Source organism: Rhizobium sullae, from assembly GCF_025200715.1.
GTDB classification, from domain to species: Bacteria; Pseudomonadota; Alphaproteobacteria; order Rhizobiales; family Rhizobiaceae; genus Rhizobium; species Rhizobium sullae.
Genome location: NZ_CP104146.1, coordinates 57,672 through 115,342, shown reverse-complemented (window position 1 = coordinate 115,342; position 57,671 = coordinate 57,672). Strand labels below are relative to the sequence as shown.

44 protein-coding genes and 15 pseudogenes (2 of these 59 cut by a window edge) are annotated in these 57,671 nt (G+C 58.7%); 35 read left to right on the top strand and 24 right to left on the bottom strand.

Features of this window, described 5'->3' with window-relative positions; translation table 11 throughout:
- Window positions 1-468: the 5' portion of a serine hydroxymethyltransferase gene (glyA, locus tag N2599_RS36955; RefSeq protein ID WP_260308663.1), read on the bottom strand. Its footprint begins 831 nt before the window's first position; only the first 468 of its 1,299 coding nucleotides appear in the window; the start codon lies at window positions 466-468; its stop codon lies off the left edge, out of view.
- A gap of 549 nt (window positions 469-1,017) precedes the next feature.
- Window positions 1,018-2,315 (bottom strand): annotated as a pseudogene (glyA, locus tag N2599_RS36950) (serine hydroxymethyltransferase).
- A gap of 543 nt (window positions 2,316-2,858) precedes the next feature.
- Between glyA (N2599_RS36950) and N2599_RS36945 the strand changes: the two are divergent.
- Window positions 2,859-2,954: pseudogene (locus N2599_RS36945) on the top strand (IS6 family transposase); the annotation flags it as partial.
- Window positions 2,924-3,199: pseudogene (locus tag N2599_RS36940) on the top strand (hypothetical protein); the annotation flags it as partial. The pseudogenes N2599_RS36945 and N2599_RS36940, both read left to right, overlap by 31 nt.
- On the opposite strand, the pseudogene N2599_RS36935 reads toward N2599_RS36940, so the two are convergent.
- Window positions 3,187-3,330 (bottom strand): annotated as a pseudogene (locus tag N2599_RS36935) (Y-family DNA polymerase); the annotation flags it as partial. The pseudogenes N2599_RS36940 and N2599_RS36935 overlap by 13 nt on opposite strands.
- 165 nt (window positions 3,331-3,495) lie before the next feature.
- Between N2599_RS36935 and N2599_RS36930 the strand changes: the two are divergent.
- Entirely contained in the window at window positions 3,496-3,966 is a 471-nt protein-coding gene (locus tag N2599_RS36930) for a hypothetical protein (RefSeq protein WP_027513962.1), read from the top strand.
- Window positions 3,967-3,989: 23 nt separating this feature from the next.
- Here N2599_RS36930 and N2599_RS36925 read toward each other — a convergent pair whose 3' ends face one another.
- The 4 genes from N2599_RS36925 to N2599_RS36905 all read right to left on the bottom strand — a co-directional run bounded on the left by N2599_RS36925 (window position 3,990) and on the right by N2599_RS36905 (window position 6,955).
- Window positions 3,990-4,388, bottom strand: coding sequence for a hypothetical protein (locus N2599_RS36925; protein WP_260308684.1), 399 nt, complete (start codon window positions 4,386-4,388; stop codon window positions 3,990-3,992).
- The gene (locus N2599_RS36920) at window positions 4,385-5,374 is read right to left on the bottom strand and encodes an IS701 family transposase (protein ID WP_260308682.1); all 990 of its coding nucleotides are present in this window, start codon (window positions 5,372-5,374) and stop codon (window positions 4,385-4,387) included. Before N2599_RS36920 ends, N2599_RS36925 begins: the two co-directional genes overlap by 4 nt.
- A 341-nt stretch (window positions 5,375-5,715) precedes the next feature.
- Window positions 5,716-6,561: a competence protein CoiA gene (locus N2599_RS36910; RefSeq protein WP_027513954.1), complete on the bottom strand. Its 846-nt coding sequence runs from the start codon at window positions 6,559-6,561 to the stop codon at window positions 5,716-5,718.
- 4 nt (window positions 6,562-6,565) lie between these two features.
- A complete protein-coding gene (locus N2599_RS36905; protein WP_027513953.1) occupies window positions 6,566-6,955 on the bottom strand; it encodes a hypothetical protein in 390 nt (129 codons plus the stop codon).
- A gap of 61 nt (window positions 6,956-7,016) precedes the next feature.
- Here N2599_RS36905 and N2599_RS36900 point away from each other — a divergent pair.
- From N2599_RS36900 to N2599_RS36890, 3 genes and pseudogenes are all read left to right on the top strand, one after another.
- A pseudogene (locus tag N2599_RS36900) lies at window positions 7,017-7,767 on the top strand (IS6 family transposase).
- Window positions 7,768-8,171: 404 nt separating this feature from the next.
- Window positions 8,172-8,333: a hypothetical protein gene (locus N2599_RS36895; protein WP_167333956.1), complete on the top strand. Its 162-nt coding sequence runs from the start codon at window positions 8,172-8,174 to the stop codon at window positions 8,331-8,333.
- A 241-nt stretch (window positions 8,334-8,574) separates the two neighbouring features.
- Entirely contained in the window at window positions 8,575-8,748 is a 174-nt protein-coding gene (locus tag N2599_RS36890; protein WP_167333955.1) for a hypothetical protein, read from the top strand.
- Between the two features lie 33 nt (window positions 8,749-8,781).
- Here the strand turns inward: N2599_RS36890 and N2599_RS36885 are convergent, their stop codons facing one another.
- From N2599_RS36885 to N2599_RS36865, 5 genes and pseudogenes are all read right to left on the bottom strand, one after another.
- Entirely contained in the window at window positions 8,782-9,222 is a 441-nt protein-coding gene (locus tag N2599_RS36885; RefSeq protein WP_027513812.1) for a thermonuclease family protein, read from the bottom strand.
- On the bottom strand, window positions 9,219-9,527 hold the full coding sequence (locus N2599_RS36880) for a WGR domain-containing protein (RefSeq protein WP_027513811.1): 309 nt from the start codon (window positions 9,525-9,527) through the stop codon (window positions 9,219-9,221). The genes N2599_RS36885 and N2599_RS36880 overlap by 4 nt, the downstream gene beginning before the upstream one ends.
- Before the next feature lie 207 nt (window positions 9,528-9,734).
- Entirely contained in the window at window positions 9,735-9,932 is a 198-nt protein-coding gene (locus N2599_RS36875; RefSeq protein WP_084606762.1) for a hypothetical protein, read from the bottom strand.
- Window positions 9,933-9,950: 18 nt separating this feature from the next.
- Window positions 9,951-11,151, bottom strand: a pseudogene (locus N2599_RS36870) (type IV secretory system conjugative DNA transfer family protein); the annotation flags it as partial.
- Between the two features lie 33 nt (window positions 11,152-11,184).
- Window positions 11,185-14,060 (bottom strand): annotated as a pseudogene (locus N2599_RS36865) (Tn3 family transposase).
- A gap of 124 nt (window positions 14,061-14,184) precedes the next feature.
- On the opposite strand from N2599_RS36865, the gene N2599_RS36860 reads away from it, so the two are divergent.
- The 5 genes from N2599_RS36860 (at window position 14,185) to N2599_RS36840 (ending at window position 16,769) form a co-directional block, all read left to right on the top strand.
- Window positions 14,185-14,829 (top strand): recombinase family protein, encoded by a 645-nt coding sequence (locus N2599_RS36860; protein ID WP_027513809.1) that lies wholly within the window; start codon window positions 14,185-14,187, stop codon window positions 14,827-14,829.
- Complete coding sequence (locus N2599_RS36855) at window positions 14,813-15,037, top strand: hypothetical protein (RefSeq protein WP_027513808.1); 225 nt, start codon at window positions 14,813-14,815, stop codon at window positions 15,035-15,037. Before N2599_RS36860 ends, N2599_RS36855 begins: the two co-directional genes overlap by 17 nt.
- 153 nt (window positions 15,038-15,190) lie before the next feature.
- The gene (locus N2599_RS36850; protein WP_245209339.1) at window positions 15,191-15,772 is read left to right on the top strand and encodes a DUF930 domain-containing protein; all 582 of its coding nucleotides are present in this window, start codon (window positions 15,191-15,193) and stop codon (window positions 15,770-15,772) included.
- Between the two features lie 146 nt (window positions 15,773-15,918).
- Window positions 15,919-16,584, top strand: coding sequence for a dienelactone hydrolase family protein (locus tag N2599_RS36845; protein WP_245209338.1), 666 nt, complete (start codon window positions 15,919-15,921; stop codon window positions 16,582-16,584).
- 20 nt (window positions 16,585-16,604) lie between these two features.
- A complete protein-coding gene (locus tag N2599_RS36840; RefSeq protein ID WP_375714174.1) occupies window positions 16,605-16,769 on the top strand; it encodes a hypothetical protein in 165 nt (54 codons plus the stop codon).
- A gap of 15 nt (window positions 16,770-16,784) precedes the next feature.
- On the opposite strand, the pseudogene N2599_RS36835 reads toward N2599_RS36840, so the two are convergent.
- Window positions 16,785-17,975: pseudogene (locus N2599_RS36835) on the bottom strand (IS3 family transposase).
- Between the two features lie 65 nt (window positions 17,976-18,040).
- Between N2599_RS36835 and N2599_RS36830 the strand changes: the two are divergent.
- Together N2599_RS36830 and folD are read left to right on the top strand one after the other, a co-directional pair.
- A pseudogene (locus N2599_RS36830) lies at window positions 18,041-18,406 on the top strand (formyltransferase family protein); the annotation flags it as partial.
- 3 nt (window positions 18,407-18,409) lie between these two features.
- Window positions 18,410-19,300 (top strand): annotated as a pseudogene (gene folD, locus N2599_RS36825) (bifunctional methylenetetrahydrofolate dehydrogenase/methenyltetrahydrofolate cyclohydrolase FolD).
- 66 nt (window positions 19,301-19,366) lie between these two features.
- On the opposite strand, the gene N2599_RS36820 reads toward folD, so the two are convergent.
- The 4 genes and pseudogenes from N2599_RS36820 to N2599_RS36805 all read right to left on the bottom strand — a co-directional run bounded on the left by N2599_RS36820 (window position 19,367) and on the right by N2599_RS36805 (window position 21,687).
- The gene (locus N2599_RS36820) at window positions 19,367-20,287 is read right to left on the bottom strand and encodes a LysR family transcriptional regulator (protein WP_260308681.1); all 921 of its coding nucleotides are present in this window, start codon (window positions 20,285-20,287) and stop codon (window positions 19,367-19,369) included.
- A 147-nt stretch (window positions 20,288-20,434) separates the two neighbouring features.
- A pseudogene (locus tag N2599_RS36815) lies at window positions 20,435-20,509 on the bottom strand (IS6 family transposase); the annotation flags it as partial.
- 73 nt (window positions 20,510-20,582) lie between these two features.
- A pseudogene (locus N2599_RS36810) lies at window positions 20,583-20,666 on the bottom strand (IS5/IS1182 family transposase); the annotation flags it as partial.
- Window positions 20,667-20,772: 106 nt separating this feature from the next.
- The gene (locus tag N2599_RS36805) at window positions 20,773-21,687 is read right to left on the bottom strand and encodes a LysR family transcriptional regulator (RefSeq protein WP_027512975.1); all 915 of its coding nucleotides are present in this window, start codon (window positions 21,685-21,687) and stop codon (window positions 20,773-20,775) included.
- Window positions 21,688-21,794: 107 nt separating this feature from the next.
- Between N2599_RS36805 and hglS the strand changes: the two genes are divergently transcribed.
- The 4 genes from hglS to ydiJ are packed head-to-tail and all read left to right on the top strand — an operon-like array spanning window position 21,795 to window position 29,062.
- A complete protein-coding gene (gene hglS, locus N2599_RS36800) occupies window positions 21,795-23,189 on the top strand; it encodes a 2-oxoadipate dioxygenase/decarboxylase HglS (protein ID WP_027512974.1) in 1,395 nt (464 codons plus the stop codon).
- Between the two features lie 39 nt (window positions 23,190-23,228).
- Entirely contained in the window at window positions 23,229-24,761 is a 1,533-nt protein-coding gene (gene amaB, locus N2599_RS36795; RefSeq protein ID WP_027512973.1) for an L-piperidine-6-carboxylate dehydrogenase, read from the top strand.
- Window positions 24,762-24,772: 11 nt separating this feature from the next.
- Window positions 24,773-26,008 carry a pyridoxal phosphate-dependent aminotransferase gene (locus N2599_RS36790; RefSeq protein ID WP_027512972.1) on the top strand — a complete coding sequence of 412 codons (1,236 nt, stop codon included), beginning with the start codon at window positions 24,773-24,775 and terminating at the stop codon, window positions 26,006-26,008.
- 12 nt (window positions 26,009-26,020) lie between these two features.
- Window positions 26,021-29,062: a D-2-hydroxyglutarate dehydrogenase YdiJ gene (gene ydiJ, locus N2599_RS36785; RefSeq protein ID WP_027512971.1), complete on the top strand. Its 3,042-nt coding sequence runs from the start codon at window positions 26,021-26,023 to the stop codon at window positions 29,060-29,062.
- Window positions 29,063-29,099: 37 nt separating this feature from the next.
- Here the strand turns inward: ydiJ and N2599_RS36780 are convergent, their stop codons facing one another.
- Complete coding sequence (locus N2599_RS36780; protein WP_027512970.1) at window positions 29,100-29,531, bottom strand: Lrp/AsnC family transcriptional regulator; 432 nt, start codon at window positions 29,529-29,531, stop codon at window positions 29,100-29,102.
- Between the two features lie 139 nt (window positions 29,532-29,670).
- Here N2599_RS36780 and N2599_RS36775 point away from each other — a divergent pair, with 139 nt between their 5' ends.
- The 11 genes and pseudogenes from N2599_RS36775 to N2599_RS36725 all read left to right on the top strand — a co-directional run bounded on the left by N2599_RS36775 (window position 29,671) and on the right by N2599_RS36725 (window position 42,663).
- Window positions 29,671-30,774, top strand: a complete 1,104-nt coding sequence (locus N2599_RS36775) for a saccharopine dehydrogenase family protein (protein WP_260308686.1) — start codon at window positions 29,671-29,673, stop codon at window positions 30,772-30,774.
- A gap of 196 nt (window positions 30,775-30,970) precedes the next feature.
- Window positions 30,971-32,326, top strand: coding sequence for a Glu/Leu/Phe/Val family dehydrogenase (locus tag N2599_RS36770; RefSeq protein ID WP_027512968.1), 1,356 nt, complete (start codon window positions 30,971-30,973; stop codon window positions 32,324-32,326).
- Between the two features lie 16 nt (window positions 32,327-32,342).
- A complete protein-coding gene (locus N2599_RS36765) occupies window positions 32,343-33,575 on the top strand; it encodes a DUF3422 domain-containing protein (protein WP_037143491.1) in 1,233 nt (410 codons plus the stop codon).
- A gap of 355 nt (window positions 33,576-33,930) precedes the next feature.
- Window positions 33,931-35,327: pseudogene (gene sthA / locus N2599_RS36760) on the top strand (Si-specific NAD(P)(+) transhydrogenase).
- 194 nt (window positions 35,328-35,521) lie between these two features.
- A pseudogene (locus N2599_RS36755) lies at window positions 35,522-35,661 on the top strand (IS630 family transposase); the annotation flags it as partial.
- Between the two features lie 316 nt (window positions 35,662-35,977).
- Window positions 35,978-36,451 carry a methylaspartate mutase subunit S gene (gene glmS, locus N2599_RS36750; protein ID WP_037143489.1) on the top strand — a complete coding sequence of 158 codons (474 nt, stop codon included), beginning with the start codon at window positions 35,978-35,980 and terminating at the stop codon, window positions 36,449-36,451.
- The gene (locus N2599_RS36745; RefSeq protein ID WP_051336787.1) at window positions 36,448-37,851 is read left to right on the top strand and encodes a glutamate mutase L; all 1,404 of its coding nucleotides are present in this window, start codon (window positions 36,448-36,450) and stop codon (window positions 37,849-37,851) included. The genes glmS and N2599_RS36745 overlap by 4 nt, the downstream gene beginning before the upstream one ends.
- The gene (locus N2599_RS36740) at window positions 37,848-39,329 is read left to right on the top strand and encodes a methylaspartate mutase subunit E (RefSeq protein WP_037143486.1); all 1,482 of its coding nucleotides are present in this window, start codon (window positions 37,848-37,850) and stop codon (window positions 39,327-39,329) included. Before N2599_RS36745 ends, N2599_RS36740 begins: the two co-directional genes overlap by 4 nt.
- 22 nt (window positions 39,330-39,351) lie before the next feature.
- Complete coding sequence (locus N2599_RS36735) at window positions 39,352-40,614, top strand: methylaspartate ammonia-lyase (protein WP_027512965.1); 1,263 nt, start codon at window positions 39,352-39,354, stop codon at window positions 40,612-40,614.
- Window positions 40,611-41,786, top strand: a complete 1,176-nt coding sequence (locus N2599_RS36730; protein WP_027512964.1) for a CaiB/BaiF CoA transferase family protein — start codon at window positions 40,611-40,613, stop codon at window positions 41,784-41,786. The genes N2599_RS36735 and N2599_RS36730 overlap by 4 nt, the downstream gene beginning before the upstream one ends.
- Window positions 41,779-42,663, top strand: a complete 885-nt coding sequence (locus N2599_RS36725; protein ID WP_027512963.1) for an HpcH/HpaI aldolase/citrate lyase family protein — start codon at window positions 41,779-41,781, stop codon at window positions 42,661-42,663. Before N2599_RS36730 ends, N2599_RS36725 begins: the two co-directional genes overlap by 8 nt.
- Here the strand turns inward: N2599_RS36725 and N2599_RS36720 are convergent.
- The gene (locus N2599_RS36720) at window positions 42,614-43,570 is read right to left on the bottom strand and encodes a LysR family transcriptional regulator (protein ID WP_037143484.1); all 957 of its coding nucleotides are present in this window, start codon (window positions 43,568-43,570) and stop codon (window positions 42,614-42,616) included. The genes N2599_RS36725 and N2599_RS36720 overlap by 50 nt on opposite strands.
- A 283-nt stretch (window positions 43,571-43,853) precedes the next feature.
- Between N2599_RS36720 and N2599_RS36715 the strand changes: the two genes are divergently transcribed.
- The 4 genes from N2599_RS36715 (at window position 43,854) to traR (ending at window position 49,358) form a co-directional block, all read left to right on the top strand.
- Window positions 43,854-45,338 carry a fumarate hydratase gene (locus tag N2599_RS36715; protein WP_027512962.1) on the top strand — a complete coding sequence of 495 codons (1,485 nt, stop codon included), beginning with the start codon at window positions 43,854-43,856 and terminating at the stop codon, window positions 45,336-45,338.
- A 577-nt stretch (window positions 45,339-45,915) separates the two neighbouring features.
- The gene (locus tag N2599_RS36710) at window positions 45,916-47,559 is read left to right on the top strand and encodes an MFS transporter (RefSeq protein WP_027512961.1); all 1,644 of its coding nucleotides are present in this window, start codon (window positions 45,916-45,918) and stop codon (window positions 47,557-47,559) included.
- 404 nt (window positions 47,560-47,963) lie between these two features.
- Window positions 47,964-48,473: a UPF0262 family protein gene (locus N2599_RS36705; RefSeq protein WP_027512960.1), complete on the top strand. Its 510-nt coding sequence runs from the start codon at window positions 47,964-47,966 to the stop codon at window positions 48,471-48,473.
- Window positions 48,474-48,653: 180 nt separating this feature from the next.
- Window positions 48,654-49,358: an autoinducer-binding transcriptional regulator TraR gene (gene traR, locus N2599_RS36700; protein WP_027512959.1), complete on the top strand. Its 705-nt coding sequence runs from the start codon at window positions 48,654-48,656 to the stop codon at window positions 49,356-49,358.
- A 3-nt stretch (window positions 49,359-49,361) separates the two neighbouring features.
- On the opposite strand, the pseudogene N2599_RS36695 reads toward traR, so the two are convergent.
- The 5 genes and pseudogenes from N2599_RS36695 to traA all read right to left on the bottom strand — a co-directional run.
- A pseudogene (locus N2599_RS36695) lies at window positions 49,362-49,559 on the bottom strand (transcriptional repressor TraM); the annotation flags it as partial.
- 146 nt (window positions 49,560-49,705) lie between these two features.
- The gene (locus tag N2599_RS36690; RefSeq protein ID WP_027512958.1) at window positions 49,706-50,335 is read right to left on the bottom strand and encodes a TraH family protein; all 630 of its coding nucleotides are present in this window, start codon (window positions 50,333-50,335) and stop codon (window positions 49,706-49,708) included.
- Window positions 50,336-50,350: 15 nt separating this feature from the next.
- A complete protein-coding gene (locus tag N2599_RS36685) occupies window positions 50,351-51,613 on the bottom strand; it encodes a conjugal transfer protein TraB (protein WP_051336785.1) in 1,263 nt (420 codons plus the stop codon).
- Complete coding sequence (gene traF / locus N2599_RS36680; protein ID WP_027512956.1) at window positions 51,534-52,064, bottom strand: conjugative transfer signal peptidase TraF; 531 nt, start codon at window positions 52,062-52,064, stop codon at window positions 51,534-51,536. Before traF ends, N2599_RS36685 begins: the two co-directional genes overlap by 80 nt.
- The gene (traA, locus tag N2599_RS36675) at window positions 52,061-55,363 is read right to left on the bottom strand and encodes a Ti-type conjugative transfer relaxase TraA (protein WP_027512955.1); all 3,303 of its coding nucleotides are present in this window, start codon (window positions 55,361-55,363) and stop codon (window positions 52,061-52,063) included. Before traA ends, traF begins: the two co-directional genes overlap by 4 nt.
- Window positions 55,364-55,621: 258 nt before the next feature.
- Between traA and traC the strand changes: the two genes are divergently transcribed.
- The 3 genes in view from traC to traG are tightly spaced (at most 4 nt apart) and all read left to right on the top strand, a layout consistent with a single transcriptional unit that may run on beyond the window.
- The gene (gene traC / locus N2599_RS36670; RefSeq protein ID WP_027512954.1) at window positions 55,622-55,918 is read left to right on the top strand and encodes a conjugal transfer protein TraC; all 297 of its coding nucleotides are present in this window, start codon (window positions 55,622-55,624) and stop codon (window positions 55,916-55,918) included.
- A gap of 4 nt (window positions 55,919-55,922) precedes the next feature.
- The gene (traD, locus tag N2599_RS36665) at window positions 55,923-56,138 is read left to right on the top strand and encodes a type IV conjugative transfer system coupling protein TraD (protein WP_027512953.1); all 216 of its coding nucleotides are present in this window, start codon (window positions 55,923-55,925) and stop codon (window positions 56,136-56,138) included.
- Window positions 56,125-57,671, top strand: the 5' portion of a protein-coding gene (gene traG, locus N2599_RS36660) for a Ti-type conjugative transfer system protein TraG (protein ID WP_027512952.1). The gene runs 382 nt beyond the window's last position; 1,547 of the gene's 1,929 nt are visible here — the first part of the coding sequence; it begins with the start codon at window positions 56,125-56,127; its stop codon lies off the right edge, out of view. The genes traD and traG overlap by 14 nt, the downstream gene beginning before the upstream one ends.

Below are 57,671 nucleotides of genomic sequence, written 5' to 3'. Positions count from 1 at the left end.
GATGAAGCCTTCATCTGTTGTTCCGTAAGAAACGGTGTTGAACCATCGACCTGACAAGTTGGATTTGAGCCCGTGACTCAAGTGCCCCCCAGAGGCGAGGTCCATGCTCAGCACGGTGTCGCCAGGGCTTAAGGTCGCGAAATAAACCGCCTGGTTCGCTTGGGTACCGGAATGAGGCTGCACATTTGCATGCCCTCCCCCGAACATCGCCTTCGCCCGCTCAATCGCCAACCGCTCGATTGCATCAAAGTTCTCGACGCCAGCGTGGTATCTCTTGCCGGGGTAACCTTCAATCGTCGCAAACACGACCATCGAATTCATGGCTTCACGAGCAGCCCGGCTGAGGTAGTTCTTTGGCGCAACAAGCTCGATTTGACCACGTAGGCGCGCTTCCTCGGCAGCGATGTGGAGGGCGACTTCGGGGTCCGCGTCGGCGAGCGTCTCATCGAAGAACCAAGTATTATCCACCGGCTTATTCTCCTTCCTGCGTTTTTAACTGTACTAGCCGTGCAATTTCAATGCCAGTCCCTTAAAGTCTGTTCAAGAAAAGGCGTATCTGCCGAGCCTTCTTGAATAGCCTCAAAAAATAAGAATGGTTGTGTCAACAACCTGACGCGGGGCTTGTCGAATTCGTGACAATGGTGTTCGGCTCGGTATTCTATTGCACTCAGTTAAGGTCAAATGCTGTAGGTCAGCACCATTCCGGTGCCATCCCATACCAGGATTTTTAGACGGCCCCACGCTTCGACCGGAAGATCACGGTAACCCCGAAATGCGGCTCAAGCTTCAACTCGGTGAGCAACAAACATGCCAACTAGCCAAAAAAGCTCAAAGCAGACGATTCGCTTAAAATTCAATGTATGCGCCGCCTCCATCCCGTTCATTGCGCGTGTTTGTGAACATTGAGGTTTCTACAAAGGCTGGTTCGAGTGAGCGGCTATTGTCGCAAGCCACGGCCCATCAGCGCCATTGGCCCATTGGGCGCGTAAGTGGAGCGGACTGCGCTGCATGTGCGCATCAAATCCGCCGCAACTTTGTATTGTTGGGGTACAGTGGAAACGTTGATGCCATGGCTGAAACTTTTCCGGCGATTGCGGGATCAATCTTGACGGAGCTTCCGGGGGTGACGCCTCCAACCCGATCGAGAACATCCGCTATGAGTTCTGCTAGCTCGGAAGCCTCGGCCTCTCCCATGCCTCGAGCGGCAATCGCAGACGTTCCCATCCGAAGACCCGAGGTCACGTTGGGAGATTCTGTATCATGTGGAACGAGATTGCGGTTGGTCGTTACACCGTGATCTTCCAACGCGTTTTGAGCAACATCGCCGGTCAAACCCTTATTCCTCAAATCGACCATCGCGAAGGGAGTGTCTGTTCCTCCGGTGACAATCTGGTAGCCACGCGAACTGAGACCGGAAGCCAACGTCCTCGCGCAGTTCAGCACACGACTTGTATATTCAGCGAATTCGGGTTTAAGCGCTTCGCCAAAACAAACAGCCTTGGCCGCCATCACGTTCGGGTGCGGCCCGCCTTGGATACCGGGGAACACTGCTGAATCGATCTTCCGACCCATGGCCGCATCGCGGCAAACGACCAGACCTCCGCGAGGGCCGCGTAGATTTTTGTTGGTCGTGGATGTCAGGAAGTCGATGTGCGGAAATGGGCTCGGGTACTGCTTGCCTGCGATTAGCCCAGAGAAATGTGCGACATCCGCCAAGGTCGCTGCGCCTACCTCGGCTGCGATCGCCGATACCCTTTGGAAGTCGATTGCTCGTGGATAAGACGAACCCCCGACGATTATGAGCTTCGGTCGATGTTCACGCGCCAGCTGCTCCATCGCATCGTAATCGATGAAGCCTTCATCTGTTGTTCCGTAAGAAACGGTGTTGAACCATCGACCTGACAAGTTGGATTTGAGCCCGTGACTCAAGTGCCCCCAGAGGCGAGGTCCATGCTCAGCACGGTGTCGCCAGGGCTTAAGGTCGCGAAATAAACCGCCTGGTTCGCTTGGGTACCGGAATGAGGCTGCACATTTGCATGCCCTCCCCCGAACATCGCCTTCGCCCGCTCAATCGCCAACCGCTCGATTGCATCAAAGTTCTCGACGCCAGCGTGGTATCTCTTGCCGGGGTAACCTTCAATCGTCGCAAACACGACCATCGAATTCATGGCTTCACGAGCAGCCCGGCTGAGGTAGTTCTTTGGCGCAACAAGCTCGATTTGACCACGTAGGCGCGCTTCCTCGGCAGCGATGTGGAGGGCGACTTCGGGGTCCGCGTCGGCGAGCGTCTCATCGAAGAACCAAGTATTATCCACCGGCTTATTCTCCTTCCTGCGTTTTTAACTGTACTAGCCGTGCAATTTCAATGCCAGTCCCTTAAAGTCTGTTCAAGAAAAGGCGTATCTGCCGAGCCTTCTTGAATAGCCTCAAAAAATAAGAATGGTTGTGTCAACAACCTGACGCGGGGCTTGTCGAATTCGTGACAATGGTGTTCGGCTCGGTATTCTATTGCACTCAGTTAAGGTCAAATGCTGTAGGTCAGCACCATTCCGGTGCCATCCCATACCAGGATTTTTAGACGGCCCCACGCTTCGACCGGAAGATCACGGTAACCCCGAAATGCGGCTCAAGCTTCAACTCGGTGAGCAACAAACATGCCAACTAGCCAAAAAAGCTCAAAGCAGACGATTCGCTTAAAATTCAATGTATGCGCCGCCTCCATCCCGTTCATTGCGCGTGTTTGTGAACATTGAGGTTTCTACAAAGGCTGGTTCGAGTGAGCGGCTATTGTCGCAAGCCACGGCCCATCAGCGCCATCCGCCATGCCAAATCTCCAGCTCTTGCCGGAAACCTTCTGGCAGAAGAACATGCCAAAGATCGGCAGCTTCCGATCCTTCATCACCGCGCGTCGAACGATTGCTGGGTTCGAAGCCATGCTGTGGCCGAGGAAGGGCAAATTCTGCTCGGCTTCCGCGACGTGCCGGTCGACAATTCCTCGCTCTCCAAAGCGCCCGACATCGCCGCGACCGAGCCGCACCATGTCCAGGTGTTCATCGGCGCTGGCCGGGAGGCCGCGAGCAGCGACGAATTCGAACGGCGGCTGTTCACGCTTCGCAAGGTGATCTCCAACCGCATCTATGCGGAAGCCGATGGTGGCGATCTCGGCTTCTATATCGTGTCGCTGTCGACCACGGCCGTTCGGTCTGTTCCCTCGAAGGGAACGACGCCGACCGGCCGGCCGCGCAAGCGCCTGTCGCACTGTTGTTCAACGCTCGCGAAGAAGCCGTCAAAATCCAAATAGAGCCGTTCGATGGTTTCCGGCTTGCGCATGTCCACTCCTTTCACGAGAACAAAAGCAGAGCACCGGTCGACGGTTCCCCGTCAAGAGGAATTTTTTCTTATCCGCTGCAAAAGAGCTGCTGAACTTGATATCGATGTCGATTTGCGTTTGCGCTTGCATGCTTTAAAAGTGACGATCGGGCGAAGGAATAAGCGGTGGACGAAAAGTTTCGTAAGTTTGCGGACGCGCTGCATCCGAAATTCGATCAACTGATTTTCATGGAGCCCGTGGTGACGGGCAAGCTACCAAAGGTCGTCCCCAGCAGTGGCGTTTACCTCTTCTCGGAAAACGGCACCCATTTGTACGTGGGAAGGACAGGTAGGATGCGAGGGCGCTATGGCGATCACTCCCGACCGAGCGCGAACCACAATGATGCTCCCTTCGCCTTCAAGCTTGCACGGGAAGCAACAGGATTCCTAAAATCTGCTTATAAAACCGGCCCAGAAAGCCGCAAAGGACTATCATCAAACGAAGCATTCAACGAAGCCTTTAGGGCTGCAAAGGCACGCATTCGCACGATGGAATTTCGTTTTGTCGAGGAAATCGATCCCACGACACAATGCCTGCTTGAGGTCTATGCCAGCGTCGTGCTGGCGACCCCCTATAATGACTTTGACAATCACTGATTCTCTTAGCTCGACTTTGTACATTATGCGGCGAAGCAAAGGGCTTGTGTCATGCGCTTGAGTCGGTTTGGTTGAATTTGAGGAACGTCCGGGTCTGGCGGGTACTGTCGATAAATGTCCTGGCCCCACAGGACCATGCGAACCGCGCCGATGGCATCGGAGAAGGTGAACTCTGTTTTCTTGTACCATGCTGCAGCATAGGGAAGAGCGCCTCGGCCAAGCATTTCGCATGCCCAGAGTGTCACGAGACTGTAGAGCGCCAGCAGCGACGGTGTCGTGCGCATGATGGCTTTGTCGTTCCACTGCCGTTGGGTTTCCACGCCAAGATGCGCACGGGTTTCGGCGAAGGTGACCTCGATCTGCCAGCGCCGAACGAAGTAGGCAATGATCTGAGCGGGCTCAAGGTTGACGTTGGTGCTCATGAACGCCTGGGGTTCACGACGGCCTGACGGGTCTCGAACGAGAACCCAGCGAATTGGTCTCGGGGCGTTCCACGCCGATACCAGAGGCCGGTTCCTGAGGTGACATCAAGGGTTTTGTCGGTTTGCTTGCCGTACCAAGAGGATGCGACGATGCGTTGCCACTCGGTCTTCGTGTCTTTGAGGAGCGTTTTCAGTTTCGGCAATGGCCTGCCTTTTTGCGCCGGTCGCCCCAGAGAATGTTCGTGCCTCTGATCCGGTGGAGCAAAGAGACTGGCATCCAGACGCAACCGCGTGATGAGAGTGGCCGTGCCGGGCAGAGCCGCAGCCAGTGTATGAACGGCAAAGCTGCTATCGCCGACAAAGATGATTTCGCGGTCCGGCAGCCAGCGGCAAAGCTGCAAGACGCCTTGCCTTGCCCAATCCGTCAGCAGCTTGTGCTTTCGGCCCTTCTTCTGATCATGACGCTCAGAGGGGCACAGGATCGTCAACACGGGCAGGGCTTTGATGCATTTGGCCCATGGGACAGGGGAAAGGACCATGAAGCTCAACCAGCGCAGGCCGCTTGCCTTGACGAAGTGCCCGTGGCTTGAGCGCACCGGGTCACGATAAATGCCACGAGCGGCGATGCGTTGGCCCCAACGCCGTTCGATTGTATCGTCCATCCCGATCACGACGGGGCCAACGGGCACGAACCTGGCAACGATGATGGATAGCAGGCGGGCCGCCAACAGGCGGGGGTTCCAGCGGGCGCGGTTTAGGAGTTGATGATAGGCGGCAAAATTGCTTGCCTTCGCACGACCGGTAATCCGCAAGCAGGCCGTCACAGTTCGCTTGCCAGGCGAAAGGAGCGCACCCATCACCAGGACCAGCAGATGCTCCCAACTCGGCGCGGTAAACCAGAAACGAAATGGCGACAGCCATTGGCGAAGGATGTGGGGGACCGCGTCTCCCGGCTCACTGCTACGATCATGTTGTTGTTCGCTCATCCATCCGTTCGAATCCGACCAAACGAAAGGTGCAAGGCCGAAACCTGCGGCGAATTGATTCACCCGAGCTGCTCAGCAGCGCCCGAAATCACAACCGATTTTGTACAAAGTCGAGCTTAGAACGGCGGCAAGCCGAGACATAGAAGTCGATGGCGAAGAGCGTTGCGGTCTTGCAGATGCGATCTTTCTAGACGCGATCGATCTTCCTTCCGTCCGCTACGAAGATGGAACTGAGATCTCGCCCCACCTTCGCCTTCGGGATCGCTTCGGCCTGTACGCGGGCGTGCGCCCCGTTAAGGCGTACCCAAACGCATCGCAGCGGCTCGCAGACGCGTTCGAGGCTACGTTCGGTCGGTAGTGGCCGGAATGGGCAAGACCCTGACCGCAACGGCTCGAGCGTCGGCCTTCGCCATCACGTCGCGGACGAACCTGCGCTTCCACACCCAGTAGATGCACGGGAGGCCAGACTCGTCATAGGTCTCGAGCCGGGCCATGAAGTCACCGCCGAGGTCGATGTAGACCGGACAGGTCGCATCCAGCCATGTCCGGCGCGGGCGGACCCAGTCGTATTGATGATGCCCTCGATACGATTCGATCACCTGCTGCCTGATCTCGTGCATGAAGAGCCAGGTCCCGCCCCGGGCGCGCGCCTTCGTCGCCTCCGGGTTCTCAAGCCTGCACTCGGAAAGCCGGACGCACATCCCGACGATCGTGCCGTGCATGTGCCGCTCGGCTTTCTCCCACACGAGGTCCTGACCCAGCTCGGACTCCGGAGCCGGAAGTTCGTGATAGACGTCGAAGTTCTGCTTGAAGACGCTACCGTCGACCACCCACACCAGGTTCCCGTAGAAGGCTTCCCGCGACAGCCGTTCCGCATCCGTCATCGCCGAGTGCTGCACCTCGATAACGATCCCGGACGGGGTCTTTATGTCGGCACGGTGGATTTCCCCGTCGGGCGCCACATGAGAGATCTCCCTGCATTCCTCGGGAAACCTGTTCTTCCATTCGCGGTGCCACGGCGTCTCGTTCTCCCACCATGGATCGCAGTTCCTGCGGCCAAAATGCGCCCAGTGATGCATGATGCGCGCACCGCACTTGGAAATCATAGCCGATCCGCACGTCGGACAGACTCCCCTGCCGCCCGGAAAGGACTCGCGCCGTTCCCCATCGATCAGGGCATACTGCATGGCGCTACTTCCCGAGGCCTTCCAGCGTGTCGGCGACGAAGCCCCAGCCGTCCTGGGTGACCACGAATTCCTGCGCGCTTTCGTCGACGGTCAGGTAGCCCTTCTTGACGAGCGCACCCGCGACCCAGACGTCCGGCCGGAAATAGGTCCCGTGCATCTCGATGCCGCGCAGCGGGATGCGTCCGCCGGAGAAGACGAGGTAGGCCATGAACAGCGCCCCCGTGCGCGGCGTGTCCCTCTTCGAGTCATTGTTGTCCTGACCCCAGTTGCCGTAGTCGGCGAGGTCCTCGTAGGGGAATTGGTTGAAGCTCTTCGCCGAAGAGGGCTTGCCGTCGATGGCGACCGCCAGCGCGTCGATGATTCTCTTCGCAGTGTCCTTCTCGATGTCCAGCATGCCTTGCCACCCGTTGTCGCTGTCGCCGCCGCGTCTCGATGTAGCACAAGTACCCGGGGTGATGTCACGTTGTCAGCGGCTTAACGGTTGTCGGATAATGGGTTGGGATGAACAGTCCGGCCGTAAGCTACAAGAACCACCGCTTTCCACCGCAGATCATCGCCCGTGCGGTCTGGCTGTATTTTCGGTTCCCTTTGAGCCTGAGGATGGTCGAGGAGATGCTGCTGGAGCGCGGTATCGTCGTCTCCCATGAGACGATCCGGAGATGGGGTCGCAAATTCGGAACGGCTTATGCCAGGCAGTTGTGCAGAAAGAGGCCTTCGCGAAAGGATATCTGGCATCTGGACGAGGTGGTGATTTCCATCGGCGGCCGCAAACATTGGCTCTGGCGTGCCGTTGACCAAGACGGTTACGTTCTCGACGAGATCGTTCAAGCCCGCCGCGATACCCAAGCCGCCAGGCGATTGCTGGTCAGGCTGCTGAAGAAGCAAGGCCTGACGCCGAAGCGGATCGTCACCGACAAATTGCGCTCATATGGTGCTGCAAGACGGGAGGTGATGCCCGCCGTCGAACATCGATCGCACAAGGGCCTGAACAATCGAGCCGAGAATTCTCACGTGCCGCTTCGAAAACGGGAGCGGATGATGCAGGGATTTCGATCCGTCGGCGGCTTGCAACGGTTCATATCGATCTTTTCGGCACTCCGAAATCTCTTCGTCCCCCCGCACCAGAAAAACTCAGCCCTCGCCATCCACATCCATCGGATCCGCGCAATGGCGCAGTGGAAAGCCGTGACCGGCGCAACCGCCTGACGTCTCACATAAGCGCCTTGTTCCGACCTTGATCAAACAACGTGACATCGCCACTCCAGCTTATCTGGTCCCGTCCGAACCGGGACTGAGAAGTCTGGCCCCGCCCGAAAGGCCGGGGTCATAACCTCCACGAAAATCTAAAGCCGGAACAGGCTTCGAGCCTGGTCCGGCTTTTTTGCTGCCACACGAGAGGGAGGGATAGCTACTCAGAAACCGGGAGTGTGCCGCTCGCGCATGCCGGTCTCAAGGATGAGCGGTTCCTCCAATTTTCTCCAGCCGCCTACGGCGCCCTCCGAAAATCGGCTCCCCCACTCCCCGGCCCTGCCGGTCGCTTGCGCGATCCCTGACCCCGCCATCCCCTCCTGGCCGCTGTCGTCGTCTTTCACACTCAAGGAGATCAGACGATGACCTACGATATCGAAATCCAGATCGAGGAACTGCGGGCCGAGCTTCGTAACGCCGGCGAACGCCGTCAGATCCAGGCCGAGTTGGATGTCGCTCAGGCGGAGCTTGCGGCAGCCGTCGACCTGCAGAGCGAGACCTTCGATTGGGAGCCCCCTTACTGAGGGGCAACCGACAGCACTGTCGCGGTTCTTCTGTGATCCATTTCATCGACATCAGGGATGGTGCGTCTCGAGCGTCGTGCCGCAACCTGATGCCGCCGGAATTTTCCCCGCCTTGGCTTCCTCGCGCAGCAAAATTCAGTCGTTCTCAGGTCCTCCGCTTCGCTGCGGTCGTTCCGATGCAGCACTCCTTCCCGGTCCGCATCTCATCCCCGCGATGAAGCGCAATCACAGGAGAACCATCATGCAACAGCTCGCCAAGTTCCTCACCGCTACCGGCCGCCGCCTGCGCACTCTCTGCAAGGTCATCGGTCACTTCTTCCGCAACGGTAAGTTCGGTCTGAAGGTCGCGATCAAGATCCTCTTCTTCGTCGACATCGAACTCAACTTCGAGACAGCCTGGAACCGGCGCCCGTAAGGCGCTACCGGCCCGCTCCGGCGAGCCGGTTCCTCAACACCACGGTTCGCGGCGTCCCGACCAGGTCCGCGCCAGGCCTTCCGAGACCAGCCGATCGCCGAGGCTTCGCCCGTCCCGGACAAGAACACGGAGCTCACGACCGTAGCGATCCGTATCGCGGCCTGGCCACGCCTGGAGTTGGAATGGCCCTTCGCTGACGAGCTCGATCAACCGGTCTGTTGCCTTGTTGCCGAGTGCCAGTTCCGAGGCGCATTTCGGGGTGCTGATCTCCGGGGCGTCGATGTCGGCAACCCTCACCTTCTGGCCGCTGATCCACAGCGTATCACCGTCGACGACGCAGTTGTAACGGGCGCCGGACGCACACTTTTGGAACCTTGCGAATTGACCGGATTGCGCCGCTTCAACGTGCGGGACAGCCGAGATGGCCCCTAGCAGAACGGTGGCGGAAATGGCGCCCGTCAAAATTTGTCTCACCTATTTGCCCCAAGCTCGATGACGATAGAAGGAGCGGCACTATCAGATTCTCGGGCGGCGGCTGACCTCGTTCGATAGCCTCGGGCGCGCTTCTGTCGAGTTAGGTCCAGGAACAGGGCAAACGCATCCTGCTCCCGCTCGAAGTGATGGATCAACGTCTGGCCCTTGGCGCCGATCCGGCCCCATCGCCGGGTCAGGCAAAGTTCACCGAACAGGTTGGCGTCGATCGACATCGAATAGAAGCGAGCCATGTTCTTGGCGTGGTCCTTGCGTTCGACATAGAGCTGGTACGGCTGTGCGATCATGGCCGAGAATCGCGCGTTCGGAGTCCACGGTCCAACGACAATTATGAATGTGTTTTGGGTGATCGATTCAATCTGGTGAAGCTTTCCAAGGGCGAGGTCCTGGGCGATCCGCTTCGGCGTACGGCTCTATTCGCCACGACGAATGAAGCCTGCAAGCGGTCTTCGCCCGTTCGGGTCACGATCCTCTCGCGGTCGCGGCAGCACTCATCAGTACCCGAGATAGCCGAGGATATCTGCGCCATAATATTCGCCCTCCCCATCGGCATGAGCAATGACCTCGCCAGTGGCTTCATCGACCAATGCCTTGTCATCTTCTCGGACGGCCGCCGCCACTTGACGGATGCGGCATTCCTCGATCGCCTCCTCGGCCGTAACCTGAGCCTCACAGGCTTCCCAATATCGCATTGACGGGTCCTCTTACGTTCAGATCGGTTCGGGCGAAACCGGGTCGTCGACAACCACTTCGCCCTGCTGAAACCTGTTCTCGCCGACGCAGGACCTCATGTCCGATCGGCGAAACCAGATCGCACGACCGCACCGGAGTGGCGCGTTGCCGGCGGTGAATACGATCTGCTCGTCAGCGCGCATGCGCAGGACTTCGTGCGGCTGGATCAGCTGTCTCGAGGCAAGCTGCTTCGAGCGGGTTCGAGAGGATCCGCGTGATTGGAAACTGCGGCTGACCTGATCGATTTCGACTGTCGTCGTGCCGCAGCGGCGTGAGATATAGTCTGCGGTTTCCGGATCGTTGATCGCCGCGAACGAAATCCAGCTGGCGCTCTCGAACCACTTGCTGGAGGCATCCCGTCCGCCATAGGTTTCGCGCAGCTGGCCGATCGACTGATAGATCATCGTGAGCGTGATGCCGTATTTACGGCCGGCATCACGCGCCGTCTCCAGCACCCGCATGTAACCGAGCCTTGCGACCTCATCGAGGAGGAACAGTGCCCGGCCCTTGATCGCGCCATCGCGATTGTAGATCGCATTGAGGAAGGAACCGATGATAACCCGCGCCAGGCCGGCATGGGTCTCCAAAGTCTTGAGATCGATATTGATGAAGACGTCGGTGTCGCCATCGGCCAGCGCTTCGGTGGAGAAGCTGGAACCGGACACCAGCGCGCCGTAGTTCGTATAGCTCAGCCAATGCGTTTCCTTGATCGCATTGGCGTAGACGCCGGAGAAGGTCTCGGGCGTCATGTTGACGAAGGCGGCGACATTTTCTTTCACGAAGTCGGAGGCTGAATTGTCGTAGATCTCCTGCAGGCGTGCACGAAGCTTTGGCTCCGGCTCCGAGAGATTGGCGCGAACCTGCCGCAGGGTCTGATGCTTCTTATCCGTATGCCCAGACAGGCAGACATCGGCGATCATCGCGGTCAGAAGCTGAAGACCAGATGCGCGGAAGAAGTCATCGCGGACGCCGGTCGCTCATGATCCATGATGCGACGGCGGCGATGTCCTCTTCCTTGGTGCCGCCGTGGCGACCGATCCAGTCGAGCGCGTTGAAGCCCGAACCCGCGTTTTTCGGATCGAGGACGATTACACGCCGGCCGGCCTTGCGCCGGTGCTCCATCACCATCGGCGCAACCTCGTTGGAAGGGTCGAGCACAACCAGTGAGCCTCCCCATTTGGGGTCGTTTGCGGGAGGGGGCGGAATCCTACGCTAAGGCTTTGGCCATCGATATTCGCCCGTGAGGTTTATGTGTTCCCATCCGAGAGGAGAGACGTGGGTCAGCAGATCGGGCGATAGCCGCGCTTCTGGCTGGCGACGACTTCGCCGAGCTTCAAGGTATTCCAGAAGATGATGATGGCGGCGAGCAGGTTCATGCCGGCAATGCGGTAGTGTTGGCCTTCGGCGGACCGATCGCGGATTTCTCCGCGCCGATGGAAGCTGATGGCTCGTTTCAGGGCGTGATGGGCCTCGCCCTTGTTGAGCCCGATCTGGGCTCGGCGTTGCAGTTCGGCATCCAGAATCCAGTCGACCATAAAGAGAGTCCGCTCTATGCGGCCGACCTCGCGCAAGGCTGTGGCGAGTTCGTTCTGTCGTGGATATGAGGCGAGCTTACGCAGAATCTGGCTGGGTGCGACACTTCCGGCCGCAATGGTCGCCGCGATGCGGAGAACGTCGGGCCAGTTGCGTTCTATCAGGGCCTGATTGATCTTTCCGCCGATCATGGTTCGTAAATGCGCCGGCGCGGCCGAAGGATTGAACGCGTAGAGCTTTTTGGATGGCAGGTCCCGGATACGTGGGGCGAACCGGTAGCCGAGAATGGCACAGGCGGCAAAGACGTGGTCGGTGAAGCCCCCGGTGTCAGCGAATTGCTCGCGGATATGGCGACCAGCGTCGTTCATGAGCAGACCATCGAGGATATAGGGCGCTTCGCTTGCCGTTGCGGGGATCACCTGGGTTGCGAACGGAGCATATTGATCCGAGACGTGACTGTAAGCCTTCAAACCCGGCGTATTGCCGTATTTCGCGTTGACCAGGTTCATCGCTTGGCCTTGCTCCGTCGCCGCGAAGAACTGGCCGTCACTCGATGCCGAGATGCCGGTCCCCCAGAATTGGGCCATCGGCAAATTGGCTTGCGCTTCTACGACTATGGCGAGCGCCCGGTCATAGGCTTCACCCTCGACATGCCAGCGCGCAATGCGGATCAACTCCCAGAAGGTGTGGGTGTTCGTTGCGTCCGCCATCTTGCGCAGGCCGAGATTGATCCCCTCCGCAAAGATGGCGTTCATCAATCCGATCTGGTCTGCGCAGGGCGCTCCCGTGCGGAGATGGGTGAAGGCTTCGCAGAAGCCGGTCGCAGCATCGACTTCCAACAGCAGGTCGGTAATGCGTGTCGGTGGTATCTGCTTATAAAGGTCGAGAACCAGGTCCTCGGCGCCGACCGGCGCGGCAGCCGCAAGCTTTTCGATGTGCAAGATACCGTTTTCGATCGACCCGCCTGGAATCGTGCCCGCGCGAGCGGCGCGGCCGAGCTCCCGCAGCCGGCTATCGAGGCGCGCTTGCCGGTCGGCCAACCATTCCTCCGGCCGTAATGGCACGGCGAGACGGCCGCTTTCCGCCACGGCTTGCGCAGGAACGAGTGCCTGTTTCAGATCGCCATAGCGCCGGGACCGCACCAGCCAGACATCTCCGGATCGGAACGCATCGCGCAGGTGGAACAGCACCGCGATCTCCCAAAGTCGGGTATCGCCAGCCGGCTGGGCACGAAGATGACGATGCCATTTCGAGCTTGGCCGCAGAAAGTCGGGATGCACTGAAACTCTTGCACCTCCACGTAGCGCCGTCACGGCGTCGAGCAGCGGCATCGCGACCGGCGCAGCCCGAAGATCGAGCAGGCGCAACATACGAGGAGCATAGCGGCGGAAGCGATGATAGCCGTCAAGCACATGATTGAGCGGGTCGGCCGTCATGGTCGCTGTCAGGCTGACCGCCGTGGCAACCAGGGTTTTGAACCTGTCCCAGCCCTCTCCATTGCCGATGACGGTTTCCAGCGGCTGGCCGTCATCCTGTGCATCCACTAAGGCTCCACCGATTTCGGCGAAGGATTTCAAGGTGGCGCGCACCGCAGTCGCTTCGTCCGCAACCTTCTCCTGGCAAATGCGCTCCGAAGCCCGGTAGAGCTTGCCAACGATCCGATCATGGGTTTCGATCACGGCGTCGGCGAGCATCGCCTGCCATTCCGATGCGCAAACGGCCAGAATCGCTAGCCGTCTGTCCTCCGGAAGATCACGCATGCCATCGGCATAATACCGCTCGCCCTGCCTGCGCAGCCGCGCCACTCGATGGGCAGGAATGTTGACCAGAATATCTTCGGGGAGATCGAGCTGTCGCAGGTATTCCAGCCGGTCGAGAAGCCGGTTGACCGACGAAGAGTTCGAACCGGGCTCGAACCGCCGCAGCCACACGAACCGGGTCACACGATCGTCAACCGTATCCTCAAGCAATGCCCGCAACTGCTCCCGGATCGACGGAGACAGACGGTCGGCAATTCTTGTCTCGATCCGCCGCTCAGCATCGACCAGAGCCGTGGCGCAAAGCCGCTCGATCGTCGATGTCGCGGGAAGAACAGTGCGGGTGCGGCGGCACTCGACCACGAAACGACGGGCAATGTCCTCGTTCGACACCGCCATCTCGGCTTCCCGGAAAAGCCAGTCCTTCAGTTCACGAGCGCCACGGCCGGAGAACGTGCGGAAGCCGTAAAGCATCCGCAGTTCAGCAAGGTGCTCGTGGCGCGTCTCCTCGCGGGCGGCATAGTCAACAAGATCGTCGGCATGCAGGCCAAGCTGCGCTCCGATGAACTCGACCACCTCCGCCGGAATCAGCTCTCCCGGAGCCAACACCCGTCCGGGGTAGCGCAGAACACACAATTGCAGGGCGAAACCGAACCTGTTGTGCGGTCGTCGGCGGTACCTGATATGCTCGAGGTCCTCGTCGCTCAGCGTATAGTGTTTGAGCAAATCTGCCTGCGAAGTCGGCAGGCGCAACAGCGCGTCCTTCTGCCGATCGGTTAGAGTGACACGACGCGGCATCCATGTTCCTTTTTCAAAATCAGATGATGTTCAAGACGCTTTGTTTATGATGCTGGTTAAGATACAGTTCTGGGGAACAAGGCAATTGCGGTAATGCGCCGCCTCAAACCACCGTTTAAGAAACATGCTGATAGGATATGCTCGCGTTTCCAAAGCCGATGGTTCCCAGTCTCTGGACCTGCAGCACGACGCCCTGCGCGCCGCCGGCGTTGAGCAGGACAATATCTATGAGGATCGCGCCTCTGGCAGCCGTGATGATCGACCGGGCCTGACTGGCTGCCTCAAATCGTTGCGTTCCGACGATGTGCTGGTCGTCTGGAAGCTTGATCGCCTCGGGCGGTCGCTTACCCATCTGGTCAATACGGTGAAGGATCTGTCCGACCGCAAGATCGGCTTGCGGGTGTTGACCGGAAAAGGAGCCGAGATCGACACCACGACCGCATCTGGCCGCATGGTGTTCGGCATCTTCGCCACTCTGGCCGAGTTCGAGCGAGACCTGATCCGTGAGCGTACGATGGCTGGTCTTGCCGCAGCCAGAGCACGAGGTCGCAAAGGCGGTCGCAAATTCGCGCTCACCAAAGCGCAAGTTCGCCTCGCCCAGGCCGCCATGGCGCAGCGCGATACATCCGTCTCCGATCTCTGCACGGAACTCGGGATCGAGCGCGTCACCCTCTACCGGTATGTCGGCCCTAAAGGCGAACTTAGGGACCATGGCAGACGACTTCTGGGTCTACCGCAACCGGAGCAATCGAATGCCGATGACTCATAAACTGACAACAATTTTGGCTATATGCGTTGCCTTAACCCTCTCCGCCTCCGTAGCAGATGCAAACCCGCAGCTGCGGCAGATCACCGATGCGGCTTCGGCGGGCTGGTCTGTCGAGGGGTTGAAGGCCACCCACGGTGACGCCATGGAAGGCGGCAAGCAAACCAGCCTTTTTGTTGATCTGCGCCAATTCGTAGCTGCCGCCCTCTGACGTGCTTGTATGAGGTTGGTGGCGCGGACAGAGGATCGATTCAACAGGTGGGGCCTTGCGGGGTCCGCGCTCCTTCATATCCTTGTGGGCGTCTTCATACTGCTTTTGCCTGCCGCGCCGAAACTGCCCGAGCAGCAGGAGCAGAGCATAGCGGTGGAAATCGTGACCCTTCCCCCTCCCCGAACCGATCAACAGGAGAAGCCCGCACGGCAACCTGATCTTCCTCCTACACAGCAGGGCGAGGGCATGCCGGCGGACACGCCCGAGACGACGTTAAAGACGCCAGCAGTTCCAGAGGTGGTCCCGGACGAGGTTCATCGTCGTGATGAAACGCCGACACTGGTGAAGCCGTCGCGCATGCTGTCGGAGACGGTGCTGGACGATCCAAGAAGCCGAAATACCAGACAAGAGCTTGCGATGCTCAGGCCCGCGGATCAGATCGAACAACTATGCAATTTGGAAGCCATGGCTCAGGTCGGAGCGTGGAGCGAAGAGTACCAGCCGGATCGCGTCGTGGCCTATGCGATGGCCGACCCGAAATTATCGGGAAACTCCTTTTCGGCAGAGGGGGCGGCTCTGCACAGCAAGCGAGATTGGTATAGGTTGCGATTCAAATGTGACCTCACCCCGGATCATAAGAAGGTCGCGGCCTTTGAATTTCTCATGGGCGAGCCAATACCGAGAAGGGAGTGGGCCGAGCATAGTCTTCCCACCGAAGATAAGCCGCTTGATTAGGGGCGGTAGGTATGGGCCGATCGCGTACTGTGTCGCGACGCCAAGGAATGGAGTTTTAGAAGCATATGCGCTTGTTTTCGTGCGTTCTCGTTTTTTTCGCAGGTATGTTTGTCAATGCTCATGCTGCATCCCGGCAGCAATTTACCGTGCCGACGCCGGCCGGCCGTGTTCTCGTCGAGAGCTTCGGGAACTGCGCGAATGCGACATGTCCGGCCGTTGTGATCCTAAGTGGCAGCAAAGGCTTCGGGGCGTCCGTTTATGATGAGATCGGCCAGACGTTCCGGACGGCGGGTTTGAATGCCTATCTCGTCCATGTTCTGTCGGCGGCCGACCTCGACGCTATCGCCACGGCGGGTAATGCGCGGACGCGTATCGCCTATTATGCACAGGGGCTGCCGGGCTGGACTTCCGCCGTTCAAGGCGTGTCCGCCTATCTTGAGAGCCAACCGCGCCACGGCGGCAAGGTTGGCGTCCTCGGGATCTCGCTTGGCGCGCAAATCGCCTCGGCTGCTTCGGTCGGACGATCCGATATTGGCGCTCTGGTGTTGGTCGATGGCGGATTCCCGAACGGTTATTCAAAGCCTATCCGTCCATTGCCGCCGCTGCTTTTGATTTGGGGAAGCGCCGACCGGACGTTTCCCTTGTCGATCGGCCGCGAGTTGCAACGGACAGCGCAACAGCTTGGAGGGCCTGTTACCCTTGATGCTTACGAAGGCGGGGCGCACGATTTTTTCTTGAGATCGGGGACCCGGAACGCCGGCGCAGCTCACCAGAGCGCGGCCGATTTTCTGATGTCGCATCTATCGCGATAGTTCTGGAAGCTTAGCGTAGGATTTCGCCCCCTCCCGCAAATGCCCCCATAATCGTTGGGGGTTCGTCTTATCCACGAGCAATCGACTTCAAAAGGGTATCGGCGATCGCAGCCGAGGTAGGCGCAGCGACCTTGGCGGATGTCGCACATTTCTCTGGGCTAATCGCAGGCAAGCAGTACCCGTGACCTTGCCCCCAAGTTTTATCCAGTTTTCAGTTCGCTCCGGCGGTTTTTGGTTGCTGCATTTGGGGCGGTAGCGGCGGGTTGCGGTGCGGAGCCATTTCGGCTGCGCAGCACCGCATCACGTAGCGGGTTGATGGTCTGAGCGAACTCGGTCGGTGTCAGCCAGCCAAGGCCGGAGTGCGGTCGATGATCGTTGTAATCGCTGCGCCAGTTTGAAAGCGCTGATCGAGCGTGGGTCAGTGACGAGAAGAGCGTTTCATTCAAGAACTCGTCGCGCAGCCGCCCATTGAAGCTTTCGATGAAGGCGTTCTGGATCGGCTTGCCTGGTGCAATGTAATGCCAATCGACCTTGGCCCGATCCGTCCATTGCAGGATCGCATTACTGGTGAACTCGCTGCCGTTGTCACTGACGACCGTCCTGGGTTTGCCACGTTCCTCGATGATCCGATCAAGCTCACGGGCAACCCGCAGGCCGGAAAGCGATGTATCGGCGACGAGGCCCAGGCATTCTCTGGTGCAATCGTCTACGACCGTCAGAACCCGGAACCTGCGACCATCGGTGAACTGATCCGACACGAAGTCCAGCGACCAACGATCATTTGGCGGTCATTGGGATCAGCATCGGTGCTCGTGTGCCTATCGCGCGCTTGCGCCCGCCGCGCTTGCGCACGGTCAGCTTCTCCTCCCGATAGAGCCGGAAGAGTTTCTTGTGGTTCACAAGGTGTCCCTCGCGCCTGAGCAGCACATGAATGCGTCGATAGCCGAAGCGGCGGCGTTCATGCGCCAACGCCTTCATGCGCTCGCGAAGGCCCTGATCGTCGCTGCGTCTGGTGTCATAACGGATCGTCATGCGGCAAAAACCGATGGCTTTACACGCCCGCCGTTCGCTCATCCCATGTTGGTCCATCAGATGCGCGACAGCGTTCCGCTTTGCTGCGGGCGTCACCATTTCTTTCCCAAAAGGTCTTTCAAAGCAGCATTGTCGAGCATGGCATCCGCCAGAAGCCGCTTCAGCTTCGTGTTCTCGTCCTCCAGCGTCTTCAGCCGCTTGGCTTCCGACACCTCCATGCCGCCGAACTTGGCTTTCCATTTATAGATGCTGGCATCGCTAACGCCGTGTTTGCGGCAAAGCTCCGAGACCGGCGTGCCAGCCTCATGCTCTTTCAGGATGCCGATGATCTGTTCGTCTGTGAAACGGTTGCGCTTCATTCCCTGGTCCTCTCAATGGGCCAGAGCTTACTTCAAAATGGATTATTTCAACGGGGCAAGGTCACCTGTCGGACCAGATGTGCCAGAAAATGTCGGGCCGGATCATCAATATCCACCATTCCTTCCTGCCGAGCTTCAAGGGTGCCAATCCCTACAAACAGGCCTATGAGCGCGGCGTGAAGCTGATCGGCGCGACGGCGCATTACGTCACCGCTGATCTCGACGAGGGCCCGATCATCGAGCAGGACATTGCCCGCATCACTCATGCGCAGTCGGCCGAGGATTATGTCTCGATCGGCCGTGATGTCGAAAGCCAGGTGCTCGCGCGCGCCGTGCATGCCCATATCCATCACCGCACCTTCATCAACGGCAACCGCGCCGTGGTGTTTCCGGCAAGTCCAGGATCCTATGCCTCTGAGCGCATGGGTTGAGATATGGCAAACGCGATTGTAATCGACGGAAAGAAAGCGGCGGCGAAGGTTATCGACGCCGTGCAGGCCGCAGCATCGGTGCTTGAGGCCGAGACCGGTGTGAAGACCGGTCTGGCCGTGGTGATCGTCGGTGATGATCCGGCGAGCCACACCTATGTCAGCGCCAAGGGCCGGATGGCCAAGGATTGCGGCTTCAATTCCGGCCGAGACGACACAGGACCAACTCGCAAAGCTGGTGGCCTCGCTGAACGAGGATGCGTCCATTCATGGCATCCTGATGCAACTGCCGCTGCCGAAGCATTTGGATGCCGATGCGATCATCCAGTCGATCAAGCCGGAGAAGGATGTCGATGGCCTGCATGTGGTCAACGCCGGCAAGCTGGCAACGGGCGATCTCGCGACCGGGCTGATTTCCTGCACGCCAGCCGGCGCGATGCTTTTGGTTCGCTCCATCCACGGCAAGGACTTGTCGGGGCTCAATGCTGTCGTCATCGGCCGCTCCAACCTGTTCGGCAAGCCGATGGCGCAATTGCTGCTGAATGCCAATGCGACTGTCACGACGGCGCATTCGCGGACGAAGGATCTCGCCTCCGTGGCACGCGCGGTGCCGATATCCTGGTGGCGGCCGTCGGCCGTCCGGAGATGGTGAAAGCGGACTGGATCAAATCAGGAGCAACAGTCATCGACGTCGGTATTAATAGGATCGATGCGCCGGAGCGGGGCGCGGGCAAGAGCCGGCTAGTGGGCGATGTCGCCTATGATGAGGCATCCGAAGTCGCCGCAGCGATCACGCCTGTTCCCGGTGGTGTTGGCCCGATGACGATCGCCATGTTGCTGGAGAATACCATCATAGCGGCTTACCGCGCAAACGGCCTGACGCCGGAGCTCCTTTAGGATCGAGAAACGTCGCCAAGGCGAGATAGGGACCCATTATGCCACTGAGCAATATCCCATCCAACCTCATTCTCCCAGCTGTGCTCTTAATTGCTGCTTCACGGTTGCCGTCACTTCGTGAAGCACTTTGACGAATAGATCGGCGTGGGTAGATCGAAGCCCTTCCGCTGGCCTCCAGAGAGTAACCTGGTACGGTACGCGGACACTCAGCCTCTTCAGGACGACACCTTTCTTGCAGTAGTGAGCAGCCGTAAAAGGGTTAACGATCGAAACGCCTACTCCAGCCGCGACCATCGAGCAGACGCCAGTTGCGGTTGTTGTTTCTACCGAATAACGGCGCGAAATTCCTTCAGCATCGAAAATGTCATCGAGCTTGCGGCGATAAGGATCTTCTTGCGAGAAGTACACGAACTCCACGCCTTCAAAATCGCTCGGTCGAATGATATTTTTTTCCACCAAACGATGCCCTGCTGGAAGCACGCATAACAATTCGCCGACGTCAATTTTCTCAGTCGTCGTTACGTCGTGCTCATAGCTTCCCTCGGTCAATCCGACGTCAAACATTTGAGTGGTGAGGTCGTGTCGAAGTGGGACTTCTTCGAGCGAGTGAACGGAAAGAAGGACCCGCGGACGACTATCGAGAAACCGCCTCGCCACGACGGGCATAAGTGCTTCTGCGTAAGCAGGGATACAGGCAATCCTAAGATAGGCACCGTCATGACCCCTAATCGCGATCGCCACGCGGCTGATTTCCTCCATTCCCACAAACGAGCGAGCAACCACCGAATGAAGCAGTTGCGCCTGATTCGTGGGCGTCAGTCGTTTGCCAAACCGATTGAAAAGATCAAATCCGATCTGTCGTTCAAGGTCCCGCAACTCGCGGCTCACAGTAGGCTGGGATGTCCTCAGAGAGGTTGCGGCTGCTGTAACGCTCTTATTGACCATGATAGCATTGAAGATCTCCATCTGGCGCTGGTTAATCCGCACGTTTTCCCCCTTGTATATCGAAATTAAATCAATGCCGCATCCGCAGTGTACCTTTTGGCATGATCTCTGTCGACAGGGTTGAGATTTTTAGCCGACCAATTACCAAAATGATTCGAAGGGGGCGTGTCTCAAAGATTTTCGGGGACTCGCTTCAAACTGCCGTCCCTTGAAATCGTCCTTCGATTGGCGTTTCAGATTTTCGGCAATGGTATTGAGAATCATGAAACGGCGCTCCAACAAATCGGAGCGATTCATCATCCAAATCCGCGTTAACAGAGAAACTTTGCGACACGCCCGACCATTCCCTATCCGTAACGTCACTTGCATGACGCCCTGCCCGTCGGCCATATTGGTGACGGGTGAAATCAGTCCAGCCCATTGCGGTCTCCATCGAATCCTCGCGAGAGTGCTATGCTGAGACCTTGAAGTCGACATCAGCCAAACCCGGGAGAAGAATCCCGTTCGAGTGGCGGCAGTCGAGCAGTTCACCCCTTTGGACAGATCGGCGGCGAGGATGTTTCAATCTGACCAATTAGCCACTTCTCAAACTGCTCGGCGCCCACCTGGGCACGCTTCTTTTCAGGACGAACGACGTAATACGCGTTCTCTGTTGACATAGGGTTGTCCAGGACGGACATGAGCGTGCCGTCGCGAAGTTCGCGCTCGATCAGGTAGGTAGGAAGAAGCGCAACACCGAGGTCGGTGATCGCCGCAGATGTGATCATGGACAATTGATCAAAGCGAGGTCCTTGATATGCGTTCGACAGTGGGATGCTATGATACGCCGACCAGTCCGTCCAAAGCTTTGGTCTCGTGATCAAGTGTAGTAGCGTAGCGTCCTGGATCAGATTAATGTCTTGGCGGAGACGATACGCTGAGTTTCGCGCAGCCACCGGCAACACGGCCTCGTGGCAAAGAAAAGCGGCGGTCGCACCTGCCCATGTAGGTTGCCCGAAGTGGATAGCCAGATCAAAGTTCTCCTCCGAAAAACTGAATGGACTTGAACGCGACTCAATTGATAAAGCGGTATCTGGGTGCGTCGCGAGGAAACTGCTGAGCCGTGGTACCAGCCATTTCGCTCCGAACGTCGGGAGCGTGGCAATCCGCAAGGACGAGGTCATCTTTCCAGCTGCCACGGCGCCGATCATCAGCCTCTCGGATTGCACGAGCAGCTGTTTGACCTCGGGTAAAAGGCGTTGACCGGCATCGGAAAGCACGACGCGGCGGCGGACCCGCTCGAACAGCGTCAATCCTGTCTGTTTCTCGAGTTCAGCGATCTGCCTACTAATAGCACCTTGGGTGAGATGTAGCTCCTCGGCCGCGCGCGAGAAGTTCTCATGCCGGGCGGCGCACTCAAACGCTTGCAGATTGACTATGTCTGGGATCAGGCTTCTGCGCATCTATTCCATTTCCTCATCAACATAATAGGAAGCCTCACAACACGACAAAAAAATTCGGCCTATTGTGATCATCAGGAATAATAGCCACTTACAAAAGGATTTCCACCATGACGGCGAAGGTTTCCGCTAGCGATATCCGTACCTCGTTTTCGAGTGCAATGTCCGCAATGTATCGGGATGAAGTTCCGGCCTATGGCACGCTGATGGAACTGGTGGCTCGCGTCAATGACGAGACGCTGACAAGCGATCCCGAGCTCAAGGCCCGGCTCGAGGCGACCGACAACCTGCAACGCATTTCCGAAGAGCGCCACGGCGCCATCCGTCTCGGAACGGCGGCGGAACTTGCCATGATGCGACGCATCTTCGCCGTCATGGGCATGTGTCCCGTCGGCTACTACGATCTCTCGACAGCGGGTGTGCCGGTTCACTCGACGGCTTTCCGGCCGGTGGGTGAGGTCGCCCTCAAGCACAATCCCTTCCGCGTCTTTACATCGCTCCTACGCCTCGATCTGATTGCGGACGAAGCCTTGAGAAATGAGGCAGCAGTTATCCTCGCCGAGCGCCAGATCTTCACGCTGCGCGCCGTGGAGCTGACGACGAAGGCAGAGGCCGAGAGTGGCCTGTCTGAAGAGGATGCGGAGCAGTTCGTCGCCGAGGTCCTCGAAACCTTCCGCTGGCACGACAAGGCCAATGTCGCTCTCTCTATGTACCACCGCTTGCACGATGCCCATCGCTTGATCGCCGACGTGGTGTCGTTCAAGGGGCCGCATATCAACCACCTGACACCGCGCACGCTGGACATCGACAAGGTGCAAGCACTGATGCCGGAGTACGGCATCGCGCCCAAGGCAGTCGTTGAAGGTCCGCCGACACGCAAATGCCCGATCCTCTTGCGCCAAACCTCGTTCAAGGCGTTGGAAGAGCCGGTCTCCTTCCAGGATGGCAAGGGTGGCTGGAAGGACGGTACCCACACCGCCCGCTTCGGCGAGATCGAGCAGCGCGGCGTGGCGCTCACCCCGAAGGGGCGTGCGCTCTATGACAAGCTGCTCGACGATACTCGCAAGGTCGTTCGTCCCACGGCCGATGGCTCTAATGCCGTAGCCTACGAGGCCGCTTTGGCGGATACGTTCCAGGCTTTCCCGGATAACTGGGCCGCAATCCGAGCCGAGCGACTCGGTTATTTCAGCTACTCGTTGACCGAGAAGGCGAAGATGTCTCTTCCTTCGGGGACCAGAGATCGCGATACACTGATCGCGGAAGGCTTCATTCGTTTCGACCCGATCGTCTACGAAGACTTTCTGCCCGTGAGCGCCGCCGGCATCTTTCAGTCCAACCTCGGTGACGGCGCGCAGCAGGAATTCATCGCCAGCCCGAACCAGAAGCGGTTCGAGGCGGATCTCGGCGCTGAAGTCTTGAACGAATTCGATCATTACGAAGGCATCGAAAAGGCTTCGTTTGAAGCCTGCCTCAAGGCACTGCAGACGCGGGCCGCCGCCGAGTAATCTTTGCCCGAACCCGCACAGTCCACGGAGTTTCCACTGATGAATATCGCTACCAAAAACCTCCCCATCGCCGAGGAAGCCGCTGCCATCCTGGAGCGTCTCGGCGTCGAAAGAGCCGCCTATACCGGCGGTGACTTGAAGGCCTTTTCACCTATCACCGGCGAGCAAACCGCAAGCCTCAAGACCGTCACGGCCAGCGATGCGGCGGCGATGATCAATCGCGCAGACAACGCCTTCCGTGCTTGGCGTCTCGTGCCTGCGCCCAAGCGCGGCGAGCTCGTGCGCTTGTTCGGCGAAGAGCTTCGCTCTGCCAAGTCCGATCTCGGTCATCTCGTGTCCATCGAGGCGGGCAAGAGCCCATCCGAAGGCCTGGGCGAAGTGCAGGAGATGATCGACATCTGCGATTTCGCGGTCGGCCTTTCCCGCCAGCTTTACGGCCTGACCATCGCGACCGAGCGCCCTGGGCACCGGATGATGGAAACCTGGCATCCGCTCGGCGTCATCGGCATCATTTCGGCCTTCAACTTCCCCGTCGCTGTGTGGGCCTGGAACACCGCACTGGCGCTCGTCTGCGGCAACAGCGTCGTCTGGAAGCCGTCCGAGAAGACGCCGCTGACCGCGCTGGCCGCGCAAGGCATTCTTGAACGTGCTCTCAAGCGCTTCGGTGAGGGGCCGGAGGGCCTCGCACACGTTTTGATCGGCGACCGCGCCATCGGTGAAGTGTTGGTCGATCATGACAAGGTACGCCTGGTTTCGGCCACGGGTTCGACCCGCATGGGCCGCGAAGTCGGACCGCGGCTTGCCAAGCGCTTTGCACGTGCCATCTTGGAGCTCGGCGGCAACAACGGTGGCATCGTCTGCCCGTCGGCCGATCTCGACATGGCGCTGCGCGCCGTCGCGTTCGGGGCCATGGGCACGGCTGGCCAGCGCTGCACTTCGCTGCGTCGACTCTTCGTCCACGACAGCGTCTACGACAAGCTCGTGCCGCGCTTGAAGAAGGCCTATGCCAGTGTTTCCGTCGGCAATCCGCTGGATGGCGGTGCACTCGTCGGTCCGCTGATCGATCGGCTCGCTTTTGATAACATGCAGAAGGCACTAGTCGAGGCGAAGATGCGTGGTGGCACGGTTCATGGCGGCGAGCGCGTCGAAACCGGCCATGCTGATGCCTATTATGTCAAGCCGGCTCTGGTCGAGATGCCGGCTCAAGACGGTCCGGTGCTAGAAGAAACCTTCGCGCCCATTCTCTACGTGCTGAAGTACAACGATTTCGAAGCCGTGCTCGCCGACCACAATGCGGTGGGTGCCGGGCTGTCGTCTTCCATCTTCACCCTGGATATGCGCGAAGCAGAACGCTTCCTCGCGGTTGACGGCTCAGATTGCGGTATCGCCAACGTCAATATCGGCACGTCCGGCGCCGAAATCGGCGGAGCATTCGGCGGTGAAAAGGAAACCGGCGGTGGCCGCGAATCAGGTTCCGATGCTTGGAAGGCTTACATGCGCCGCGCCACCAACACCGTCAACTACTCGAAAGCTCTCCCCCTGGCTCAGGGCGTTTCTTTCGACATCGAATAAGGCTGAACGTCATGACGATTACGACAAAAGTTGAGGAGGCGGGCTTTCGGCCAGCCTCGCGGATCGCTGGTGTTGGGGTGTCCAAGATCCTGCAGATCGGCGCCAAGGCTGCCGCGATGAAGCGCGAAGGGCTGCCGGTGATCATTCTCGGCGCGGGCGAGCCTGATTTCGATACTCCGGACCACATCAAGAAGGCCGCGAAGGTGGCCATCGATGCGGGCGAAACCAAGTATACTGCCCTCGACGGCTCGCCTGCTCTGAAGCAGGCCATCGTCGGCAAGTTTCGCCGTGAAAACGGGCTCGACTACAGCGTGGACGAGGTGACCGTCGGCGCCGGCGCCAAGCAAATCCTGTTCAACGCCTTCATGGCGACGATCAATCCGGGTGACGAGGTCATCATCCCCACCCCTTATTGGACGTCGTATTCCGACATCGTCGAAGTGTGTGGCGGCACCTCAGTGCTTGTTCCCTGCGATGCCGGCGCCCGTTTCCGCCTGCAGGCTGAACAATTGGAGAAGGCAATCACGCCAAAGACCCGCTGGGTACTGCTGAATTCCCCTTCCAATCCGTCGGGGGCCGCCTATAGCGCCGAAGACTACCAGCCGCTGATTGAGGTGCTACTGCGTCACCCGCAGGTCTGGCTGATGGCCGACGACATGTACGAGCACATCATCTACGACGACTTCACATTCGTGACGCCGGTGGCGCTGGAGCCTCGGCTGAAAGAGCGGGTGCTGACCATTAACGGTGTATCGAAGGCTTATGCCATGACCGGGTGGCGCATCGGTTATGCCGGTGGACCCAAGGCACTCATCAAGGCCATGGCGGTGATCCAGAGCCAGGCCACGTCATGCCCGTGCTCCGTCAGCCAGGCGGCCGCAATCGCCGCGTTGAACGGTCCGCAGGAATTCCTCAAGGACCGGCGGGCCAGCTTCAAGCAGCGTCGTAATTTGGTGGTCAGCCGCCTGAATGCCGTGGATGGTCTGGAATGCCGCACGCCGGAGGGCGCATTTTATACCTATTCTGGCTGTGCAGGCGTGCTAGGCAAGACAACCCCAAAGGGTAAGAAGATCGTTACTGATGCGGATTTCACCGACTACCTCCTGGAGGAGGCGCATGTCGCCGTCGTGCCGGGATCGGCCTTCGGTTTGTCGCCTTTCTTCCGCATCTCCTATGCTATGTCGGAGGTGGAACTTGTGGAGGCGCTCGATCGGATCGAAACGGCTTGCGCGGCTTTGCAAGGATAAGTTGGTCGAGCCATGATCCCGCGTCTCGAACATCCCGTTTCCGCTGAACCCGTTTCGGCAGGTTTCTTCGGGCAATTGATCGAAGCCGGCTTCGCTGGTGATATCGAGACGCGAGCCTCCACGCGCACCGTCTATGCCACGGACAATTCCATCTACCAGGTGGAGCCGCAGGCCGTTCTCTTTCCCCGTGGCGCGGAGGATCTGCAAACCCTTGCCCGCCTGCTGGCGAAGCCGGCTTTTGCTGGTCTTGTGGTCGCACCCCGCGGCGGCGGCACGGGTACGAACGGACAATCACTGACGAGCGGCATCGTCGTCGACTGTTCTCGGCACATGAACCGCGTGCTTCAGATCGATCCGGTCCGGCGCGTGGCTCGGGTGCAAGCGGGGGTGGTCAAGGACCAGTTGAACCGAGCTCTGAAACCATACGGACTGTTCTTCGCCCCTGAGCTTTCTACGTCTAATCGCGCCACGATCGGCGGCATGATCTCCACGGATGCGTGCGGGCAAGGATCATGTCTGTACGGCAAGACGTCGAACCACGTGCTGGCACTTCGGGTGGTGCTGATGGACGGCTCGGATTTCTGGTCTCGGCCGGTAAGCAGCCAGGAACTCGCGGAAAGCCTTGCCCGGAAGGATAGGATTGGCGACATCTATCGCACGGTGGAGCTAATCACGCGGGGAAAGCGGGAGCGCATCGACGCGGTCTTTCCCAATCTCAACCGCTATATGACGGGCTACGACCTCGCCCATGTGCGGCGCGACGACGGCCTGTTCGATCTCAACGCGATCCTATGCGGGTCGGAAGGAACGCTTGCGTTGATCGCCGAGGCGGAGCTCAATTTGTTGCCGATTCCGACCAACACCGCGCTGATCAATATTCGCTACAGCGATTTCAACGCGGCACTCGAAGATGCCCGTAACCTGACCGCGCTCAAGGTCGCATCGGTGGAGACTATCGACGAGAAGGTGCTGTCGCTTGCCAAAGCCGACATCGGCTGGACGGCAATCAGCCGGTTCTTTCCTGAAGACGACGGACAACCTCAGAACGGAATCAACATCGTCGAAGTACTGGCCGACAACGCGGCTGAGCTCGAGCGTAAACTCGAGCATATCGTGGCGGCTCTCGACCTTGCGCACAATGGCAGCCGCCTCGGTCACACCATCGCCCGTGGGCACAAGAATGCCGAAGCCATCTGGACGATGCGCAAGCGGGCGGTGGGGCTTCTCGGCAATGTCGAAGGAGCGGTGCGACCAGTACCGTTTGTCGAGGATACGGCCGTACCGCCGGAGAACCTGGCGGCCTATATTCGCGAGTTTCGTGCCCTGCTCGACGGCTTCGGTCTGTCCTATGGCATGTTCGGCCATGTCGATGCGGGCGTCCTGCATGTGCGGCCGGCGCTCGATCTCGTCCGTCCGGACCACGTCCCGCTGGTCCGGCAGATCAGCGATGCCGTGGTCGCGCTCACGCGCAAATATGGCGGGGTCTTGTGGGGCGAGCATGGGAAGGGCGTGCGGTCGGAATATGTGCCGGAATTTTTTGGCGACCTTTACCCCTGCCTGCAGGACATCAAGCGCGCCTTTGACCCTCAGAATCGGCTCAATCCGGGCAAGATCGCCAGCGGCGATGATACGCCTCTGTTGAAAATCGACGAGGTTCCGTTGCGCGGCGATTTCGACCGCAGCATCGGCACTGAGATCCGCTCCGCTTTCGACAATGCCGCCTATTGTAACGGCAATGGCGCTTGCTTCGATTTCGACGAAACGAGCCCAATGTGTCCCTCTTACAAGGCGACGGGCGATCGGCGGCAATCACCCAAGGGGCGGGCATCGCTGATGCGTGAGTGGCTCCGACTTCTGGCTGAAAAAGGCTGTGATCCTCGTCGCGAGTCCGAGCGGCTGCGCAAATCGCCGGGTCTCCGGCAGTTGCCGCGACGCCTGTTCAATTCGCTGAACCCAGCTAATGATCAAGATTTCTCCCATGAAGTGAAGGCGGCGATGGATAGCTGCCTCGCCTGCAAGGCCTGCGCCGGCCAGTGTCCGGTGAAAGTCAGCGTTCCATCCTTTCGGTCGAAATTTCTGGAGGTCTATCACGGACGCTACCTGAGGCCCCAGAAAGATCCGCTCATCGCCTCCATTGAAGCCACACTACCACTCTTGGCGCGCGTGCGCCCCCTGTACAATCTCGTAGCATGGACTGCGCTTGGTCAAAAGCTTTTGGGTCTTGCCGGCCTTACCGCCCTGCCTGTCCTGCCAGCTCTGTCGCTGGAGAAAGAAGCAAAGCGACTGGGCGTTGCTATCGCGAGGGCGGAAAATCTGGCGAAACCCGAAGAGCGCAAATCCATTGTTGTCTTCGTGCTAGATGTCTTCACCGCACATTTTGATCCTGAGGTGGCACTTGCCGCTGTAAGGCTTGCCCGCGCTCTGGGATTCGTGCCGATGCTTGCAGCACCGCATGTCAATGGCAAGGCTTTGCATGTGCACGGCTACCTCGCCCGTTTCGAGCAGGCCGCGCGGCAGACCTCCCTTTATCTTCAGGAGCTTGCCGACCTGGGCGTGGCGCTGGTGGGGCTAGATCCCTCCATGACCCTCGCCTTCCGTAGTGAATACAAAGCGCTTGCCGGCGCGCCTCTCAAAGCAACGGTGGCGCTACCACAGGAATGGCTGGCCGGTGTGCTAGCGCGTGCCCCCATGCAGCCGGCCGTCGAGTCGCGGGACATGACGCTGTTTGTGCACTGCACTGAGCGAACAAATGCCGCAGCGTCCGTTGGCCAATGGAAGTCCGTTTTCAGGACATTGGGAATCGAGCTTCGGGTTGCCGATACTGGCTGCTGCGGCATGGCTGGCACGTTCGGCCACGAGATACGCAATCGCGCGGTGTCCGAACAGCTTTACGCGATGAGTTGGAAGCCGGTTATCGATAAGACGCAGCGTGGGGACACTCTCATGGCAACAGGTTATTCCTGCCGTTCACAGGCGAAGATCATAGATGGCTTGAGCCTGCCGCATCCGCTCCAGGTGATCGAACGCCTGATTACCCAACGTGTTAATAAGTGACCGTTCGAACCCGTCTCACTGGCGTGAGATGATATGCTCACCGACTTATTCGCGTTGACAAAATGATGGACGAAAGCGTGCGTTCAACGCCGTCGATCATGCCAATTTCGTCGACAAGCTGATCAAGCTCAGAAATCGACGGCGCTTCAACGACCGCGATAAGATCAAACGTACCGCTTACGGAGTGCAGCGACTTAACAGCGTGAATGCCTTGGATTGAAACGCAGACCTGTGCCAAGACCTTCGGCGCAAGAGTGATCATGACATGTGCTCTGGCCAAGCCCAACGAGTAGGCATCAGACAGCCGCAGGCCGTATCCCGCAATCACACCCTCTCGCTCCAAACGCTCGAGCCGCGCTTGAACCGTCGTCCTCGACAAACCCAGCTTTTTTGCCAGGCTCGCAACCGGCGCGCGCGCATTTTCGCCCAGCAGGTCTAGCAGTTCTCGATCCTTGCCCGTGATATTCATGTGCCACCTGACTTTCCGACAATACTCTACAACGATTTGCTTAAAACAATGCATCGAAAAGAGCAATTCGCCACTATTATACGGCGTTATTCTCCTTCAAATTACTGAAATCCAAATTCTCAAACGTAAGGGGACTTCAATGCAGGACGTAGTTGTCATCGGCGCAGGCAAGATCGGCGGCGCCATCGCCTTGATGCTGGCGGAAACCGGCGATTACAATGTGGTGGTTACGGATCGTGATCAGGCCCAACTGGCGAAGCTTGATAAACACTCGGCAATCTCCGGTGTACCTGTCGACATTACCGACAAGGCGGCGCTCGTCGATCTGCTCCGCGGTAAGTTCGCCGTTTTGTCCGCCGCTCCGTTCAACCTCACTGCCAAAGTCGCTGAGGCGGCTCTCGATGCTGCGGTCCACTATCTCGATCTGACGGAAGATGTCGCAACTACGAAGAAGGTCGAAGAACTCTCCAAGGGCGCAAATGTCGCCTTCATCCCCCAGTGCGGTCTGGCTCCCGGCTTTATCTCGATTGTTGCCAACGATCTGGCCAAACGTTTTGACACGTTGGACAGCGTTCGCATGCGGGTCGGTGCGCTGCCGCAATACCCGTCGAATGCTCTCAATTATAACCTTACCTGGGAGCACGACGGCCTGATCAACGAATACATCGAGCCGTGCGAGGCAATTGTAGAAGGCAAGCTCATTACGGTCCCGGCGATGGAAGAGCGGGAAGAATTCTCACTTGATGGCGTCACCTATGAGGCGTTCAACACCTCCGGCGGCCTCGGCACTCTCGCAAAGACGCTCGATGGTCGCGTCCGTACGATGAATTACCGCACGATCCGCTATCCCGGTCATCAGGCAATCATCAAGGCACTTTTGAACGACCTGAATCTCAAGAACCGCCGCGATGTACTCAAAGATCTGTTCGAAAATGCATTGCCGGCCACCATGCAGGACGTTGTCGTGATTTTCGTGACCGTCTGCGGCTGGAAGGACGGTCGCTATCTGCAGGAAACCTATGCCAATAAAGTGTATGCGAGCGTCGTCGCAGGCAAAAAGATGAGCGCCATTCAGATCACAACCGCAGCCGGCATCACGACGGTTCTTGATCTACTTGCCTCAGGAAAACTACCGCAGAAGGGGTTCGTCCGCCAGGAGGAAGTCGCGCTCGCTGAATTCCTCAACAATCGCTTTGGTCGGGTCTACGATCCCGAAGCCCTTCGCCTCAAGCAAGTGGTCTGAACAAGCCCACTGGTGAAGCGCCCGGCACCTAGAGTGTCGGGCGTGCCGATCTTGCCAGAGCTGCTCCCTTATTTGTTCGCAAACGAGCCCGTCTCCGCGTTAGCGCGAGCACGATTAGGAACTAGATCCGCAGCGAGTAGTGCCGATGAACTCTGCCAATTTCCTTGAGAGTGTCGATCAAAATTTTCGTCGTGCTATGTCCTTCCTTGATCTTCCTGAGGGACTGGCGGAACGCATCATCCAATGCAATTCGACCTATACGGTTCGTTTCGGTGTTCGGCTTCGCGGCCGCATGTACAGCTTTATTGGATGGCGCTCGGTGCACAGCGAACACTGTGAACCGGTAAAGGGCGGCATTCGCTACGCGTCCAATGCCGACGCAGAAGAAGTCGAGGCTCTTGCGGCGCTGATGACGCTCAAATGCTCGCTCGTCGACGTGCCATTCGGCGGCTCAAAGGGGGCGCTGAAGATTGACCCGCGTGAATGGACACCACAGGAACTTGAGCGGATTACCCGCCGCTTTACGCAGGAACTGAACAAGCGCGGCCTGATCGGTCCGGGCGTCAACGTTCCGGCTCCCGATATCGGAACCGGCGAACGCGAAATGGCCTGGATGATGGACGAATTCCGCCGCGCCAATCCAACCGACGTCGTCAATGCCCGGGCTTGCGTCACCGGAAAACCGCTTTCCAAGGGTGGCATCGCCGGTCGAACGGAGGCCACGGGACGGGGCGTCCAGTTCGCCATCCAGAGCTTCCTTCGCGACACCCGTACGCCGGGTCTCAATAGCCGGCGCGATCTCAAGGGCGCAGCGGTCATCGTTCAGGGCTTCGGAAATGTCGGTTATCATGCGGCAAAATTCCTGCGCGAAGAGGATGGGGCACGCATCACCGTCGTCGCTGAACGTGATGGTTACGTCGCCAATCCCGAGGGCCTTGCAATCGAAGCGCTCAAGCAGCACCAAATCCGGACCGGCAGCATTCTTGGCGTTGAAGGCGCCACGTCCTGTGCCGGCGATATGAGCGGCATCGAACAGCCCTGCGACGTTCTCATTCCCGCGGCGCTGGAGAACGCCATCCATGCGGGGAACGCCGAGCGCATCAAGGCGCACCTGATCGTCGAAGCTGCCAATGGTCCTGTTACCTTCGAGGCGGACAAGATCCTGCGTTCCCGCGGTGTGACCATTCTTCCCGATCTCTATGTTAATGCTGGCGGTGTGGTCGTCAGCTATTTCGAGTGGGTGAAGAATCTGACTCACATCCCGTTTGGGCTAATGGAGCGGCGCCGGCGCGAGCGGCGCAACCTTACCATCGCCACCGCGCTCGAACGCATGACTGGCATGGAGTTCCCGGCCGACATCCGCGATGAGTTTCTTGAAGGCGGCGCCGAGATCGATCTTGTCCGTTCGGGGCTTGAAGATGTCATGCGCAGCACCTGGGCCCGTATCGGTGATCTTCTGGAGAAACAGCCGGAACTTGAGGACTACCGAACTGCCGCGTATGTCGCGTCGATCCGACAGGTTGCCGACGCGTATGAAGCGATCGGAATCTAGGTCGAAGGGGTCTGACATGCAAAGCCGAACCATGGAAAGCTTCATCAGTCCAGATTTCAATGCTGAGCTACATGCGCGGCCATCCATTTATTTTTCTGGCCCTGCGTTGGTAGAGCATGTCGCGCTTTTGTATTCTGGCGGCGCAAGTGGTCATCAAAATGGCTCCCTTTCCTGCGCTCAGCATGAAAGCGATCGGGTTAAGACTCGGATCGAATATCACACAGAGTTTGTGACCGTCACACGAGTAACGATGTTGGCCGAGGAGGTCAGCGAGTGGCCCGAGCCCAAATTGTCCATCCCCGACATCGCTCCCCTTCTGAAGATAGCTTCTCCAACTCCCATCTGCCAAATCAGCATACTAGTGAAAGAAGAAGCACCGGGAGAACTCGGGGCAATATTATCTAAGTTTGAATTTGCAGATACCGCCGCATCATCAATTGGTGCCGGCGCAGGCCAGGTCTGTTCCGACTTTCGAGTTCGTTCAAATGGTTGGAGCCATATCTTGCTGTTTAACAACGATCTCAACGCGTACCGGTTGGGCCGAATGGTCCGCAGGATCTACGAGATCGAAACATATCGCGCGATGTCCCTGCTCGGCCTGCCCCAGGCCCGGCGCCTTGCACCGCATCTTGCGAACTTCGAAGCAACGCTCGGAGAACTGGCGGGATGCAATCAATCAGGACCTCCGCTTGAGCACAAAAAACTTCTCAATGAAATCTCGGAACTTTCTGCGGCAATCATCGCCGCCTCTGCCGAAACTCGTAGCCGCTTCGGCGCTACCGCCGCCTACGCGAAAATCGTAGAGGAGCGAATTGGAGAACTCCGCGAGACGCACGTTCCCGGCTTTCAGAGATTTGGGGTTTTCGTGTCCAGACGTTTTAAACCGGCCGTGCGAACCTGCGAAGCGACAACGGTACGGCTCGAACAATTGTCTCATGCAACAATGCATCTTCTCGGCCTCCTTCAGACGCGGATTCAAGTGGAGATCGAGTTCCAGAATTCGATCCAAATCCAGGCGATGGCAGATCGAACTGCCGTTCAACTGAAAATCCAAAGGGCGGTTGAGGGGTTCTCGATTATCGCGATCAGCTATTACGTGGTGGCATTAATCAAGGTTGCCCTTGAGGCTTTGGACCACGCCGGTTTGGAAGTGAGCGCCCTCGTGATGCTGTTCTCGATACCCGTTGTTGTTGTGACTGTGGCTGCGTCGGTTATACGTGTGAAAAGTGCTATTTCGCATCATGGTTGATTTGTTTTGTCGCTGTGCATTGGCAGAAAGGAGCGCAGAATGTCAATTAACAGGTGCGTGAGCCAAGAAAACGGCGATCTCTTAGCGAAATATCGTCCCATGGCTCTTGCAGCCTTACTCGCAGCCTTTTGTATGAAAGGCGTGAGAGGTGGTTCAACTTCGAACATCCAAACATCCGCTAAGAATCTTCTACAGATAAGATGCACAAGCCGAAGCCACGTCCAATGCCCAATGCTTGCATGGCAATGATTGAATTTGGTCGTTGACCGCCGACGACCTTGCAGCACAAGCGTCAGCCGTGCGGCGCGGCCCACCAACACTACCTAACAAGCAATGTGCCGTTTGGAATGTTTGCATGAAATTTGATCTTGTTGTTGTCGGTAGCGGTCCAGCGGGACGGTGCGCTGCAATCCAAGCAGCCAAACTCAATAAGACGGTTGTCGTAATTGAGCAAGGTCGTCAGGTGGGCGGTGCATCTGTCCACACGGGCACGATCCATCTAAGACCCTTCGAGAGACAGCCCTTAATCTTTCCGGTTGGCGAGAGCGCGGTTTTTATGGCCGATCTTATCGGGTTAAACAGCAGATCAGCGCTGAAGATTTGCGCCGCCGCTTATTCATCACCTTGAATCAAGAAGTAGAGATAATAGAGCACGATTTTGCTCGCCATCGAGTTCAGCTGATACGGGGTCACGCAAGCTTTATCAATAGACATACAATACAGGTGCTTAAAGATGATGATGAAGCAATCGAAGTGACCGGGGCAAGCATATTGCTAGCAGTGGGGACGCGCCCGTATCGACCCGATTGCATTCCCTTCGATGGCGAAACTGTATTTGACAGCAATGAAATTCTCGGAATGAACGAACTTCCGCGCTCGATGGTGGTTCTTGGTGCGGGCGTCATCGGAATTGAATACGCGTCGATCTTCAGCGTGCTTGACGTTGCTGTAACTGTGATCGATCCCAAAAAGGCTATGCTCGGCTTCATAGACGACGAGATCGTTGAAAACTTCTCTTATCAAATACGCGATCAAAATATTCGATTGTTGCTAGGACAAAGCGCGCAGAAGGTTGAGCGTTTGCCGAATGGAAAAGTGATGGTCGCAGTCGATACGGGTCGGCAAATCCTAACCGATATGGTTCTCTTTGCAGGAGGACGATTGGGCGCGACCGATGCGTTGAATCTCGCAGTAGTGGGGCTAGAAGCGGATGCGCGCGGACGTCTATTGGCAAATCCGGAGACATTCGAGACCGCAACACCAGGAGTGTACGCAGCAGGCGACGTGATCGGTTTTCCGAGCCTTGCTTCCACGTCCATGGAGCAGGGTCGTATCGCCGCGCGCGTCGCGATGGGCGCCATCGCGCAAGAGCCGCAAAAGTACTTTCCATACGGCATATATGCAGTGCCAGAGATCTCCACTTGCGGCTTGACGGAGGAAGAGATGCGAGAGCGAGGGCTCCCGTATGAATGTGGCATTGCCCGCTTTAGGGAAACGTCGAGGGGCCACATCATGGGACTTCAAACCGGCCTCCTAAAGCTGATTTTCTCTTTAAAAACCAGACGGCTGCTCGGCGTCCACATCGTAGGCGAAGGTGCCACCGAACTGATTCACATTGGGCAAGCAGTTTTAAACCTGAAGGGCACCGTCGACTACTTTGTAGAGAATACGTTCAACTTTCCCACTCTTGCAGAGGCTTACAAGATTGCGGGCTTAGACGCCTGGAATCGAATGGGGGAGAAACAAATTTGATTACAACGAACTGGACGATCACGGACCACAGAAGGAGCAGCGACGACTTGGTGGGACGACTGGATTGGCTGGCGGGATCTGGAGCGAGCGTCCCGCTTCTTCTCTAAGAGGGTCGCAGGAGCAGCACTTTTTTCTGTAGGTTACCGCGCAGTGTAAAGGCCGTTCGTGACTAGATAGATTGTCGAGGATCACGAAAGCTCAAGGCAAATCGGAGGAAGGCGGCTGAGCGGAGCGTGTCTGGTCTGTGGGACAGAGTTGGGAAAGCTTGTCGATCTTGTCGAGCCAAATGAATGCAGAAACTTACTGCAATTTATGCGGATACGATCCAACATGAAAGGGAACGCCTCTGAGCCAGCCGGCGGTCAATGGGATTTCCAAGTTGTGCGAGCACTCCACATTGAATTGCGCGCAATGCTCAACTTGGTGGTCTTAAGTTAATCACACCGCCGTCAGTTTCAGGCTGATATCTGCATCTGCGGCAGGCCGGAACCCGCATCAATACCTCTTTTCGGACGCCGCTAATATCAACGATGAATAGATAAGAGAATCTTTTTCATATATCTTTACTGATAACTATAATTGACTTAACGCCAGGGTCGAAATAAGCTCTGTACGGTAGGCATCGTCCTACTGTCTATGATTGGAGGAAGATGGTGGGCGAGGCTGACTTTAGGGTTATTTTGGGTGTCATCGGTGCAGATTGTCACGCAGTGGGCAATAAAATCATCAAGAGCGTGCTGGAGCCATTGGGGATTAACGTCGTCAATCTCGGCGTGATGGTCAGCCAAGATGAATTCATCGACGCGGCCATCGAAACCGGTGCCGATGCGATCCTGGTCTCGTCTATCTACGGCCACGGCGAGATTGATTGTGCGGGGTTCCGCGGTCGCTGCATCGAACGGGGGCTCCCGGACATCCTCCTTTATGTGGGCGGCAATCTGGTGATCGGAAAAGTCGATTTCTCCGACGTCGAAAACCTGTTCAAAACCATGGGTTTCGACCGTGTCTTCCCGCCTTCGGTGGATCTGCACGTCGTGGCGGCACTCTTGAAGACGGATATCCTTCAGCGCGAGGGGCGCCGTCAGGAGATCATCGACTACTCCGATGTGCGTCGTGCAGGATGATCGTTGTCTCGATCGACATCGGATCGACTTGGACCAAAGGTGTGGCATTCGCGTTGCGCCCCGACAACGGTTTGCGGCTGTTAAGCCAGGGCAGTCATCCGACGACCGTCCAGGATCTTTCGATCGGCTTTGAAACCGTGCTCCACAGCCTTGTGCTCCCTGGCGAGGACTATGAGCTCTGCTACTCCTCGTCGGCAAAGGGTGGGCTTGCGGTCGCTGCTGTGGGGCTTGTTCCTGAACTGACTGCGGAAATGGCCAAGGTTACCGCTTGCTCTTCGGGTGCACGCCTAACACAAAGTTTTGCTTATGAGTTAAGCGAAGAAGATATCGATACGCTTAAGAAATCTGCGCCAGACATTATCTTGCTGTCGGGAGGTTCCGATGGCGGCAATGTTTTCTATCCGGCGCGCAATGCCGAGAAAATTGCGGGGGCCAATATCGCGTGTTCAGTCGTCTACGCGGGCAATAGAAGCGCTCGCGAGCAGGTAGCGAAGGCTTTGCAGTCGCAGGACGTTGTGTACGCAGAGAATGTCCTGCCTACGTTGGACACTCCGAATCCGGAGCCGGCAAGATCGGCCATTCGGGAGATATTCCTCAGCAAAATCACCTCCGGCAAGGGCTTGGACCGCATCATCGATCGGACGGGAAGTGAGCCGTGTCCCACACCCTATGCGCTCTATGAATTCTGCCGCTCGCTGGCGACGCATGCGCCGGAACTGGGCGAGTTTGTGTTGATCGACATGGGTGGAGCGACCACCGACGTCTATTCGTACCATGAGGAACTGCCGGTACCTGGCATCGTGCGACGCGGACTGCCCGAGCCAACAATCAAGCGAACGGTGGAAGGGGATCTGGGGATGCGGGTTTCCGCAGTCTCTGCCCTTGAGGCTGCGGGGCAAATGAGCCCGTTACCAGAGTCCGACTCCGGAGCCCTTGTCAGTTACGTCGAGAAATTGACCTCGGCACCCGAACACCTGGCAGTCACGCCGCAGGAGCGGCGGTTCGATGCGTTGTTGGCAGGCGCCAATATAGCGACATCACTCATGCGTCATGCAGGCCGAGCCCACGAAGTCGCCACTGCGGACGGGGTCGTGACAGTGCAAACCGGGCGCGATCTTACATCCGTGAAAACCATGATCGGCACGGGGGGGTACCTTTCTCATTCTGCTGATTTCGATCCACGCACACATCTCTCGGAGGTCGGCATCGACAAGTTCGGCAAGCGAATCCTCGTGTCGCAATGCAAATCCTATCTTCGCGACCCTGCAAATCTGCTGCCGCTGCTTGCCAACGTCTCCAGGAAACATCCTGCCGCGGCGGCTATCGCGGCAGTTCGTCTGCTGAGCGGCGATATCGCAGCAAACCCACAACCTCTCCCAAAGGCCGCATGTGCACTATGAGCGATACCAGCCTAAATGATCTGTCGGATACCAAACTGGACTACTCGGTCTATGTGCGTGAGCGCGATACGGTTCTCGTGACCTGGCACACCGGTCGGGACGTGGACTTCGCCCGCGGCGTCGCCCGACATCGCGACATGCCGGACTCGAAAAAATTCTCGGTCGCGTTGGCGAAGGCCGAGCACGATCAACGAACTCTGCTGCAGCCGAGAGCAGGTGTTGCGCTGCTCCGCGAGCACACCAAACTGCTCAACGATCTTTCCCCCTATTGCGATGTATTGCCGACCACAGTCGACGCCTATACGAGGCACAATCGCTATGAAGAGGCTCAGCAAGGCATTGACCGGTCGCGGGCTGCTGGAAAGTCACTGCTCAACGGCTTTCCCCCCGTCAACCACGGCGTCTCCGGTTGCGAACAATTGGTCGATAGCGTCTCGAAGCCCATCCAGGTCCGCCATGGCACGCCTGATGCACGGCTGATGGCCGAGATCACACTCGCCTCCGGGTTCAGCAGCTTCGAAGGGGGCGGTATTTCCTATAACATTCCCTATTCCAAGAACGTGCCTTTGTCCCGCTCCATCCGCCATTGGCAGTATTGTGATCGGCTGGTCGGTCTTTACGAAGCCGAAGGTGTCAGCATCAATCGCGAACCATTCGGTCCGCTGACCGGCACCCTGGTTCCTCCGTTCATTTCGCACACCGTCGCGCTGCTGGAGGGGCTTCTGGCGCTGCGGCAAGGGGTGAGGTGCATCACACTCGGTTACGGTCAGGCGGGAAATCTCGCACAGGACGTTGCGGCCATGCGGTCGCTGCGTCGGCTAGCGCACCACTATTTCGCCCTGTTTGGCTATGGCGACTATGCGCTTTCTACGGTGTTTCATCAGTGGATGGGTGGGTTTCCCGAAAACGAAGCCAAGGCTTATTCCGTCATCGCTCTTGGCGCAGCAGCCGCCAAGTTTGGCGGTGCCACGAAAATCATCGTCAAGACACCCCATGAAGCGAGCGGGGTTCCGACCATGGAGGCAAACCGCGCCGGTCTGCAGGCAACCGAGCAGATGATCAACATGGTCAGCGACCAGGGCTACCTGGCAACGAATGAAATCGATCAGGAAGTGGCGCTCATCGAACGCGAGGTGCATTCCGTGATGGCTCGTGTCATCCAGCTCGGCCAAGGGAACCTGGCGAGGGGCGTTGTTCTCGCGTTCGAAGCGGGGGTTGTCGATATTCCGTTCGCTCCCGCGACTGTCAATGCTGGCCTGATGACGCCTGTTCGCGACAACAACGGCGCGATCCGGATTTTCGACCAGGGTAATATCCCGCTGCCGGACGACGTCATCGCATTGCACCGGGACAAGGTCGCCGAACGCGCAACGGCGGAGGGAAGATCTGCATCCTTCTCGATGGTGGTCGATGACGTGCGTGCGATTTCCGCAAGCAGGCTGGTCGGCCGACCGAACCCGCTCCCCCAATCGCTGTGAATCCCAATTAGAGACGAAGAAGATGAAGATCACCAATGTTCAATTCAGCCCTGGGGTTTCGTCCTTCTACTTTGACGACCAGGCGGCGATCAAAGGTGGGGCCGGAATGGACGGTTTCACCTATGTAGGGATTGCAACGACACCGGGGTTCGACAACATCCGGCAATCAGGCGAAGCGATATCCGTTCTTCTTCAGCTGGAGACTGGCCAATGGGCAGAAGGAGATTGCGCCGCGGTGCAGTATTCGGGCGCCGGCGGCCGCGATCCCTTGTTCATAGCGGATCGTTATATCGCATGGATGAATTCGAACCTGCGACCTTTGCTGACAGGTCGTGACGTCAGTAGTTTTGCGGAGAACGCGCGGTTCATCGATCTAATCACCGACAATGGACGGCAGATCCACACGGCTATTCGCTATGGCCTGTCGCAAGCGCTGCTTGATGCGACTGCAAAAGCGACCGGTCGGCTGAAACTCGAGGTAATCTGCGACGAATATCGTCTGCCCATTGTCACGTCGCCTCTCAAGCTGTTCGGGCAAAGCGGGGACGATCGATACAATGCGGTCGACAAGATGATCATGAAGCGCGTCGACGCCCTTCCGCATGGGCTGATCAACAACGTGGCCACAAAGCTCGGCGAGAATGGCGGAAGACTTCTGGAATATGTCACCTGGTTGACCCAACGCATCAAAAAACTTCGGGTCGACGAAAGTTACGCACCCACGATCCACATCGACGTCTATGGAACGGTCGGGCTGATTTTCAACAACGATCCATCGGCGATCGCGAATTATTTGAACGAACTCGAGAAGAGAGCAGAAAAATTTCCCCTCTATATCGAAGGGCCGGTCGATGTTGGAAACAAACCCGGTCAGATCGAGTTGCTGAAGGCAATCAAGAGCCGCCTTAGCGATATCGGCAGTAAAGTCCGAATAGTGGCTGACGAATGGTGCAACACGCACCAGGATATAATCGAGTTCGTTGACGCGAAATGCTGCGACATGGTGCAGATCAAAACGCCAGACCTAGGCAGCATTCACAATACGATCGAAGCAGTTCTGTACTGCCATGCGCACGGGGTCGAGGCCTATCTCGGCGGCACCTGCAACGAGACAGATGTTTCAGCACGCTCATGCCTGCATGTGGCACAGGCGACGCGTCCGCAACGGGTGTTGATCAAACCCGGCATGGGCTTCGACGAGGGGCTGACGATTGTCGCCAACGAAATGCACCGCAACCAGTCCATTCTGAAAGCCAAGTATGGTGAGATAGGAGCAAGCCAATGAACATGAAGATGGAGAACTTCGCCCACTCGAAACCTTATTCGGAACTTCTGGTCGTATCGATCGAACAGGCCGTGGCCGCGCCGCTGTGCTCATGTCACTTTGCGGAAGGCGGAGCCCGGGTCATCAAGATCGAACGGCCGGAGGGGGATTTCGCGCGCAAATATGACAAGGCCGTGAAGGGTGAGTCGTCCTATTTCGTCTGGGCAAATCACGGGAAGGAATCCCTGTGTCTCGACATAAAAAACCGGGATGACGCAGCGCTTTTGCATAGTCTCCTCGCGAAGGCGGACATCTTCATTCAGAACCTTGCGCCTGGAGCAAGTGCCCGTGCTGGTTTCGACAGCGACGATCTGCGCCGGCGCCACTCTAGGCTCATAACCTGTGATATCAGCGGGTACGGTGATACCGGCACATATCGGGATATGAAGGCCTATGACTTTCTCGTGCAATGCGAGAGCGGTCTCGTCGCGGTCAACGGCGCTCCTGGTGCGCCAGGAAGGATCGGCGTTTCCGTTTGCGACATCGGAGCAAGCATGAATGCAATCATCGGCATTCAGCAAGCGTTGTACCTCCGTTCGCGAACAGGTGCTGGATCCGGCGTGAAGGTGTCGCTGTTTGATACCGCTGCCGATTGGATGACGGTGCCTCTGATGCACACGGTCTACGGAGGCAAAGCGCCCGAGCCAGTCGGCCTGCATCATCCCTCGATTGCTCCCTATGGGGGATTCGCGACGGCTGACGGCCATGTCCTTGCGATTTCCATCCAGAATGAACGGGAATGGGTTCGCCTTTGCGCGGAGGTCATTGGAGACGCTGGCCTCGCTTCCGACCCGCGGTTCTCGGATGCGTCTTTACGCGTGAAGAACCGCTCCGACTTGGACGCCTTAATCGCTCGTTTCTTCGAGGCGAATACGCGCGGCGACCTCGCAGAGAAGCTTCGCAATGCGGGAGTCGCCTATGGGGGTGTCAATTCCGTCGAGACGTTCTCCCGGCATCCGCAACTGCGGCGGCGTGGTGTAACATTGGAAAGTGGAGAAACCGTACAGCTCGCAGGCGCCCCGATCCAATACTCTTTCGAGGATCCGCAGGCATCCTTTGGACGAATTCCCAAGATTGGCGAGCATACCGAAGCAATACGACGCGAGTTCGTGCGGGTGGAAGCAAATGTCTAGGCTGGGATCCGCACCACTTTGGCGATCGTTGCTTTTCGTGCCTGCGCACGAAAAACGCTTCGTTGAAAAGGCGCACACCCGTGGCGCCGATGCCGTTATCCTCGATCTCGAGGATAGCGCACCCGCCTTCGCCAAGGAAATGGCCAGAGAAAACCTTCGACCTTCTATCGCGAGCATCTCCGGGCACGGCGTAAGCGTTGTCGTCCGAGTCAACCGCGATCTGGCCAATTGCGTGGCCGATCTTGCTGTTGCTGTCTCTCACGGTGTCGAGGCAATCATGCTGCCGAAGGTGAGGGGCCCCGACCATGTTGCCTTGATGGATGAATTCATCACGGAAAGAGAGAAACAGACTGGGCTATCTCCATACTCTATCGGGTTACTCAACCTGATCGAAACACCCGCCGCCCTGTCGATGGCAGGACAGATTGGAGCGGCATCGCGCCGCGTGATTGGGCTTGCGCTCGGGACTGAAGACTTCAGTGCGGAATGCGGGTTTGAACCAACCTATGAGAATTTGTTCGGACCTTGTCAGCAGATGATTCTCGCCTGCCGCATGCAGGGCTTGCAGGCGTTCGGCTTGCCAGGAACCATCGCTCGCTACGACAATTCGGTGGGGTTTGAAGATCTCGCGGTTCGTTCCCGCAAGATGGGGTTAGACGGCGTCCTCTGTGTGCATCCAAATCAGGTCGCGGCCGTCAATTCCGCCTTCCGGCCGACGCCCACCGAACGTAATCACGCGTTGCGCGTGGTCGCGGCCTTTGAGGGAGGCGAGGCTGTCGGCCGGGGTGCGGTCAGCGTCGACGGGGAAATGATCGATCTCCCGATCGTCAAGCGCGCAAAAGCTCTTTTGGCAAGTTCCCAAAAAACCGCCGGATGAAGTTGGGGCCTTCATTCAAAACGAAGGCCTTGAAGCTCTCGGCTGCTGGTCGCAATTGTCTGCCTTTTAGGTGGACGGCAAACCATTCACGCATCGCCGGCATGTCCTCTGCTGGAAGGATACGGAGCTTCTTGGTTTGACATTCCAACGCTATCGTATGAGCAGAAATGAAGGCGAGCCCCATATTCGCCATCACCGCTTGTTTGATATTTTCATTGCTGTCCATGACGACGTATATGGAGGGAAATTGTACCGAATGACTGGTGAAGTAGTAATCATGGATCATTCGGGTTCCGGACCCTGCCTCGCGCGCAATGAATTTAAAATTCACCAATTCCCGCCTTGCGATGTGTTGCTTGCCGGCCAAGATGTGTGCTGGATGACCGATCAGAACATATGGGTGTGAAGCAAAAGGGACAGCCTCAACCTCGATGCGCTGCGGGGGACGACCCATCAGCGCAAGATCCACATTGCCCGTCTCCAGCAGCTCAATGACCTTTTCCCGGTTGGCGATCGTGGTCTCAATCTGGATGTCGGGGTGCAGCCGGCCGAATTCCTGCAGAAGGTGCGGGCCGAAGTTCCTGGACGTCGTCACCATCGCAACGCGAACCAGGTGGTCGAGCCTGCCCTGCAGGCCATCGATGACGTTGCAGGCCTCAATCAACGCCTCGGTCATGCGTTCCGCATAGGGAATCAGCGCCGTTGCAGCGGCCGTCAACTGAATCGATCGGCCGTCGCGGTCGAAGAGAGGGGCATCGAGGAATTCGGACAGGCGGCTCATCTGCATCGACACGGCAGGGGGAGTGAGATCGAGCTGCGCGGCGGCGGCCACGAAACTCTTATGTTCCACGACGGCTAAGAAAATTTGCAGCTGGCGAAGCGTTATTTTTTCAAATGCGTCAGACATTCGTTCTTCGTACACTCTCTGTATAAGCGTCATCTAGCAGGAAATACCTGCATAGCGCTTGGTGCGATATTGTTAATTGGCCGTGAGCAATTTTCGGCATTTGTTAGCCTTCTTTGATCACAATGTCTTATCTAAGCCTATTCAAACATAAGCGATTCTATGCCATAAGGAGGCCTGGTTCAACAGGGTAAAATCACACCGGTTCGGGAGAGGGCGCTTGGAGTGCGGGCACCGACTATGGGTTTTCCCCTGTCTTAGTAGGATGGATTGGGAGTGACGATAAATGGGAGTGATATCTGAGGCTGACCTGATCGACAGCGTGTCTGACGCGCTGCAATACATAAGCTACTATCATCCCCCCGATTACATAAAGGCTCTGGGAGACGCATACCTGTGTGAGGAATCCCCAGCGGCGAAGGACGCAATTGCGCAAATGCTGACCAACAGTAGGATGTCAGCGATAGGCCACCGTCCCATTTGCCAAGATACGGGCATCGTCACGGTGTTCGTAAAATGGGGACAAGGATGCACTCTCGCCTCAAGCCGCAGCCTCCAAAATGTCATCGACGAAGGCGTTCGCCGAGCTTACCTAAATAGGTCGAATCCATTGCGAGCATCCATCGTTGCCGACCCGGCATTCTCGCGATGCAATACGCGGGACAATACTCCCAGTGTAGTGCATGTCGAGATGGTCCCCGGAAGTAGAGTCGAAGTCACCCTTGCTGCAAAGGGTGGAGGCTCCGAAAATAAGTCCAAATTCACAATGCTCAATCCCTCCGATTCCATCGTTGACTGGGTGCTCGAGACCGTACCTTCGATGGGCGCCGGGTGGTGCCCCCCGGGTATGCTTGGAATCGGTATCGGTGGCACGGCCGAGAAGGCGATGGTTATGGCGAAAGAGTCGCTTATGGGTCCTATCGACATGGCACAGCTAAAAGCTCGGGGGCCAACTACAGACATAGAGAATTTACGCGTTGAGCTTTACGACAAGATCAATGCATTGGGGATAGGTGCACAAGGTCTCGGCGGACTGACGACGGTTTTGGATGTGAAGATCCTTGACTGGCCCACGCATGCCGCCTCAAAGCCCGTCGCAATAGTGCCCAACTGTGCGGCCACCCGCCACGCACATTTTACCCTCGATGGTTCGGGGCCCTCCTTTCTACCCAAACCGGACCTGTCCTCATGGCCGGATGTCTCATGGGCTCCGGATAAACACGCGCTGCGTGTCGATCTCAATACGCTCGCCGCGGCTGAGATCAAGCACTGGAAGGCAGGGGACCGTCTGCTCTTGTCGGGAAAACTGCTCACGGGCCGGGATGCCGCTCACAAACGTATTCATGACTTACTTGCTCGCGGTGAACCGTTGCCCCTCTCGTTCAAGGACAGGGTCATTTACTATGTCGGACCAGTGGATCCGGTCGGTGATGAAGCCGTTGGACCAGCCGGCCCGACAACAGCGAGCCGCATGGATAAATTCACAGACATGATGCTCGACCTCGGTTTGCTCGCGATGGTCGGAAAGGCTGAGCGGGGTAGCATTGCGATTGCGTCGATAAAGGCACATCAGCGGGCTTATCTGACGGCCGTCGGCGGCGCCGCCTATCTCGTTGCCCAGGCTATTCGTTCCAGCCGTATCGTTGCGTTTGAAGACTTAGGAATGGAAGCGATCTATGAGTTTGAAGTGGAGGACATGCCGGTAACGGTGGCTGTCACGGTTGACGGCGAAAATCTACACGCGTCGGGACCCGAATTTTGGCGTCGTTAGCCAGTGGCGAGTAGGTCAGCTCCCACAACTTGAGCTGCGAGTTTCAGTCCTTCGATTCCCGATTTCAATCTGACTAAGGGTTGGCTGCGACGTTCAACGAGATTGCTGATGCCGTTACTCTTTGAGTACTGTGATGGCGAGGCGCAAGTTGCCGCGCTCTCTTATATCAAAAACAAATTAGACCTCCATGACAATCTATTTCCTCGTCCATGGGTTTTCTGAGATCCTCTCTTCAGAGTTTGGAAGTTTGCAATCGCAACAAACGAGAGGAGCCGCGAACATGTTATGGCTATTTATGGCTTCTACCCTGACGCTTACCGGGGCGCCGATGGCAACGGCGATTGGTTCAAATCTTTGGATGCTAACGTTGCTGTTTGTATTGATTCGGAGTTCGCGAATTCGCCCGAGCCCTCTTCGGGATATTAAACATCCCGGCCTGATAGGCGCGTGACATCAGCCAGTTACCTTAAGCCAACAGCCACGAAAACCGCTCTGCAGTTCCATAAGCTATCTTCTGCAATGTTATACCATTACATCATCTAGAGAGGTGACAAGCGAGTTGGGATAGACGTTTATCATGCAGCGTGAGGATTCGTATTCGAGCGTCTCAACGACACTGGCCCCTCTTCAGAACCGTGCGTTCCGCGCGATCTGGTCGGCCACGCAAATTTCAAGCCTCGGCTGGCTCGTCCAGACGACAGCCATCAGTTGGCTGATGGCCACGATTTCACCCTCCGACCTGATGGTCGCACTGGTGCAAGCTTCTTCCACACTGCCGGCATTCTTTCTATCCATCCTCGCAGGCGCCATTGCCGATAGCTTCAGTCGACGCGGCGTCATGCTTGCCGGGCACTGCCTGATTGCGCTGGCATCCGCGACGCTGGCAATCGCTGTGGCATTGGGCTTTGTCAGCCCGTGGTTGATCCTTGGCCTGGGGTTTTTGGCCGGGTGCGGCTTCGCGCTGAACGATCCCGCCTGGCACGCCTCGGTCGGCGACATTCTGGAGAAGCGCGACATTCCGGCGGCTGTCACATTGATGTCCGTCGGATACAACATCGTGCGCAGCATAGGTCCGGCCCTCGGTGGCCTTATCCTTGCGTTCCTCGGACCACTTGCAGCCTTCGTCCTGGCGGCAATGAGCGATCTGGTGCCGCTCACCGCTGTTGCCCGTTCGAAATGGTATATGCGCCCTTCGCCGCTGCCACGCGAGCGAATTACCACGGCTATCCATGACGGCCTGCGCTTCTCCGCGATCTCCTCCGAGATCCGAGCAGCCATTCTCCGTGGAACATTGTTCGGGTTGGCCAGCATATCCATCCTCGCGCTGCTCCCGCTGATCGTACGAGATCGTTTGGTGAGCGGCCCTATCGTATACGGCACGTTGTTGGCTGCTTTTGGCATCGGCGCTTTTTCCGCTGGCCTTTGCAGCAACTATATGAGGCGGATCATGTCCCGTGATCAACTGCTCGCAGCTCCGTCCACTGCATGCGCCATCTGCTGCCTGACGCTGGCTCTCACATCGTCGCTGCCCTTTGCCGCCGTCGCGCTGGCAATTGGAGGGGCGGGCTGGCTCCTTACGTGGACCGGAATTGACGTTGCGATACAGTTGTCGAGCCCGCGGTGGGTCGTTGGCCGCACGCTTTCCATCTACTATGCCCTGTCTTACGGCGGTATGGCGGCGGGTAGCTGGATCTGGGGCTCTGTTGCCCAGAATTATTCGTTGACGGTGGCCTTTGAAGGTGCCGCCACGGTTCTGTTGCTTGTTGCTGCCGCAGCATTCGTGCTGCCGATCGAGCTTTGGGAAGAAACAGAACAGGGCTCGTCAGAGTTCGTCGCGCCGTCACTCGCACTGGACCTGAAACCAAGAAGCGGGCCGATTGTCGTCAAGGCCGACTACCTGATAACCGAGCACAATCTCGATGCCTTTCTGGACTGCATGCGCGAACGGCGGCGCGTTCAGAGCCGAGCCGGTGCGCGAAACTGGACGCTTCAGCGGAGCTTGCAAACACCCTCCCTTTGGACCGAAACCTACTGGACGCCGACCTGGGTGGACTACCTTCGCCTGAACCATCGGCTGACCGCGGGAGACAGAGAAGTCGGGTTGCGTCTCGCCGCCCTGCATGATGGCGACCTTCCTCCTGAACCAATGCTTTCCATAGAGCGGGGCACCGGTGCGGCACGCAGCCGCAGCCAACCGATACCACGCATTTCGCGGCCTTGAGGTGACTGTCAGATGAGACAAAGGCTCGCACACCACAAACATTTGTATCACCTCTGCGAAGTCAGCTCTTTTGCTGAACTTTCGACGACCGTTCCACATCAGCGTCGATCGAAAGACACGCTTGACCTGCCATTGGCATTAACCCCTGCCTCCCAGGGCCATGCGGCTGTCGTTGAACCTGTTTCAACGGCAGCCGCTTTTTCCTCGGCTCGCAACAGGGGCGGTCTCCGGTTTCCGCATCGAACCCAAGGGACGAGATTTTCCGACAAATTCACCTTTCGCCTAGCCTCCCAAGGCGACATGGCTGTCGTCGGACGTGCTCCGGCGGCAGCCATGTTTTGTGTGCCTGCACACAGGCCCGGTCGCGCGGATAAAAATATCAATGTTCCGGGACGGAGTGCGCGATGATCTGCGCGACAACCACTCCGTCCAGTTTTCGGCTTTGCGCAGTCTCGCTCGATCCGCCTCACGCAAGCAAGACGGACTCAGCGCAACAGCGAGAGCAGGGTGTCGTCATTTCCGACCTGCTGGACAACAATATTTTTGTGCCGGCCGAACATGGCGGTGGTCCCTATCGGCTGGTCCTTGCCTTGAAGGACAGGTACCTGGGGCTGTCTGTGGCGACCGAGAGGGGCGCGCATGTGCTCAGCCATCATCTATCGCTCACATCGTTCCGCCGGCTGTTCAAGGACTACAGCCTTGTTTGCGAGAGTTTCGCCAACGCCGCGGCGAGACTGACCCCCGACAGGCTGGAAGCCATCGACATGGGACGTCGCGCCATCCATGACGAGGGGTCTGAACTGCTACGCGAACGCCTCAAATCCAAGGTCGAGATCGATCAGGAGACGGCCCGCCGGCTGTTTACGCTGATCCATCTGCTGGTCTCGCAGACATTGCCTGCAGGGGCCGATTGAAATGCAAGAACGGAACAGTCGAGCAATCGCAATTCTCCTTCTTCCGGCTGCCGGGACAGAACAATGTCCGAACGGTTGGTGACGGGACCGCCATCAGAGGCCGGCAAGCTCATGGCGAGCGGCTTGGACAGCATAGGGAGGTCCACTCCGGAGCGGCCCATTTATTAAGGAGAAGACTGTATGCGACAATGGCTGGACAAGCTCACCGATCTCGCCGCCATTCCTGGCGATGAACGCATCGTAAAACATGGGCTTGCGAGATTCACCGAGGAGATGGGATTTGCGGGCTATGCATATGTCAACATCCTATCGAGCCACACCCACGTCGTTTCGAACTATGGGCCAGAGTGGCAATCCGAATATGCCGAACAGCATTATTTCGAGATCGACCCTGTCGTTCGACGCGCCAGAGCGCTGAAAGGAGCCTTTACCTGGAGCGGTGAAGCGGAGAGGTCACAATTGTCGAAGGAGGAGCGTTCGTTCTATGCGCACGCGGCCGATTTCGGCATCCGCTCCGGCGTGACCATTCCCATCAGGGCCGCACATGGCACGCTGGCGATGTTCACGCTTGCCTCGGGAAAGCCGGAGAGCGAATTGAAACACGGGCTGGACCCGTTGGCCGCCGCCGCGGCGGTGGGGCAGTTGCATGCCCGCATCAGCTTTACCGATCTGGCACCGACCCTTCCGCAGCCCGAATTCTTCGATTCCACGGCAGCCAACTATCTTTACTGGATCTCCGAAGGCAAGACGAAGCGGGAAGTGGCAGGCATCCACAACGTCTCATATGACAGCGTGCGGTCAAAGCTTCGAATAGCGGGCAAGTATCTCGAGACCGGGAACACGACGCACCTGGTCTCGACCGCCATTCGCATGGGGCTGATCTGAAGTTCAGTTCGCCGACACCTTCGGAATATAGCCGAGGATGTTGATCAACGTATTCGTCGTATACATCTGCGCGTGCATCTCCATGCAGGCCCTGATGTAGTCCAGATGCTGCGCGCTGCCGACCATCTCCGGAATCTTGTCTTTCTCGGGCAATGCCTGGAAGAGTTGATCGGCCTTGTCGACCAGGATCCGTTTCGGACGGCGCCAACCGCTACGAGAGGTTTCCACACCCCGGGACAGCGCGTACTGTCCTGTCCGCCCTTATAGAGGGCCGGATCAATTTTCGCCAGTGCAAACAGGCGGATAATTGCCATCGGCACGGTGCAATTCTGGCTGTGCTCTCACGCTTATTTGGCACCGATGCCCGAGAGATCGATCCGAATGCCGGCCGTGTCGGGATCGCCGTCACGGGCGGGATCCTCGGCCGGTGCGCTCTGTTCTTCATAACTAGGCTCTTCCGACTTCCCGGCAGTATTCCTCGCCGGTTCTTGAGCGGCGGGTTCATCCACTTCGACCCCGCCCGGGTCCGGCGTCCGAAACACCGCCGTCCCCTCGAAATATCCGGTCTGCCAGGCGATGATCGCATCATCGAGCACCTCGGGCAAAACCTCCTTCCCGGTCGGATTGCCGTACCATTTCATGACGATCCGATAGACCCTGGCGAAGAGGGCCGTGCCCATGCGCAGGTTCGCGCAGGCGTCGACCAGGTCCGGTTTCAGCGCGCCGGCCTCCATGATGCCGAGACCGGCCGGATATTGGGTGATCCCGACCCGGAGCGTGTTGCGGCCGATATGTTTGCCGATGAGCTTCATCGCCTCGTCCGGTGTCGTCGGTTTCGGCACCAGCACGACGCGGTTGCCCGAGCGCACCGTGACGGCGAGCGGATCCTGCGACCCCGCTCGCGCGATGAAGGCCTCGACGATGGCGGGCCTCAGGGCAGGATTGGAACATTGCTTTATAAGGGCGGCGTCGACCATTGCTGTATCCAATATTTACGTGTTGAAGGCTATGACGATGGGCAGGCCGAACAGCCTCGCCCAGGATGTGACGCTCGCCTTCTGGATTGCGACGATCGGGGTGCCCGATGTCCACCAGCCATTGCCAGTGGCGACGATGATGTCAGGCTTGTGAAGCATCGACTGCAGGACGGGCCAGAGGATCAACTGCTCGTAGCAGATCAGTGGTGCGATCCTGGTGCCATCGAGGTCGACCGGATTAGCGAACAGGTGCGCTCGCGCACCACCGCCCTGGCCCGTCCAGGCTTTCCAGGGCTGCCACATTGAGACCGGGACCGGCATACGTTCGCGATAGAGGATTCGCGCCTCCTCAGTGGAGATCGCCACCATGACGTTGTCATAGCCTTGTGCGTCGATGACGGCCGCGCCGGCGATGACGGTGATGTCGGTCCCGCGCAATTCCTCCTGCCAGAGCCGCGCGACGGTCGGCGTCCAGAAGCCGAATGTGTTTTCGGGAAGAACGACGGTGCGGATGCCGTCCTTTGCCTTGCCCCGAACTGTGGCAATCAGGACTCGGTGGCGAGGCAATGAGGTGTCGCGCCCAAGGCTTTCTCCCATTTCGAGATCGACGCCATCCCACCCTTGCGGTAGAACAGGCACTGTCCACGTTGCGGCGGACCAGAGCCAGAAGCCTGTCAGGATAATGGCCGCAGCCGGCCATAGCCTCGTCGTCAAGGCGAGCAGGCCGGCTGTCGCGGCAATCGCACCCCACCATCCCCACCCCGGAAACAGGATGCCGGCCGCCGTCAGCGGATGCGCCCAGCCGACGATGCCGAACGGCGGCAATGCCATCAGCACCAAGGCCAGCAGATAGCGTAGCGCCCGCCCTGCTTCGGGGAAGCCCTGTCCCTTGCGCACCTCCTCCGGTTGCCTTGACCAGGCCGCCGCATGAACGACGACGAAGGAGGCAGAAGCCGCCAGCCACAGCAGCAGGCCGGGCCAGAGATCTTCGGCGTAGAAGTTCGCCACACCTTGCGGCAGGCCGCGCGAGGCGGCGAGGAAATAACCTGCCGAGACGGCTGCAGCGGTCAGGCGTGAACGCGACTGCGCCCAGAAGAGCGGAAAGATCATCGCGACCGGAAGCGCGAGCGCATACCCGCTCCAGCCGGTCCAGCCACAGGCGACAGCGGCAAGGATCAGAAGGATCGATCGAAAGCGGTCACGGACCGACGGTGAAGACCGGCCGGGCGAGGCCGAGGAGTCCCTTGTCGGGGATTGGCCCAAAATATCGGGAGTCATAGGAGCTCGCAAAGGAAGAGTGAAGATAGAGATGAGCCGGCGGCACGATGCCGCCGGGAAACGGTGTGAGCGCCCGGCCCTCGCCGTCCGTCTTGCGGACACGCGATGAGCCAAGCATCGCGCCGTCGATCTCGACATCCTCGCCGATCTCGACCCGCTGACCGGGGAGCGCTGCGACCGTCTTGATGAGCGGTGCAAAGCCACCGGCGCAAACCCCGCGGCGCAGATATCCGCGCGCCAGCGCCTGCTTGAACAGCGCCATCCGCGGCGGGCAAACGAACACTATATCGCCGACCGCGACGGCGCGGCGCAATGTCTCGATGCGCCATAGCCCGAGCGGTTCGCTGGGCGTCAGGTTCAGGCGATAACCGAAGATGGCCGCAAGCGATGCACCACCGCCGATGACGATGCCGGCAACGGTGAGAAGCATGACGACGCCGCGCCGCTTCATTGCTTGAGCACCGGTGTCTGCTTCTGCGAAAGCCGCAGATCTTCCGCCTGTCTCAGCGACATGGCCGTGCGTTCACGTGCGGCGAGTTGCTGGCCGGTACGCATCACCGGCCATGCCTCTTTCAACCGTGACGTTTCCTCAGGCTTCAAGCCTTGGGAAAGCGTGTCGAACAGCTTGCCCGACGGCTCGCGCGCGGCATGGGTGAGCAGGCTGCGCTCGCCGAAGCGCGCGGCGACAGCCTTGTTGAAGCCGTCGATCTCGAGCTTGGTCTCGCGGTTGCTGATTGCATATCCAAGGGCCGCGGACAAGTCGTTCCGGTCGATCGCATCGCGGACCCGCTCAAGCACCGTCAGTGCCGCGGGCGACAGTGCCGGGATATCAATCGACACGCGCTGTCGCATCACCTTTTCGTCCGCCTCGAGCCGTTGGACCGCGGCCTCGCGCATCTTGAGATAACGATCGAGGTCGCGTTTCAGCGCCGGCACGTTGACCTCGGCGACGCGCCGGGCTTCCCGCTCCGATTTGCTGGCGAGGATCCCCGTCCTGCCCTTCAGCAGCCCGATCGATGCCGGGTCGGTCTCAAGCTTTTGCAGTGTCTGCCGGGCAATATCCTTGTCGGCGAGGACAGCATCGACGTTCATGGCCCGGAAGGCGGCTTCGGGATCGGCGAAGACATAGCGGAAGCGGGCCGAGACCTCTTCCCATTGCTTCTTCAAGGCGGGATCGGCGTCGAGCTTCTGTCCGACGCTCTCCGCGGTCGTGGTGTTAAACTGCGTGATGCCGGCAACCATCGGCCGGGCCTCCTTTTTCGTTTGCGATTTGGGTGATTGCCGAAGGCCAAGGCGTTCTCCGGCAGCGCGCAGACGGGCCGCCAGATCGGCGAGTTTCGAGCTCTGACGCAGCGTCCAGTCGAGCCGGTCGCGCAGCAGCGTGCGGGCGACCTGGACGATATGCAGGCCCCGGTTTTCGGCGAAGGAGAGCGCCTGGCGATAGAGGGTTCCGCGCGCGTAATCGAGCGTCGTCTCCTTGGCATTTCGGCGCGACAGGATCTTTGTCAGGCCGCCGTTGAGGGCGAAGGAGCGGCGGCCGTAGTAGAGCTGCAGATCCTCGCGATGGCGGGTCATGGCGACATAGGTCAGATGACGATCGAGGGAGAGAGAGGCGAGCACCTTGACGCGGTCGACGGTGGCGCCCTGGCTCTTGTGGATGGTGGTGGCATAGCCGTGGTCGAGGTTGTTATAAAAGCGCTGTTCGACAGCGACCTGGCGGCGCTGATCACCCTCGCCGACCACGACAGAGATCCGGTTTGGCGCGACTTCCACGACCTTCCCCAGCATGCCGTTCTTGACGCCGAGCGAACCGTCGTTTTTCAGGAAGACGATCTGATCGCCGGCAGCAAAGCGGCGCATGCCTTCGGCGGTCTTAAAACTCTCTCCTTCACCGACGATGCCGCGCTCGACCAGCCTCGTTCGGGCCATGTCATTGAGCAGGCGGACATCGCGGCGCAGATGCGCGAGAATGAGCGTCGTCTTTGACGCATCGTAGTCGCGGTTCCAGTCGGCGATCAGGTTTTCGACAGCCTCCGCCTTCAGTTCCGATCCGAGCACCCTGCCCTCGGTGCGATAGGCGGCAAGCGCTTGGCCGACATGCCCACGCGCCAGATCGAGCGAGGCACGTCGCATCCACTTCTCGCGCTGGCGGTAGATCGTTTCGAGCTCGGCATAGCCGATACGATCGACGATGGCGCGAAAGGCGGCTCCCGCCTCGATCGGCTGGAGCTGTTCCGGATCGCCGACAAGGACGAGCTTCGCGCCTGCCTTGACGACGGCCTCGACGAAGCCAGCCATCTGCCTGGACGCCACCATGCCGGCCTCGTCGATGACGAACACGCATCTGCTGTCGAGCCCGTCGCGGCCTTGCTTCCAGCGTAGCTCCCAGGACGCGAGCGTGCGGCTCTGGATGCCGGCTTCCTTCTCCAGCCCCTCGGCGGCCTTGCCGGCGAGTGCGCCACCGACGACGCGGTATCCGGCCTGTTCCCACGCCTCGCGCGCCGCCTTCATCATTGTGGTCTTGCCGGCGCCGGCGCGGCCGACGACAGCAGAAATCCGAGCTGGACCCGCGACATGCTCAATCGCCGTTTGCTGTTCTTCCGACAGGCGTTGATGGCGCCCGAAGGTTGCCGCCAGCACCTTGTCATCGACGCCGTGCGTCTCGCGGCCGGAGAGCCAGATGGCACGCTTGGCCATCTCCGCTTCGAGCCGGATCAATTCGCGCGTCGTGTAGCGTGCCGGCACCCTCTCCCCGGTCGCAAAATCAAGAGTGTCGCGCTGCAGCCGAAGCACCTCCGGGCTCTGGATGATGCGTGCCAGCAATTGTCGAAACAGCGCGGGATCGTCGACATAGCGGTGCAGCACCTTGGCGACATCGCGTTCATCGAAGACGCTTTTCTCGCGAGTGACGAGATCGAGCACGATCTCCGGTCTGCGCAAAATCCTTCGGGCATTTGCCGCGCGCCGCGCCTCGTTCAGCTCCAGCCGTTCGAGTTCCGGCACCAAGCCTTCGCTCTTCGCCTTGCGCTCGATCGCCTTGGCGCCAACACCGAGATGAATGGTGGGGACGAGGTCGATCCCTTGTTTTTCGTAGGAGCGGCCATCGACGGTCAGCGCGATCCCGTTCAATGCCAGGTGATGGTTGAGACGCTCGAACCAGGCGTCACGAAACGCATTGAAATCGTCCGTGCCGCCGGCCCAGAGCTGATAGGCAATCTTTCCGGCTTTCGTCCTGAGTGGCTGGCCATCCTCCCCCAACACGGGAATTTTCTTCGCGCCAAAACCGTCCTCGGTGAGCGGCCGCAGCGTCGTCATCAGGTGGACATGCGGATTGCCGGGATTGTCGTGATATACCCAGTCGGCCACCATGCCTTTGGCAAGCACGTGTTTTTCGACGAAATCACGCACCAGCGCGATGTTCTGCTCGGGCGAAAGTTCCAGCGGCAGGGCAATAGTGAGATCCTTGGCGAGCTGCGCATCGGCGCGCTTTTCGAAGGCCTCGACCTTGTTCCAGAACGCTTCCGAAGCGCCTGATGTCGAGCGGTCGGCAATCAGCGTCCGCGCCCAGTCCGGCGCATCGGCCGGCAGCAGGAACTCCTCATGCAGAAGCCCTTCCTTCCTGGTGTAGTCGATGGTGCGGGCCTCGCGCTCGAACTCCATCTTCGCGCAGTGCCGGTACGCCGCCGACAGCACGGCGCTGCGGCCGTCGCCACGGCTGACGATGCTGACGGAGAAATGGGCGATGGCCACGGTGCGAATTCTTTCCCGGCTGCAACATGCTCTCAACAGGTTCGTCGGGAGCGGCGGCCCCGCCAGGGCCGAATGCAACAACGTCGCGTCAGCGACGTATAATTGCGCCCTTGGATCCGCTCCTTCGGAACGGCGGGATGATGGCCGAAAGTGTCGGCCTTGCCGACGTGCAAATTTGCACCTTTCCCAGGACGGGCTTTCGATGAAATCTTGCGGCTAAGAAAAACGCCACAGGCTTTCCAGGGAGATACGACCGGAATGAAGAAACCCTCATCGAAAATCCGCGAAGAAATCGCCCGCCTGCAGGACCAGTTGAAAGCCGCCGAGACACGCGAGGCCGAGCGCATCGGGCGCGTTGCTTTGAGAGCAGGTCTTGGCGAAATCGAGGTCGAGGAGGCAGCCCTTCAGGCGGCGTTCGAGGACATCGCCAGACGCTTTCGTGGTGGCAAGGGAGCCACGACCGGGAAGGGCAATGCCGACGGCGACAACTCAGGTCGCAGCACGCCCTCGGCGCTCGCGCCTGGCGCGGCTCAGGGCAGCGGTGGCGAGGCTTGAGCGGATGGCCAGGGGGATGACGACTGACGCGCGCAAGAAGGATACGCGCGAAAAAATCGAACTCGGCGGTCTGATCGTCAAGGCCGGCTTGCGCTACGAAAAACGCGCACTGCTGCTCGGCCTGTTGATCGACGCCAGTCGCCGCATCAAGTGCGACCAGGCGGAGCGGGCGCGGCTTGCGGCGATCGGCACGGAGGCCTTCGGTCATGACGGCGACTAGGCTGCTGCTCGCCATCGTTCCGGCGACGATGATGATCAGCGCTGCGATCGTCGTGCCGGGCATCGAGCATTGGCTGGCGACGTTTGGAACGACGGCGCAGGCAAAGCTGATGCTCGGCCGGATCGGCCTTGCCCTGCCCTATCTGATAGTGGCCGCAATCGGCGTGATTTTCCTGTTTGCCGCCAATGGTGCTGCCAACATCAGGGCTGTGGGCTGGAGCGTCGTGACGGGAAGCCTTGCCGCCGTGATGATTGCCACACTGCGCGAGACCGTTCGGCTTCTCGGCATCGCGGCCAATGTGCCGACAGGCCAGTCCGTGCTCTCCTATCTCGATCCACCGACGGCAATCGGCGCATCCGTCGTGGTCTTCGCGGCCTTCTTCGCATTGCGCGTCGCGATCAGGGGAAACGCCGCCTTTGCCAAGACTGGTCCGCGGCGGATCGGCGGAAAGCGGGCGATCCATGGCGAGGCGGACTGGATGAGCATGGCCGAGGCCGGAAAGCTGTTCCCGGATGCCGGCGGCATCGTCATCGGCGAGCGCTACTGTGTCGACCAGGACGACGTGGCGGCGATGCCGTTTCGGGCCGGTGAGGCGCAAAGCTGGGGGACTGGCGGCAAGGCATCGCTGCTGTGCTTCGACGGCTCGTTCGGCTCGTCGCACGGCATCGTCTTTGCCGGCTCCGGCGGCTTCAAGACGACGTCGGTGACGATCCCGACGGCGCTCAAATGGGGCGGCTCTCTGATCGTGCTCGACCCGTCGAGCGAGGTGGCGCCGATGGTGATCGATCACCGGCGCCGGGCCGGCCGCAAGGTGATCGTGCTCGATCCAACCAACCCCGCCACCGGCTTCAACGCGCTTGACTGGATCGGCCGTTTCGGCGGCACCAAGGAAGAAGACATCGTCGCGGTCGCGACATGGATCATGACCGACAATGCGCGGGCGGCTTCCGCGCGCGACGACTTCTTTCGGGCGTCCGCCATGCAACTGCTGACCGCCCTGATCGCCGACGTCTGCCTGTCCGGCAATACGCCTGAACATGAGCAGACGTTGCGCCGTGTGCGGGCCAATCTCTCCGAGCCGGAACCGAAGCTGCGCGAACGGCTGACGCGCATCTACGAGCAGTCGGAATCCACCTTCGTTCGCGAGAATGTCGCGGTCTTCGTCAACATGACGCCGGAGACGTTTTCCGGCGTCTACGCCAATGCAGTGAAAGAGACGCATTGGCTCTCCTATCCCAACTATGCGGCGCTGGTCTCCGGCGACAGTTTCTCCACCGACGAGTTGGCGACCGGCGGCACGGACATCTTTATCGCGCTCGATCTTAAGGTGCTCGAGGCGCATCCGGGCCTGGCCCGTGTCGTCATCGGCGCATTGCTGAATGCCATCTACAACAGAAATGGCGCGGTCGAAGGCAGGACGCTGTTCCTGCTCGACGAAGTCGCCCGCCTCGGCTACCTGCGCATCCTCGAAACCGCCCGCGATGCAGGGCGCAAATACGGCATCAGCCTGACGCTGATCTTCCAGTCTATCGG

What these genes read in the sequence shown, in the direction of transcription:
- N2599_RS36925 (WP_260308684.1), bottom strand. Translation starts at nt 4,388, where the DNA reads ATGAGCACCAACGTCAACCTTGAGCCCGCTCAGATCATTGCCTACTTC.
- N2599_RS36920 (WP_260308682.1), bottom strand. Translation starts at nt 5,374, where the DNA reads ATGAGCGAACAACAACATGATCGTAGCAGTGAGCCGGGAGACGCGGTC.
- N2599_RS36910 (WP_027513954.1), bottom strand. Translation starts at nt 6,561, where the DNA reads ATGCAGTATGCCCTGATCGATGGGGAACGGCGCGAGTCCTTTCCGGGC.
- N2599_RS36905 (WP_027513953.1), bottom strand. Translation starts at nt 6,955, where the DNA reads ATGCTGGACATCGAGAAGGACACTGCGAAGAGAATCATCGACGCGCTG.
- N2599_RS36895 (WP_167333956.1), top strand. Translation starts at nt 8,172, where the DNA reads ATGACCTACGATATCGAAATCCAGATCGAGGAACTGCGGGCCGAGCTT.
- N2599_RS36890 (WP_167333955.1), top strand. Translation starts at nt 8,575, where the DNA reads ATGCAACAGCTCGCCAAGTTCCTCACCGCTACCGGCCGCCGCCTGCGC.
- N2599_RS36880 (WP_027513811.1), bottom strand. Translation starts at nt 9,527, where the DNA reads ATGATCGCACAGCCGTACCAGCTCTATGTCGAACGCAAGGACCACGCC.
- N2599_RS36875 (WP_084606762.1), bottom strand. Translation starts at nt 9,932, where the DNA reads ATGCGATATTGGGAAGCCTGTGAGGCTCAGGTTACGGCCGAGGAGGCG.
- N2599_RS36860 (WP_027513809.1), top strand. Translation starts at nt 14,185, where the DNA reads ATGCTGATAGGATATGCTCGCGTTTCCAAAGCCGATGGTTCCCAGTCT.
- N2599_RS36855 (WP_027513808.1), top strand. Translation starts at nt 14,813, where the DNA reads ATGCCGATGACTCATAAACTGACAACAATTTTGGCTATATGCGTTGCC.
- N2599_RS36805 (WP_027512975.1), bottom strand. Translation starts at nt 21,687, where the DNA reads ATGCGCAGAAGCCTGATCCCAGACATAGTCAATCTGCAAGCGTTTGAG.
- hglS (WP_027512974.1), top strand. Translation starts at nt 21,795, where the DNA reads ATGACGGCGAAGGTTTCCGCTAGCGATATCCGTACCTCGTTTTCGAGT.
- amaB (WP_027512973.1), top strand. Translation starts at nt 23,229, where the DNA reads ATGAATATCGCTACCAAAAACCTCCCCATCGCCGAGGAAGCCGCTGCC.
- N2599_RS36790 (WP_027512972.1), top strand. Translation starts at nt 24,773, where the DNA reads ATGACGATTACGACAAAAGTTGAGGAGGCGGGCTTTCGGCCAGCCTCG.
- ydiJ (WP_027512971.1), top strand. Translation starts at nt 26,021, where the DNA reads ATGATCCCGCGTCTCGAACATCCCGTTTCCGCTGAACCCGTTTCGGCA.
- N2599_RS36780 (WP_027512970.1), bottom strand. Translation starts at nt 29,531, where the DNA reads ATGAATATCACGGGCAAGGATCGAGAACTGCTAGACCTGCTGGGCGAA.
- N2599_RS36775 (WP_260308686.1), top strand. Translation starts at nt 29,671, where the DNA reads ATGCAGGACGTAGTTGTCATCGGCGCAGGCAAGATCGGCGGCGCCATC.
- N2599_RS36770 (WP_027512968.1), top strand. Translation starts at nt 30,971, where the DNA reads ATGTCCTTCCTTGATCTTCCTGAGGGACTGGCGGAACGCATCATCCAA.
- N2599_RS36765 (WP_037143491.1), top strand. Translation starts at nt 32,343, where the DNA reads ATGCAAAGCCGAACCATGGAAAGCTTCATCAGTCCAGATTTCAATGCT.
- glmS (WP_037143489.1), top strand. Translation starts at nt 35,978, where the DNA reads ATGGTGGGCGAGGCTGACTTTAGGGTTATTTTGGGTGTCATCGGTGCA.
- N2599_RS36745 (WP_051336787.1), top strand. Translation starts at nt 36,448, where the DNA reads ATGATCGTTGTCTCGATCGACATCGGATCGACTTGGACCAAAGGTGTG.
- N2599_RS36740 (WP_037143486.1), top strand. Translation starts at nt 37,848, where the DNA reads ATGAGCGATACCAGCCTAAATGATCTGTCGGATACCAAACTGGACTAC.
- N2599_RS36735 (WP_027512965.1), top strand. Translation starts at nt 39,352, where the DNA reads ATGAAGATCACCAATGTTCAATTCAGCCCTGGGGTTTCGTCCTTCTAC.
- N2599_RS36730 (WP_027512964.1), top strand. Translation starts at nt 40,611, where the DNA reads ATGAACATGAAGATGGAGAACTTCGCCCACTCGAAACCTTATTCGGAA.
- N2599_RS36725 (WP_027512963.1), top strand. Translation starts at nt 41,779, where the DNA reads ATGTCTAGGCTGGGATCCGCACCACTTTGGCGATCGTTGCTTTTCGTG.
- N2599_RS36720 (WP_037143484.1), bottom strand. Translation starts at nt 43,570, where the DNA reads ATGTCTGACGCATTTGAAAAAATAACGCTTCGCCAGCTGCAAATTTTC.
- N2599_RS36715 (WP_027512962.1), top strand. Translation starts at nt 43,854, where the DNA reads ATGGGAGTGATATCTGAGGCTGACCTGATCGACAGCGTGTCTGACGCG.
- N2599_RS36710 (WP_027512961.1), top strand. Translation starts at nt 45,916, where the DNA reads ATGCAGCGTGAGGATTCGTATTCGAGCGTCTCAACGACACTGGCCCCT.
- N2599_RS36705 (WP_027512960.1), top strand. Translation starts at nt 47,964, where the DNA reads ATGATCTGCGCGACAACCACTCCGTCCAGTTTTCGGCTTTGCGCAGTC.
- traR (WP_027512959.1), top strand. Translation starts at nt 48,654, where the DNA reads ATGCGACAATGGCTGGACAAGCTCACCGATCTCGCCGCCATTCCTGGC.
- N2599_RS36690 (WP_027512958.1), bottom strand. Translation starts at nt 50,335, where the DNA reads ATGGTCGACGCCGCCCTTATAAAGCAATGTTCCAATCCTGCCCTGAGG.
- N2599_RS36685 (WP_051336785.1), bottom strand. Translation starts at nt 51,613, where the DNA reads ATGACTCCCGATATTTTGGGCCAATCCCCGACAAGGGACTCCTCGGCC.
- traF (WP_027512956.1), bottom strand. Translation starts at nt 52,064, where the DNA reads ATGAAGCGGCGCGGCGTCGTCATGCTTCTCACCGTTGCCGGCATCGTC.
- traC (WP_027512954.1), top strand. Translation starts at nt 55,622, where the DNA reads ATGAAGAAACCCTCATCGAAAATCCGCGAAGAAATCGCCCGCCTGCAG.
- traD (WP_027512953.1), top strand. Translation starts at nt 55,923, where the DNA reads ATGGCCAGGGGGATGACGACTGACGCGCGCAAGAAGGATACGCGCGAA.